The organism is Maribacter sp. BPC-D8 (assembly GCF_035207705.1).
GTDB lineage: Bacteria > Bacteroidota > Bacteroidia > Flavobacteriales > Flavobacteriaceae > Maribacter.
The window spans coordinates 2,018,502-2,076,172 of record NZ_CP128187.1 but is presented as its reverse complement, the minus strand read 5'-3'; the positions used below and the strand labels follow the sequence as shown (position 1 = coordinate 2,076,172).

Below are 57,671 nucleotides of genomic sequence, written 5' to 3'. Positions count from 1 at the left end.
CCGTTGAATGAAATAGTAATGTATTATGTGAATTTTACGATTTACATTGGTAATCTATTATTTCCTATTTTTCTATTCCTCTCCGTAATATTCTTTACTTCTAAGTTGGCGAACAATACCGAAATTGTGGCCATTTTAAGTTCTGGAGTATCTTATGGGCGTTTTTTAAGACCTTATATAATAGGGGCTTCAATGGTTGCTGTTTTAATGTTCTTCATGACCATGTTTATTGTGCCTAACGCGAGTGTGGGCTTCAATGAATTTAAATACAAATACCTGAAAAAAGGTAAACAGGATCGGGTTACGAATAACATTTTTAATCAGTTAAATGAGTCCGATTTTATATACGTTAGCAGCTTTGACCCTGCAAGACAGTTAGGGCATAACTTTACGTTTGAACGTTTTGACGAGAATAATGAGCTTGATTTTAAAATATCTGCAGCTAATATTCGATGGGTCGAAAAAGACTCTAACTACCGCTTAACATCGTACAAAAAGCGAACGGTTTTAGGTGATACGGCGATTATTGAAAGCAAACGCCGACTAGATACTATTTTTGCTTTTGATATTGGTGATTTAACGCCAGTATCATATGTAGCGGAAACAAAGAACCTTTTTGAATTAGATACTTTTATTAAAGATCAAAGAAGAAAGGGTGCGTCAAATATTAATACCTATGTTTTGGTGAAGTACAAGCGTTGGGCATTGCCATTAACAGCCTTTATCTTGACTATTATAGCCGTTTCGGTTTCTTCTGTTAAAAGACGTGGCGGTATGGGAGCCAATTTGGCATTCGGTATTTTGATTGCGTTTATATTTATATTTTTTGATAAGGTATTCGGCGTACTCGCCGAGCAATCTGGCTTTTCGCCTTTGCTTGCTGTTATTATACCTAATGTAGTTTTTGGATGTCTGGCATTTTATCTACTTCAAAATGCAAAAAGATAGAGTACTTAATTTACTGCACTTACATTTCATTGTCTTTATTTGGGGCTTTACAGCAATTTTAGGAAAGTTAATTACCATAGATTCGCTGCCGTTGGTTTGGATTAGAATGGGGATGGCGACGTTATTTATAGCGATATATATACTTTTTGCAAAATTCAGTTTAAAGGTTTCAAGAAAAACATTCTGGTGGTTGGTCGGTGGTGGTATAGTAGTAGCATTACACTGGGTCACCTTCTTTTTGGCAATAAAAGTATCTACCGTATCTGTGGCATTGGCAATGATGTCTACAGGAGCTTTTTTTACAGCCTTAATGGAGCCCTTTTGGTACAAGCGAAAGATAATCGGTTATGAGATTTTCTTCGGATTAATGGTCGTAGCAGGGCTCTATCTGATATTTAAGGTAGAGACGGAGTATGTATACGGTATGATAATCGCATTGATATCGGCATTTTTAGCAGCTGTTTTTTCCTTAATAAACGGTAAATTGGTGCAAAACCATAAACCATCGGTTATCTCTTTTTATGAATTGGGTGTGGGTATGGTTTTCTTATCTGTAGTCTTATTATTTAAAGGCGATTTTAATATGTCATTGGTAACGCTGCCTCAAATGGATTGGGCTTACCTAATAGTCTTAGCTCTTATTTGTACAGCATATGCGTTTATTGCATCGGTGAAAATTATGCGGGTTTTAACTCCATATACCGTAATGCTTACAACAAATTTAGAGCCGGTATATGGTATTTTGCTTGCTTGGTTCATATTTGGATCAGAAGAAAAAATGAAACCAATGTTTTATGTGGGAGCCTTAATCATACTCAGTACGGTTATCGCAAACGGTATTTTAAAGCAAAGAGCGAATATTAAAAAAAGGGTACCCAAGATTTAGGTATTAAAGTTTTATCTTTGAGCCGCAACTAAAGAAACTTTATAGAAATATGGAATATTTGGATTTTGAACTTCCAATTAAAGAATTGGAAGAGCAATTGGACAAGTGCATGGTAATCGGGGAGGAAAGCGATGTTGATGTTACCGAGACTTGTAAACAAATTGAAAAGAAACTTACCGAAACCAGAAAAGATATATATAAGAATTTAACTGCTTGGCAACGAGTACAGTTATCTAGACATCCAAATAGACCTTATACATTAGATTATATCAAAGCTATTTGTGGTGAAACCTTTTTGGAGCTACACGGTGATCGTACTGTAAAAGATGACAAGGCCATGATCGGTGGTTTAGGTAAAATTGGTGATCAGAGCTATATGTTCATAGGTCAGCAAAAAGGATACAATACTAAAACTCGTCAGTATAGAAATTTTGGTATGGCCAACCCAGAAGGGTATAGAAAGGCTTTACGTTTAATGAAATCTGCCGAAAAATTTCAAGTACCTGTAGTTTGCTTAATTGATACACCGGGTGCTTACCCAGGTATTGAAGCAGAAGAAAGAGGACAAGGAGAGGCAATTGCAAGAAATATTCTTGAAATGACTCGCCTTAAAGTGCCTATAATTGTTGTAATTATTGGTGAAGGTGCTTCTGGTGGTGCATTAGGTATAGGTGTAGGTGATAAGGTATTAATGCTAGAGAATACATGGTATTCGGTTATTTCGCCAGAATCTTGTTCTTCAATTTTATGGAGAAGCTGGGAGTATAAGGAAAGAGCTGCCGAAGCTTTGAAATTGACAGCTACCGATATGAAAAAGTTAAAACTTATAGATGAAATCATTCGCGAACCTGCAGGTGGTGCTCATGCTAATAGACCGAAAACTTTTGAAACCGTAAAAAATAAAATTTCTTCTCATTTTGAGGATTTACAAAAGTTATCACCAAAAGAATTGGTAAATCAGCGTATGGATAAATACGCACAGATGGGCGTTTTTAACGGCTAATCTACGTTTTAGGCTTCTTAAAAATATACCGAGGATTTTATTCCTCGGTTTTTTTATGTTATCAACAGAAAATCGTAACTTATTAACAATCAATTGTTAGTCAACTGTGAACATCGTAAGTGATGTTTTTCACGTTAACTAAAGGTTAATTGTATACTTTCGCACTATGGAGAACACAAAACCTTTTGTCGCTCGCAAGATTGACAAATCTAATATTATAAGCCTTCAAAAAGGTAAAATTCCACCACAAGCTATTGATTTAGAAGAGGTTGTGTTGGGTGCTATGATGATAGATAAAAAAGGTGTTGATGAAGTTATCGATATTTTACACCCCGATGTTTTCTATAAAGATGCTCATAGATTTATTTACGAGGCTATTTTCATTCTCTTTGAAGAGTCGCAACCAATCGATTTATTAACCGTTTCTTCACAACTTAAGAAATCAGGTAAATTAGAGATTTGTGGAGGCGATTTTTACTTGATAAAATTGACTCAAAAAGTAGCATCATCTGCTCATATTGAGTTTCATGCACGTATTATTCTGCAGAAGTTTATTCAGCGTAGTCTGATTAAAATTTCTGGTGAAATTATCGAGGAGGCATATGATGAGGCTATCGATGTATTTGACTTGTTAGATACTGCCGAAGCAAAATTATATGATGTTACCCAAGGTAACTTAAAGCGTTCTGCAGAGACGGCGCAAGATTTGGTAATACAAGCTAAAAAACGAATTGAAGAGATTGCCGGTAAAGAGGGGATGAGTGGTGTCGCCTCTGGGTTTGATAAGCTAGATAAGCTTACTTCGGGTTGGCAGCCGAGTGATTTAATTATTGTTGCAGCACGTCCTGGTATGGGTAAAACGGCATTTACCTTATCTATGGCGAGAAACATGGCTGTAAATACAAATACACCTGTAGCTTTCTTCTCTTTAGAGATGTCCTCGGTACAGCTAATTACAAGACTAATTTCTTCTGAAACTGGTTTGTCTTCTGAAAAATTAAGAACTGGTAAGCTTGAAAAACACGAGTGGGAACAATTGAATGTTAAAGTGAAAACTTTAGAAAAGGCACCTTTGTTTATTGATGATACTCCGTCATTATCCATTTTTGATTTACGTGCAAAGGCAAGACGTTTGGCCTCTCAGCATGGTATAAAAATGATCATGATCGATTATTTGCAGTTAATGACAGCAGGTGGTAGCCAAAAAGGAGGAAACAGGGAACAAGAGATTTCTACTATTTCTCGAAACTTAAAAGCGCTTGCAAAAGAATTGAACATTCCTGTAATTGCATTATCTCAGCTATCGCGTGCTGTTGAAACACGTGGTGGTAGTAAAAGACCTATTCTTTCGGATTTGAGGGAATCTGGAGCGATCGAGCAAGATGCCGATATTGTATCGTTCATCTATAGACCTGAGTATTATAAGATAGAAGAGTGGGATGATGAAGAACGTTCGCCAACTCAAGGTCAAGGAGAATTTATTGTAGCAAAACACCGTAATGGTGGTTTAGAAAATATTAGATTGAAGTTTATCGGTAATCAAGGTAAGTTCGATAACCTCGATGATTTTGACTCCCCTTTCGAATTCCAATCGAAAATGAATGCAAATGAAGAGAATCCGTTTGCGACGAAAAACTTACCAAGTGCAGATGATGCCTTTGGTAGTAGTATGAATAGTAGTCCTGATTTAGATGAGGATAACGATGTTCCTTTCTAAATTTTGATTTGTGGTTATACTAGACTTAATATTAAGAGCAAAAAAGAGAATTGAAGAAATATCTCAAACGGAGAATATTAGTGGTATTCCTTCAGGATTTTTAGATTTAGATAAATTAACTTCTGGTTGGCAAAGTGGTGATTTAATTTCAATTGGAGGTAGGTCTGGAATGGGAAAGACTTCTTTTGCTTTATCTATGTCAAAAAATATAGCCGTAGATCACAATATTCCTTTGGCATATTTTTCAATTGAATCTAGTTCAAAAGTAACAGTAAATAAACTTATCTCAGCGGAAACAGGTCTATCAATTAAAAAATTACGAACTGGAAATCTTGAAACGCATGAGTGGGAACAACTGAGTGTAAAAGTAGAATCATTGGAGAATGCTCCTTTTTTTATTTATGATACACCAGCCTTATCAATAGAGTCGCTAGAAATTAAAGTAGCTGAATTAGTAGAAGAACATAACATAAAAATTATTATTATTGATTATCTCCAATTAATGACAATCAGTAATAAAAATTCAATAGCTGCGAACAGGGAACAACATATTTCAATTATTGTTAAGCGGCTCAAGTATATTGCCAGAACAAATGGCATTGTAGTGTTAGTTTTATCCCAGTTATCACGAGCAATTGAGACAAGAGGTGGAAGTAAAAGGCCAATATTAATTGACTTTAGGGAATCAGGTGCTATTGAGGATGACTCTGATATTGTTGGTTTTCTTTATCGTCCTGAGTATTATAGAATTGAGGAATGGGATGATGAAGAAAGAACTTCAACTCACAATCAAGGTGAATTGATAATTGCTAAAAATAGAAATGGAAGTTTACAGAATATCAGATTAAAATTTATAAGTTCTATAGGTAAATTTGATAATTTAGATAAGTCTGATTTTTTTACAGATTATCAGGCGGATGGAAATAGTTTTAAGAAGAATCCGTTTGCAAAGGAAAATTTGCCAAGTGCGGATGATGCCTTTGGTAGTAGTATGAGTAGTAGTCCTGATTTAGATGAGGATAACGATGTGCCTTTCTAAAATAGAATATAATTATAAGTTTAAAAAGTCTCCTGTTCTGGGAGACTTTTTTGTTATAAATCAATTTATTTTCAACTAATCACGTTATCTTAATTTCAATAGCTTTAACTGTACCTTAAATAGTGCTCCAAAGATTTTACTATATCTTTGAGTGAATACTTTTATTATACTTTATGTCCAAATTAATAACAACAGTCTTCTTCCTTTTACTTTCTGTACAACTATTCGCATCATCGATTTTGATTCCGATGGATTCTGATACACAAAAAAATCATTTAAAAGCATACGGAATTACATATTGGGTTTTGGCAAAACAACAAAAAGTACAATGGTTATTGAACTATCGTGGTGGTTCTTTTTTATTACCAGATGGGGAAAGTATTAGAAAGGAATGTCAAATAAGGGGAGTCAGTTTTGAAATTTTGTCTGATGCGCAGGCAAACGGAATACTAGACGAAATCAGTAGTCCGTCTGTTAATCAAGATGCCGTTATACTAGAAAAAGCTCCGCGAATAGCAGTCTATTCCCCAAAAGATAAGCAACCTTGGGATGATGCGGTAACGATGGCTTTGACCTATGCTGAAATTCCGTATACCACTATTTATGATGAAGAAGTATTGGGTGATAAGTTGGCGTTGTACGATTGGCTTCACTTACATCATGAGGACTTTACAGGTCAATATGGTAAATTTTATGGAGCATATAGAGCGACACCTTGGTATATTGAAGGGAAAAAGAATTCTGAAAAGTTAGCTAATAAATTAGGTTTCGATAAGGTCTCTGAGGAAAAGGGAGCCGTAGCTTTAAAAATAAGAAACTATGTTATTGGTGGCGGATTCATGTTTGCCATGTGTTCTGCAACAGATAGTTTTGATATTGCCTTAGCTGCTGATGGTATTGATATAGTAGAACCTATGTTCGATGGTGATGCTTCTGATCCTAATTATCAAGCAGGTTTAGATTACGGAAAAACGTTTGCCTTTACCGATTTTATTTTGGAACGTAGTCCGCTGAAATATGAATTTTCTTCAATTGATATGACGAATAAAAGGGGTAATGTACCAAAGGAATCTGATTATTTTTCTTTGATGGATTTCTCGGCAAAATGGGATCCGGTGCCTACGATGCTTTGCCAGAACCACACCTCTTTGGTGAAAGGATTCATGGGGCAGACAACTGCTTTTACACGTTCTGAAATTAAACCGACAGTTTTAGTACTAGGGGAAAATAAGTTGAACGAAGAAGCAAGATATATTCACGGAATTAAGGGGAAGGGATTCTTTACTTTCTACGGTGGTCATGATCCTGAAGATTATCAACATAGAGTAGGGGACCCAAAAACAGAGTTAGAATTGCATCCGACTTCACCAGGGTATCGTTTAATATTGAATAATGTATTATTTCCGGCAGCCAGAAAGAAGAAGCAAAAGACCTGATTTTAATTCTTGTTTTAATTGAAATAAAAAACCGTGATCAATACTTTCGTATTGATCACGGTTTTTTTATAAAGTCTCTTTTATGGGTCTAGAATACTCCAATAAAGTGACTACCTGCAACATTCACTAATTCAGCACCTTTAGTTACTGCACCAGTTTCTGTTTCTACAACATAGATGTTTCCATTTTGACCAACAGCACCTTGAGTAAGGTAAATTTCTGTTCCTTCAACAACAAAGCCTTGGTATTGAAATAGGTAGAAATCTGGATCGTAAGGAATGTCATTAATTTTAACAGCAGTCTTAGCATTTAAATCTACTAAAGCGAAAAATCCTTGTAAGCCAGCAACACCGTCAGCAGAACCGTCATGACGATAAGCTAATACTGCTTTACCATTTGCAGCTGGTCTCCATGCTAAAATATATGCACCTTCAATACCTAAAGCATCATCTAAATTAAAATCATAAGTATCATCATATTCATTATCTGCATCAATTTTTAAAATATGAGAACCTTCAGGATCGCTTTGGTTTGCTTGATAAACACTACCGTTGTATTCGAAAGAATTGATACTACGGTATCCATTCGTATTTCCGTGACCAACAGTAGATGTAATAACTGACGGATTTAATAATGAAGGGTAGTCTAATATAATGGTTTTAGAACCTAAAATCTCAAAATCGCTATCACTTTCGGCGGTAGCAGGATCAACTTTGCTTAAACGAGCGCCAATGTATAATTTGTCTCCTGCGGCATTTAAAGTAGGCATGTCAATTCTAGAAATATAGTAACCTTGAGCTTCTTCTTCAGCACTTAAAGCTACACTATGCTCTTGAAATTCTTTAATAGAAGAATTAACCAAATCTAAAGTTACTACACCAATTGTAGCTTCAGTACGAGTGTAGACATCATTCTCATCAAATTCATTTTCATTGTTCACATACACTGCAGCACCAGTTTGATCTCCGTCAAATAATTTTATCCATCTTGGGGCGGTACCTACGTAAGGTGCTATACTAACCTCTGAACCTGCAGGGGTAAAAGTTTGTCCACCTTCAACAGTGTATTTGGTATAATTACCACCAGTATCACCTGCGTAGCTAATATTAAAAATAGTATTACCATCTTCAGAAGATTGCAATCTAGCCGTTCTGTTAGAAGGTGCTATAAATCCGTTTTCAAAAGGCTCAATAGAAACAGTAGGGTCTTTAGCATCTTCACTTGTAACAGAATAGATTAAAGTTCCGCCATTGCCATCTCCTGGATCTTCTCCCATTTTAGCTCCTGCAACGGTAATCCATCTTGGGTCTTCTACAGCATCTGGTTCTTCTGTATCCGGTTCTGGTGCTACTACAGTATCGTCTTCATTACTGCAAGCGGTCATAAGACCAGCGGTGAATATAATTGCAGCAAAGGTTTTTAGATTTAGAAACGTTCTTTTCATTTTTAGTATTAATTAAAAGATTAAAATTTATTTATTGCGTAATTCAGTTTTAAGTAAAAAGCTCTTCCTGGTTTTTGAACAGAAAGATTATCGTAAACAGGTTCGTCGAATATATTTTTGATATCAAAACTTACTGTAAACTTGTTATTTGGAAATGCATAGCTAAGTCCGAAATCTTGTGATATTTGTTGGGGTACAGCAAAAAACTCATTGCCAACAGTGTTGCTACCTTGTGCAGTTAGAAAAGAAAACTCATCGGTGAAGTACACGTTATAAAACGCATTAAGTCTAGACTTCTTCTGAATTAAATCTTTGAAAGAATAGCGTAAACCACCATTCATGGTGAAAAACGGAGTATTAGGCACATCGATTTCTATTCCTTGGTTTTCAATTTTTAAATCAAATCGAGAAATATTGAAGTTCAAACCAAAATTATTATCGTAAGCGTAATTTAGTTGAGCATCAAAACCTTTAGATGTACCACTACCTTGGTTTACATATATTATTAATTCGTCATCAACATTCAAAGATGTTTCTATAGGTAGACCAATTCTGTCTTTTAAGTTTCGGGTGAAAACATTGGTAGATATTGTAAAAGCATGTTTTTTAATATTGAAATTTCCAAACCTGAAGCCTAGGTTGAAATTCTCGCTGCTTTCTGGATCAATACTTGAGTTGGCCACTACATTATCACCATCATTACCGAAAATTTCAGTTTCGTCTGGTAATCTAATTGCTTTTTCAGCGGATGTCAATATGGTAATATTAGGTACAATTTCGTAGGATGCAGCAAAACCATAACCATCATAACTTTTGTTACTACTAACGACTTCATCTACGACCACATCATTTCCGTCAGCGTCAGATTCGATGGAAGGATCAACACTTGTTGATTTTTGTTGGTAATGCTTGCCAAACAAATTGGCTTTTAGTTTTTCATCAAAAGCAGTTAGCTCGTAGGTTAAGGAGTATATGTTCTTTTTCAATTCTCTTGTGCCAACAAAAGTGTTTTCTAAAACGGATCTTAGGGCATCGCTATCTTCTCGATCAATTCCGCTATACACATGATTTAACGATACACTATGATGGTCGTTTATTGCGTAAGAAGCACCACTTCTAATTGAAGCTACATTTCTTTTTATTTTAGCAAGTGTAGGTCCTCCTTCTTGTTGAGACCTCCAGGTGTATTGATATTCATTTCCTCTGAAGTCAATTGCTCTTTCTCCGTTCCAGCTATATGCCCAAGAAACGGTGTCGTTAACAGCTCGGTTTCTTTTTCCGTATAAACCGTTTACTTTAACATCAAGCCCTTTTGTGAAGAGATCTTTCTTTTGGTAGTTGATACTTCCTAATAAAGCATCAGATTCTAAAAACCTATCCTTATATGGGGTTATGGTCATAAAAGCTCCATGCTGTACTTCTTTATAATCATCTGATCCAGTAACACCAATAAAAAATTGGTCAGCCCATTTCACATCGGTATATCCAATTTCTGCTCTACCACCAGTAGATCTATAAGCATCATTGAATCTTCTTGCTGTAATTGGGGTTTGTACTCCGCCTAAGCCGGTAACAACAACACTTCTGCCCGATACCTTATAATCATTATCAGAGTAGTTGTGAAAAAGAGATGCCTTAACGGTTAATCCTGATTTGTCAAAGCGATATAAGCCATTTACACTGGCTTGTGTAGTATTGAATGATCCGTAAGAAATAGACGCATTTAAATTCGTTTTAGCATCATTATGTAGAACTATATTAATGGCTCCGCCTAATGCATCGTCAGCTAAATAACCAGGTACCACGCCTTTATAAACTTCAATGTTTTTAATCATTGAAGGTGGTATGCTATTTAGGTTGAATGAATTACCGTAAGTTGAAATCGGAATACCATCTATAAATATACGTACCGAGTTACCAGATAATCCGTTTAAACTATAGGTGACATCTGAACCTAATCCTCCATTTTGACGAATTTTTACTCCAACGGTAGTGTTCAGTAATTCGTTGGTTTGTATATTTCTAAGGCTAGCTTCTTCTGTTTTTATTGCGCTGACAGCAAAACCTTTTGTTTCTAGTTTCGTTTCATTCGATTTACCGTTAATGGTAACTTCATCTAAATTCTCTGTAGACTCTTGTAGGGTGAAATCGAGATTGACTTTCCGGTTACTTTCTGATATTTCAAAAGGTGTCGAACGTGTACCATAACCAATGAATGAAACTACTAGGTTGTATTTTCCTTTTGGAATATTGTTGATAGTATAGAAACCATTATCATTGGTAAGTACACCAAGTTTTAATCCTTCAACTAATACACTTGCAAATGGTAAAGAATTGCCAGAGTTATCTTGCACAGTACCTGAAATTGTACCTGAATTTTGCTGCCCTTGAACAAACAAGAACATGAAGAAAAGTATAGTAAAAAAGAAATTTTTCATTTGGTTTAAAAAAGGTCACTATCTTTATTAAGATTTAGTCTAAATAAATTAGTTTTGCAAATCTAAAGCAGGAATGAGAAGGCAAGTACCGAGAAAGGAATTTAAACATACGCAAAAGGAAGTATTGAATAGGGAGAGGAAAAGCATATGAATAGCGAGTTTTTACGAAAGGAATTAAGGGTAGGTGAGTTGTTTAAAAACGGATTTATTAATAACTCCGTTCAGTTCAATGAAGTAGAGGTAACCACTAAGGATAATAATTCTTTTATTAGAGGTGCAGACTTTTCTGATTTAAACTTAATTCATCAATTCGATTCAGAAATATGTGTAACCAGCGACAAACATTTAATAAAACTTCATTTTTCTCTAGAAGGAACTTATTGTTACCAACCGCTTAGACACATTAAATATTTAGTTCAAATTCCAGAAAACCACTGTAATATGTTTTACTACCCAACAACTGAGGGTAGGGATATTTTTTTTAAAGGAAATGCTAAGTTATTTGAGATTTATGTAAAACCTAGTTTACTTCAAAGCTTGTTGGGAACAGAATTTGAAAGCTCTTTTGAAAAATTAAAAGCGGCAATAGCTAACTCAAACTCTTTTGTATTATGGGATAAAAGCAAATTTATTCCTCCTCAAATTCGAAGTAAAATAAATGAAATAATACAATGCCCTTATAAAGGTGAGATTAGAAAAACATATTTAGAAAGTAAATTGACGGTGTTGATGATAGATTTTCTTTTGGGTAGGCAAACTTCTAAGCTTTCTAAGACCAACATTAAGTTGTTGAATTCAGATTATTTGGCAATTGTAAAAGTAGAGGCTCATATTAGAAATAACCTAAAAGAGCCATTGAAAATTTTAGATTTAGCGAATATTGCAGGTTTCAATACTACTAAGTTGAAAAGAGATTTTAAAAAAATATATGGGGTAACTGTGTTTAAATACATTACAGCAATACGTATGGAGTTTGCTAAGAGTTTAATAACCCAAGACGGGGCAACCATTGCTTTTGCAGCTTACGAAGTAGGTTATGCAAATCCGCAGCATTTTACCACTGCTTTTAAAAGAACTATGGGGTATGTGCCAAGTGAGTTAAAACCTGCAGTGCAGTGATTGGGATAATGACTTTATTTAATTAGTATTTTCCATAGCGAATCCCATATTTTATAATGCCAACCTCTCTAGGATATGGTTTAATATTAAACAATGTCTTATTTCTTGCCTAGAAAAAAGTAACAAAAGACATGAGTTCAATTCATATTTAGAGCTAATAAAAAACCGTGATCAATACGAAAGTAATGATCACGGTTTTTTATTAGCTCTTTAGTTTTTAAGATTTCTTGGTCTGAGAACTGTAGGTGCTTTCAAATATTTTATCCGCATTTGCAGATTCAAAACCATCTCTCCTTCTAGTTGGCTCGGTGTCATTTGTAGATTTTGGATAAGGTAATCGTTCGGCAAACTCCACATAACTACCAGATATTTCTAAGTGTTCACCATCTTTAAAAATTGCATCTATCATTTTAGCTACTGAACTCGTCTGCTTTAGTAAACCGTCAGCACTTGTTTTAATGACTCCGCCAGCTGTATTTAAGGTGATGCCAATGCTTGTCAAAAACTTATTAAAGCTTTCAAGTGAATTATATGGCTGCTTTAAATCGTGGACGCTTATAGTGTAATGGTTTAAATAATATCTATTGTACAATACCCAAGCAGCATACTCACTAATTTTTTGAAGCTCTTGATAATCGGTAATTGTTGGGAGGTCCCAAAGTGGTTTATAAAAAAAGTTTCCAACAGACGCTACATTGTTTAAATCAATGCTATCGACGGGGTCTTGGAGAATGTCATTAGTATACTTATTTAATATAGTTTTTGCTTTTTCAGGTAAATCATCTACCCTTAATTCACTTATAAAAATGCGTGGATATTTAGGTGATGGGGGTGCGTACCAATAGGCATTCAATTTTTTCTCCTTAAAAAAATAATAGTCCTTTTTCACATAACCGTAATGTAAAAAAAGCTTTTCGAAAGAGGCTATACCTAAATTTGGAACTCCAAGAGTTCTAAAAGCAATATGGTCGTTTACTATTTCATCTTCTGAACTTATAATTGCATGTGATAGTAACGCATCTATCACTTTTTGAACATCTGTAACAGATTGTTTATAAGGAGTAAATAGTGCTCCCATTAGGCTATCTAGTTTTGTGTCATCAGTAAAATCCATAGTTAACTATTTAATTTTCTTTAAAGTTACAATTGTTTCTAGATTAGCTGTCAAATATATTTTTGAAATCATGACTAATCCTCTTTGGTTGTGGATATTTTTAGGAATAAATTTAAAAATAATAATAGAGGTTAATTGATTTAAGTATGAGTTATAAATCTGTTTTGAATACAACGTGTAAATAATACGATATACACAGTCAGTTTTTAGAACTGTTTGTAATCAAAAGTTTTTTACAATTTCATTTTAGATTTTATGAGCTCTTTTAAAATACGTTCAACACCTAAATTATCGTTACTTGTTGTGCTATATGTAGCTACTTCTTTTACATTAGGATGAGCGTTTTCCATAGCAAATCCGAAATCAGATAAAGCAAGCATTTCAAGATCGTTGTTATAATCTCCAAAGACCATTACTTCATTAGATTTCAAATTATAACTTTCCATAACCTTGGTTAATGCGTATCCTTTGTGCGCATTTATATTAGAGATATCTAACCAATTTTCACCAGAAACCTTAACTTTTAAATCACCCTCGAAGTGCTTTACAAACGGATAAATATATTGTTCGCTACTTTCGAAGTGATAAATGGCAATTTTGATGACTTCAGAATCAAAAGCTAATAGGTCATCTATAATCTCAAACTCGGTATAATATTCAGCCAGTTTGCTTACAAACTCTTCTGAGGTTCCGGTTAAATAAGCTTGATGTTTACCACAAAGTACTGGGTGTATATTTGGTATTTCGTTTAAGGTTTTTAAAATATCTTGTACATGGTTTTTATCTAATGGTGTAGCTAGAATTTCGGTATTCTGCTTCATGGCAAAACCTCCATTTTCTGCTATTACGATTATATCATCTTTTATAGCGGCTAACTTGTCAATAATGCTATTGTACTGTCTACCGCTTGCAGCTACAAAAGTGATGCCTTGAGATTTTAAATCTTTAAATATGTCAAAGAATTGATCGCTGACTTGGTGATTGGAGTTTAGAAGTGTCCCGTCCATATCAGAAACAACCATTTTAATCTTTGATAAATCCATGTAATTTTATTTTGCTACAAAGATATTTCAACCAACTTTAGTAATGTGGCTAAAAGCAAAGTTTTACCTTTATTTAATAATATATAAAGTATGAAATTATTTCAAAATGAGATTACATTACCGCCTTATCAAAGAGGGTTTCATATAATCACAGATATTGTGGTAAAAAGTATCCCAGAAATTAAACAAATACATACAGGGTTTTTACAAGTATTTATCAAGCATACATCTGCAAGTTTAACAATTAATGAGAATGCAGACCCAACGGTTCGTGATGATTTTGAGTCTCATATTAATGTATTAGTTCCTGAAAATGCGTCATATTACAAACATAGTTATGAAGGTTCAGATGATATGCCTGCACATATTAAGGCATCATTAATGGGTGCTTCGGTGCAAATACCTGTAACCAATGGTAAACTAAATATGGGTATCTGGCAGGGAATTTATCTTTGTGAGCATAGAAATTACGTGTCTGGTAGAAATATAGTGTTGACGTTGTGGGGAAATTGATTTTTGATTAACTTGAAGTAAAACAAGAAGAATATGACAACAGAAGAATCTATTTTAAATAAAATTCAAATATTAATTACCAATCATTTTCAAACTCCTGTAATGGCCTTTAATTTTTTTGATAAGGATAATGATCAGAAGCTTACAAAAGCTGAAATTGTTAAGCTCTTGAAAGATGCAGAAATAAGTGGGTTTATTAGAGGTATTGTGTCTTCAAAGCTAATTGAAGGATATGATAGCAATGGAGATGAGTTAATAGACTGGGAAGAGTTTAAAACGGCAATATCTAAAATTAAAAAATCCGATTCGTAAGAATCGGATTTTTCAAAAAGTGAGATTGTTATTAATTTATTTTACCTGATCTACAACTGCCTTAAAGGCATCTGGGTGATTCATTGCTAAATCTGCAAGAACTTTTCTGTTAAGTTCTATGTTATTAGCTTTTACTTTTCCCATAAATTGAGAGTAAGACATTCCGTGTTGTCTGGCACCTGCATTAATACGGGTAATCCATAATGAACGGAAAGTTCTTTTCTTGTTTCTACGATCTCTATAAGCATATAACATTGCTTTTTCAACCGCATTTTTGGCTACTGTCCAAACGTTTTTACGTCTTCCAAAGTAACCTTTGGCTTGCTTCATTACCTTTTTTCTTCTGGCTCTTGAAGCTACTGCATTTACTGATCTTGGCATTTTTTTCTAATTTTTTGTAGTAGGCGTTCTTTTAATTAAAGAAACTTTTAAGGCCTAACTCCATGGTTAATAATTTTACCTGTTAAAAGAGTAGATTACTTTAAACGTAATTGCTCTTTAATACTGTTAACATCTGCTTGATGAACTAATCCATCATGAGTTAACCTTAGCTTACGCTTTTTAGATTTTTTAGTCAAAATATGACTCTTAAAAGCGTGCTTTCTTTTAATTTTACCTGTACCTGTAAGCTTAAAACGCTTCTTAGCACTGGATTTTGTTTTTTGTTTAGGCATTTTCTCCTAGTTTATATATTAATCTCACTTTGCATGCTAAACGCTGCCCACAATTGTAAGCAGCGTTTAGTATTTTATAAATACATTCGGTCGTAATACGAAGCCGAAGTGTTATTTTATTTTCCCTTAGTCTTAGGCGCAATGAACATTGTCATACGCTTTCCTTCTAATTTAGGCATCTGTTCTACCTTTCCTAATTCTTCCAATTCAGAAGCTAATTTCAGTAATAGAATTTCACCCTGATCTTTATAGACAATAGAACGACCTTTGAAAAATACGTACGCTTTTAGTTTAGCTCCTTCTTTAAGGAACTTTTCAGCGTGTTTCTTTTTAAAGTCATAATCATGATCATCTGTATTAGGACCAAATCTTATTTCTTTAACAACGACCTTTGAAGCTTTCGCTTTCATGGCCTTGTCTCTTTTCTTCTGCTCGTATAAAAACTTTTTATACTCCATTATTTTACAAACAGGAGGGTCAGCCTTTGGTGAAATCTCCACCAAATCCAAACCTAATTCTTCTGCTTTCTCAAGAGCCTGAGGAAAAGGATATACACCTACTTCAACATTGTCACCTACCAACCTAACTTTTGGGGCTGTTATCTTTTCATTGATATTATGGGGATTCTTATTTTCCCTTCTAGGTTGTGGTCTAAATCTTTTACGTATTGCTATGACTAAATAATTTTAATTAAACTTTCTATTCTTTAAACGTCTTTAAGGTACTATTTATTTCTTTGTTGACCAAGTCTGTAAACATAGTTACGTCTATCGCTCCTAAGTCTTCACCACCATGCTTACGCACAGAAATGGTGTTTGCTACTTCATCGTTGTCCCCTACAATCAGCATAAATGGAACTTTACTCATTTCTGCTTCTCGTATTTTCTTACCAATCGTCTCGTTTCTACTATCGATAAGGGCGCGAATTTCGTTATTTTCTAGGGATTTTAAAACTTTTTGAGCATATTTTTCATGTTTTTCGCTAACAGGAAGAATAATAGCTTGTTCAGGGGTTAACCATAAAGGGAAATTACCACCTGTGTGTTCTATTAATAATGCTATAAAACGTTCCATGCTTCCGAAAGGGGCACGGTGTATCATTACTGGTCTATGTAGCTCATTGTCACTGCCTTTATAGGTTAATTCGAACCTTTCTGGTAGGTTGTAATCTACTTGAATTGTACCTAGTTGCCATTGTCTGCCTAAAGCATCTTTTACCATGAAATCTAACTTAGGTCCGTAAAAAGCAGCTTCACCACTTTCTATTACATAATTAAGTCCTTTTTCTTTAGCGGCATTTATAATAGCTTTTTCTGCTTTTTCCCAGTTTTCTACTGATCCAATATATTTTTCTGGAGTATCTAAATCACGTACCGATACTTGTGCTGTGAAATCATCAAAGCCTAAAGATCCAAGTACATATAATGATAGGTCTATTACTTCTTTAAATTCCTCATCTAATTGATCAGGTGTACAAAAAATATGTGCGTCATCTTGAGTAAAACCTCTAACTCTGGTTAGGCCGTGTAGTTCCCCACTTTGCTCATACCTATATACAGTACCAAATTCAGCAAATCTTTTAGGAAGTTCTTTATAGCTAAATGGTTTAGCGTTATAAATTTCACAGTGATGCGGACAGTTCATTGGTTTCAATAAAAACTCCTCATCTTCTTTTGGTGTATGAATAGGTTGAAAGCTATCTGCACCATACTTTTCATAATGTCCAGAGGTAACATATAGTTCCTTTTGACCAATATGAGGTGTAACCACCATTTCATAACCAGCTTTCTTTTGTGCCTTTTTTAAGAATTGCTCTAGGCGTTCTCTTAGTGCAGCTCCTTTTGGTAGCCATAATGGTAAACCTTGCCCTACCTTTTGAGAGAATGTAAATAGCTCTAATTCTTTACCTAGTTTTCTATGGTCACGTTTCTTAGCTTCTTCTAAAAGTGCTAAATATTCAGTAAGCTCTTTTTGTTTTGGAAATGATATACCATATATACGAGTCAGTTGCGGGTTGTTTTCGTTCCCTCTCCAATACGCACCGGCAACACTTAAAATTTTAATGGCTTTTACAATACCGGTATTTGGTATATGACCACCACGACATAAATCTGTAAAGGTGTCATGGTCGCAAAATGTAATAGTACCGTCTTCAAGGTTTTCTATCAATTCTACTTTATACTCATTACCTTGGTTTTTGTAAAAATCAAGAGCTTCTGCTTTTGAAACTGCTCTCATTTTATAATCATGCTTCCCTCTTGCAATTTCTAATGCTTTCTTTTCTATAGATGGGAAGTCTTTGTCAGAAATAGAACCTGTAGGAAGTTCAACATCATAATAGAATCCATTATCAATCGCCGGACCTATAGTAAGCTTTACTCCAGGGTATAATTCTTCTATAGCTTGAGCAACAATATGTGAAGTTGAATGCCAAAAAGCGGTTTTACCTTCTTTGTCATTCCATGTATATAAAATTAAGCTCCCGTCAGTTTGTAATGGTGTGGTAGTTTCAACAATGGTATTATTGAATTTTGCAGAAATAACATTACGTGCTAATCCTTCGCTTATGCTTTTGGCAACTGCTATTGGGGTTGTGTCTTTTTCAAATTCCTTAACCGATCCGTCGGGAAGTGTAATTTTAATCATTTGTATACATATTATAGGGTGTCAAAGATAATATGAACTATTCACGTCCGCAATAGATTCATGTTATAATGTAGTGTATACATATAGTATTGGTTATTTGTTGTTGATGTGGGGTAGTGGGGTATTGGTATTTGAATCATATTCTTTGGGCGTTTTTAAATATCTGAGTAGCTTTTTTAGTAAAATTCGATCTGTTTATTATGTGCTGAAATGGTAAAGTGTTATTTATTAGGATGTTGCATATTGATGTAAATTTTTCTTTAATTTTATTTAAATAAATAGTTGTGTTATTAAGAATAGTGTGTACATTTGCACCCCGCAAACGAGGAAGATAAGTTCGGAATCGGGAGTTGGAAAAAGGTTCATATATATGTTGATTTGATCTGGGAAAAAAAAAGAAAAATATTTTTTTCAATAAAAGTTGTCAGGTTAAAAAACAGTTGTATATTTGCAGCCGCTTAGGGAAACACCTAAGGGAAACGAAGCAAAGAAATCGAGAGATTTGATGCGGAGTGGATAGAAGTTCATTGAAATATTGTGGAGATAAGAATCGAGTTCAGGTGAGGACCTGGGCGAGAGGAACAAGAATTAAGGAAACATACAATTTAGTATATCGCAAGGTATATATAAGGAATTGAATCGAGAGTCGGGGCCGGGAGAAATTTAGACTTCGTTGGGACGAATATTTACAAAACAACGATGAAGAGTTTGATCCTGGCTCAGGATGAACGCTAGCGGCAGGCCTAACACATGCAAGTCGAGGGGTAACAGGGAGCTTGCTCCGCTGACGACCGGCGCACGGGTGCGCACCGCGTATGGAACCTACCTTGTACAGGGGAATAGCCCAGGGAAACTTGGATTAATGCCCCGTAGTACCACGACCTGGCATCAGGATGTGGTTAAAGCCTTCGGGCGGTATAAGATGGCCATGCGTCCCATTAGTTTGTTGGTAAGGTAACGGCTTACCAAGACTACGATGGGTAGGGGCCCTGAGAGGGGGATCCCCCACACTGGTACTGAGACACGGACCAGACTCCTACGGGAGGCAGCAGTGAGGAATATTGGACAATGGAGGAGACTCTGATCCAGCCATGCCGCGTGCAGGAAGAATGCCCTATGGGTAGTAAACTGCTTTTATACAGGAAGAAAAATAGCTACGTGTAGCTTACTGACGGTACTGTAAGAATAAGGACCGGCTAACTCCGTGCCAGCAGCCGCGGTAATACGGAGGGTCCGAGCGTTATCCGGAATTATTGGGTTTAAAGGGTCCGTAGGCGGGCTGATAAGTCAGGGGTGAAAGTTTGCAGCTCAACTGTAAAATTGCCTTTGATACTGTTAGTCTTGAGTTATAGTGAAGTTGCCGGAATATGTAGTGTAGCGGTGAAATGCATAGATATTACATAGAACACCGATTGCGAAGGCAGGTGACTAACTATATACTGACGCTGATGGACGAAAGCGTGGGGAGCGAACAGGATTAGATACCCTGGTAGTCCACGCCGTAAACGATGGATACTAGCTGTCCGGAACCTTGAGTTCTGGGCGGCCAAGCGAAAGTGATAAGTATCCCACCTGGGGAGTACGTTCGCAAGAATGAAACTCAAAGGAATTGACGGGGGCCCGCACAAGCGGTGGAGCATGTGGTTTAATTCGATGATACGCGAGGAACCTTACCAGGGCTTAAATGCATATTGACAGGTCTAGAGATAGATTTTCCTTCGGGCAATTTGCAAGGTGCTGCATGGTTGTCGTCAGCTCGTGCCGTGAGGTGTCAGGTTAAGTCCTATAACGAGCGCAACCCCTACCGTTAGTTGCCAGCATGTCATGATGGGGACTCTAACGGGACTGCCGGTGCAAACCGTGAGGAAGGTGGGGATGACGTCAAATCATCACGGCCCTTACGTCCTGGGCCACACACGTGCTACAATGGCAGGTACAGAGAGCAGCCATGTCGCAAGGCAGAGCGAATCTACAAAACCTGTCACAGTTCGGATCGGGGTCTGCAACTCGACCCCGTGAAGCTGGAATCGCTAGTAATCGGATATCAGCCATGATCCGGTGAATACGTTCCCGGGCCTTGTACACACCGCCCGTCAAGCCATGGAAGCTGGGAGTGCCTGAAGTCCGTCACCGTAAGGAGCGGCCTAGGGCAAGATCGGTAACTAGGGCTAAGTCGTAACAAGGTAGCCGTACCGGAAGGTGCGGCTGGAACACCTCCTTTCTAGAGATTGTCCTTTTAAGGACAGTCCCTGACGAAGTAAAGAATGGAACTACGGTCCCGGTCTTTTGATTTAATAATAGTTTCTTTAGTAAATGTTCCATTACAATAATCTCCATAATTATGATATATAAGTAATTGCTTTTTTTTGCGAGGTATTTATGCCGAGAGGAAAGAGTAGGGACAGTCCCATAGCTCAGCTGGTTAGAGCGCTACACTGATAATGTAGAGGTCGGCAGTTCGAGTCTGCCTGGGACTACAAACAAGAAAATCGTCTTTGATTAGACGGTACGTTCATTAAGTATTGAAGGAAATTTTAGAAGTTGGGAAACCAGTTTTGCAGTACACGGTATGTGGTACGCAGTACGGCATAGGCTGAATACTGTAAACTGAATACTGATAACTGAAAACGGGGGATTAGCTCAGCTGGCTAGAGCGCCTGCCTTGCACGCAGGAGGTCATCGGTTCGACTCCGATATTCTCCACAGCGACGAAAGTCGACAACGTTCATTGACATATTGGAACAGGAGGTAAGACATTTTTATGTTTTACCGACTAAAAAAGAAAGAAACACGAATCTTTATTAAGTAAAGAGTACGAATAAAATAGAATAGATTAAAGATCTGGCGACAAGCTGGAAAAGGGCGTATGGGGAATGCCTAGGCTCTCAGAGGCGATGAAGGACGTGATAAGCTGCGAAAAGCTACGGGGATCGGCACACACGATATGATCCGTAGATATCCGAATGGGGCAACCCAGCATATTGAAGATATGTTATCCAGTAATGGAAGTAAACCCGGGGAACTGAAACATCTAAGTACCCGGAGGAGGAGAAAACAAAAGTGATTCCGATAGTAGCGGCGAGCGAAATTGGATTAGTCCAAACCGTACATGTTCCGGCATGTGCGGGGTTGTAGGACCACGACATTCGAGATGTAATGAACTAGAACGCTTTGGAAATAGCGACCATAGAGGGTGATAGTCCCGTATAGGTAAAGAGCATTAAGATAGTGGTATCCTGAGTAGTGCGGGGCACGTGAAACCCTGTATGAATCCGGCGGGACCATCCGCCAAGACTAAATACTCCTGAGAGACCGATAGTGAACCAGTACCGTGAGGGAAAGGTGAAAAGAACCGTGAATAACGGAGTGAAATAGATCCTGAAACCATACGCTTACAAGCGGTCGGAGCCCATATGGGTGACGGCGTGCCTTTTGCATAATGAGCCTACGAGTTACTTTTACTAGCAAGGTTAAGGACTTCAGGTCCGGAGCCGTAGCGAAAGCGAGTCTTAATAGGGCGCCATAGTTAGTAGTAGTAGACGCGAAACCGTGCGATCTACCCATGGGCAGGTTGAAGCTGTGGTAACACATAGTGGAGGACCGAACCCGTTGACGTTGAAAAGTCTTGGGATGACCTGTGGGTAGGGGTGAAAGGCCAATCAAGCTCGGAAATAGCTCGTACTCCCCGAAATGCATTTAGGTGCAGCGTGTAGATAGTTTTATAGAGGTAGAGCTACTGATTGGATGCGGGGGCTTCACCGCCTACCAATTCCTGACAAACTCCGAATGCTATAAAATGTTTCTGCGCAGTGAGGGCATGGGTGCTAAGGTCCATGTCCGAGAGGGAAAGAACCCAGATCACCAGCTAAGGTCCCAAAGTATATACTAAGTTGATATAACGCGGTGGAACTGCATTGACAGCCAGGATGTTGGCTTGGAAGCAGCCATTCATTTAAAGAGTGCGTAACAGCTCACTGGTCGAGCGGTTCCGCATGGATAATAATCGGGCATAAGTATATCACCGAAGCTGTGACTTCATATTTATATGAGGGGTAGGGGAGCATTGTAATTGCGTCGAAGGTGTACCTGCGAGGGATGCTGGAGCGATTACAAACGAAAATGTAGGCATAAGTAACGATAATGCGGGCGAGAAACCCGCACGCCGAAAGACCAAGGTTTCCCCAGCTATGCTAATCAGCTGGGGGTCAGTCGGGACCTAACGCGAACCCGAAGGGGATAGTGGATGGACAACAGATTAATATTTCTGTACCTGCTCACGCTAAAAGTGACGGAGGCGAGAAGTTGGTGCGTACAGACGGAATTGTACGTTGAAGGGAGCGGTAACGCCCCGATAGTACACCGAGACCACGGTCAAGGTGATAATCCAGCATATCGACTTCCAAGAAAAGCAAGTGAAGCAGCCCGTACCGTAAACCGACACAGGTGGTTGGGATGAGTATTCTAAGGCGCTCGAGAGATTCATGGCTAAGGAACTAGGCAAAATAGACCCGTAACTTCGGGAGAAGGGTCGCCCCCTTATGGGGGGCCGCAGTGAAGAGGTCCAGGCGACTGTTTATCAAAAACACAGGGCTCTGCAAAATCGAAAGATGAAGTATAGGGCCTGACACCTGCCCGGTGCTGGAAGGTTAAGAGGAGATGTCATTCCTTCGGGGAGAAGCATTGAATTGAAGCCCCAGTAAACGGCGGCCGTAACTATAACGGTCCTAAGGTAGCGAAATTCCTTGTCGGGTAAGTTCCGACCTGCACGAATGGTGCAACGATCTGGACACTGTCTCGGCCATGAGCTCGGTGAAATTGTAGTATCGGTGAAGATGCCGGTTACCCGCAGTGGGACGAAAAGACCCCGTGCACCTTTACTATAGCTTCGTATTGACCTTGGTCAAGCAATGTGTAGGATAGCTGGGAGACTTTGAAGCTGCATCGCTAGGTGTGGTGGAGTCATTGTTGAAATACCAGCCTTTGCTTGTCCGGGGCCTAACTCTCGATGAGAGAACAGTGCGTGGTGGGTAGTTTGACTGGGGTGGTCGCCTCCAAAAGAGTAACGGAGGCTTCTAAAGGTGCCCTCAATACGGTTGGCAATCGTGTGTAGAGTGCAATGGCACAAGGGCGCTTGACTGAGAGACATACAGGTCGATCAGGTTGGAAACAAGAGCATAGTGATCCGGTGGTTCCGCATGGAAGGGCCATCGCTCAAAGGATAAAAGGTACGCCGGGGATAACAGGCTGATCTCCCCCAAGAGCTCATATCGACGGGGGGGTTTGGCACCTCGATGTCGGCTCGTCACATCCTGGGGCTGGAGAAGGTCCCAAGGGTTGGGCTGTTCGCCCATTAAAGTGGCACGCGAGCTGGGTTCAGAACGTCGTGAGACAGTTCGGTCTCTATCTACTGCGGGCGTTAGAAATTTGAGTGGATCTGACTCTAGTACGAGAGGACCGAGTTGGACTGACCGCTGGTGCACCAGTTGTTCCGCCAGGAGCATCGCTGGGTAGCTATGTCGGGATTGGATAAGCGCTGAAAGCATATAAGCGCGAAACCAGCCACAAGATGAGATTTCTTTAAAGGGCCGTGGGAGATGACCACGTTGATAGGCTATAGGTAGAAGGGCAGTAATGTCCGTAGCCGAGTAGTACTAATTGCCCGTCAGGCTTGCGCATACGTACGTCCCTTCTTTAGGGAAGGGGCGGACGACGATCTTTACTTCTTTCTTTTTATTACGAAAAATACTTAATACTATAAGTGCTTCTTTCCTTTATAGGATCCTGTTCCATTCATGTCAACGATATTGCGGCGAAGGCCGCGGTCGGTAATATCCGATCTAAAACTTAGGTGGCCATGGCGACGGGGCCCACCCCTTACCATTCCGAACAGGGAAGTTAAGACCGTTTGCGCCGATGGTACTGCTATATCAAGTGGGAGAGTAGGTAGCCGCCTTTTTCGAAAGCCCTTTACAGTAATGTAAAGGGCTTTTTTTATACCATAAAGTCAAGGAAAGGGGTGATGTTCTAATCCCTTGTTCTATTTTTGTACTAAATTTCGTATGATTAATCATTTAATGGAATAATTGATTAATCAATTGTTCGATATATTAGGAGCATATTTAAATGTCTTACTTAAAATCATTAGAGAAAGAAGAAAAGTTCAATACCATTTCTCATGGTATTGGTGCATTATTGGCTATTGTAGGTATGGTGTTGTTGATTCAAGGAAACAATCATAAATCTGAATATGCAACCTGGGGAATAATTATATATAGTTTGTCATTAATAAGCATGTTATCAATATCTACGATATATCATGCAGTTGATAATAAAATATGGAAACTTAGAATGAGAGTTCTAGACCATATAAATATCTATTACCTTATAGCGGGTACGTATACTCCTGTGGCTTTAATAACACTTGTAAACGGTAATGGATGGTTGATTTTCTTCGCAGTATGGGGTATAGCTGCTGTTGGTACCATTTTAAAATTGTTTTTTACTGGTAAGTTTGAAATTGTGTCATTACTACTTTATTTAGCAATGGGATGGCTAATAGTATTTTATTTTCAAAATTTAGTAGATAATACCTCTGAATTAGGAATTCAATTGTTGATGTTAGGCGGTGCTTTTTATACTATTGGTATTATATTCTATGCGGTAAGAAGAATACCTTACAATCACTTTATATGGCACCTTTTTGTTTTAGCTGGTGCGATATGCCATTGGTTCTTTATTTTTTTAGATGTAATTTAAGGGCTAGCTTTTGTTTTGAAAATTACGAATCTATAATATCTTTATATTCTTCATAAAACTTTTCTATTTTATACATAGAAGTATTCAAGAACTGCATGGTTTCTCTCCAAGTGTTTTTATTGTGAATAGAAACATCCTTGATTTGAACGTAAATTCTTGAAATATCTTTTTGATTATCCAGTATAAAGAAGTCTTCATAAATAGCTTCAGGAAGATATTCATCTATTAATATTGATTTTAGAGCTACAAGTTTGTCCCAAACTTTTACACGTTGTTCTAGATCTGAATCTACATCAATGGAAACCATTGCCATTTTTAAATCAAAATGAAATTTAAACGATAGTCCTTTAACCTTAGTTTTATACAAAGTCCATTTATTTGGAAAAGATTTTCCAAAAGCAATCCAAAATTCTTCACGTAATTTTCTAGAGTCTTCTTTACTAAACATTTATAAAAAATATGCGATTGTTATTCCTAGTATAATTACCAGTAACTTCCTTAAATTGAATTTATGACCTTCAGAACTTTCAAATAATATTACGGTCGAAATATGTAAAAATACTCCTATTACTAGAGCATTTAAATATACTCCGTATGTAGAAAATAAATCAATAGTATGTGCTAAATAGGTACCTAAGGGAGTCATTATAGAAAATAATAGCATAAAGAGCCCGGCTTGTACTGGTTTAATATTAGAGCCTAAAAGAAAGATACTTAATATAATTGCTATTGGTATTTTATGAATTAGAATACCATAAATGATAGTGTGATTAGTGCCTATTGGAAGACCTTCAAGAAGGGAATGAATACAAAGACTGATAAAGAGTAACCATGGAAAATTTTGACTTTCTTTTGAGATATGAACATGACCGTGTTCAGCTCCTTTAGAGAAGAATTCTAGAAATATTTGAAATAATATTCCCAACATTATAAAAACGCCAATGGACTTTGAATCAATAGTTGAATAAACTTCTGGTAGCATTTCAAATATTGTAAGGGCTAAAAGAAAAGCACCACTGAATGCTAGTAAGAGTTTAAACGATTCATTTTTTTGTGGTTTTGCGATGACCACAAAAAGAAAACTAATAAGCACTCCCAGAATAGGTAAAATATAAATCATGTAGATGCTGATAAACCTTTTATAAAGGAAATAGGTCATTAATTAAACAGGCGTCAAAATTAGCGTATTTTTGCGTTACGAGAAAAGATGAATATGGGTAATAATTTTAAAATGGTCGCAAAGACCTTATTTGGTTTTGAAGAACTGCTTTCAAAAGAACTTAGAAATCTAGGTGCGAGTAATGTAGTAGAGGGAACTCGAAATGTATCTTTTGAAGGAGATACTGGTTTTATGTACAAAGCTAATCTGTGTTTAAGAACAGCAATTAAAATTATTAAGCCTATACATTCGTTTCGTGTTAGAGATGAAAATGATTTGTACAAGAAAATTTATGCAATGGATTGGACGGAGCACCTTTCTGTCAGTGAAACTTTTGCTATAGATGCTACCGTGAACTCTGAGCAGTTTACACATTCTTTATATGTATCTCAAAAGACCAAAGATGCGATAGTTGATAAATTTAGAGAAACTGATGGTACAAGACCAGATGTAGACGTTAAGGATCCAGATCTTCGTATAAATATTCATATTCATAATAATGAGTGTAATGTGTCGCTAGATAGTTCTGGTTATTCATTACATAAAAGAGGTTACCGTACAGCTACCAATATTGCACCTATTAATGAAGTTTTGGCTTCTGGGTTGTTATTATTAAGTGGATGGGACGGTCAATCTGACTTTTTAGATCCTATGTGTGGTAGTGGTACCATGTTAACAGAGGCAGCAATGATTGCTTGTAATATACCAGCAAATATTAATAGAAAAGGTTTTGCCTTTGAGAAATGGACAGACTTTGATGCTGATTTATTCGAGAAAATTATTGATTCATGCTTAAAGAAAACTAGAGAGTTTCATTATAAAATTATCGGATACGATAAAGCACCTTCTGCGGTAAGAAAAGCTCAAGATAATATTGAGAATGCTAATCTAGAAGATTATATAACGGTTGAGCGTAAAGATTTTTTCAAAACTGAAAAACAATCGGAAGGAACGTTACATATGTGTTTTAATCCGCCATATGGTGAGCGATTAGATATTGAAATGGAGAAATTTTATAGTGCGATAGGTGACACTTTAAAACAAGGTTACCCAGGTACGAATGCTTGGTTTATAACTAGTAATCTACCAGCTTTGAAATATGTTGGCTTACGACCTTCTCGTAAAATAAAAGTGTTTAATAGCCACTTAGAGTCTCGTTTGGTAAAGTATGAAATGTATGAAGGTAGTAAGAAAGCGAAGTATCAAAAAAATACAGAAGAATGAAACTAAAGCACAAAGTTCTAATCTATAATTTTTTAAGTTTCGCAGTGCTGTTTGTTTTATTTCGTTACATTTTATACGTTACTGTAACGATGAACTCTCTTTATTTATCTGCTATTGCTGCTATTAGCGCTTCTTTTTTAGCTCCAAAATTTGCTGTAACTAAAATAGAGGGTGTGGAGAAGATTGTGATGAAATGGATTTTTATCAAGGGCTTTAAAATTCTATAAGCGCTCTTTTGGTTTTGGTGGACCTTGTGGTTCACTAGATAGTTCAATTTTTTTCTTAATCTTATTTTTCTTTTTATAAAGCGGTAAGAAATAAGAAATACTGTAGTTGTACCCAATACCGAAATTACTATCCCAAGTTACTTTGTTAAAACCGGGTACCCACAAATTAGGAAAGCGCTCATCTTCATTTTGACTTAAAATAAGACCTAATCGGATACTTGCACCCATATACAGATTGGAGAACACTTCTATTTTTGTACCAAAAACACCTTCTATCCATGTGGCTGAAAGACCTGAGAATTTCTCTGGAACATCAGAACCGTTAGAAAATCCGTCTGGACTCCAGTATCTATTTGTATCGAAGTATTGGTAATTATTAAGCGTATTGTCGAAAGTACTGAATGCCAATCGACCACCCATATAAATTAAGTTTCGCTCACCATACCAGTTTGCATAAGTATTTTTGTTTACACCTATTTTTATGTAATTACCCGAGGTGGTGAAGTTATATAGGTCTTCTTGTCGCGTTTTTTCTTCTGTACCTAATTCTGCAGCTAAATATAGATTTTGGGTCAATCTATAATCAGCTACAATTTCGAAACCTTTATAATTATCATCTAAAGCTCCAGTTATAATTCTACTTAAATCAATACCCAAACCTAAGCCATATGACTGTTTGTACTCAACAGTATCTTTTGGGTTTAGATCAATAGGCTTGCTTTGGCTAAATACCGAACAAGTAATTAAAATGAATAAAAGATTAATGAAATATCTTGACATGTGTAGAATCTGAGTTAGTGACTAACGATTGTGTTATTTCGATATCTTGAATCCAGTTATCAGAATCAGCGGTTACATTGGCATCCAATTCATCATAGTTAACCACAAAACCACAACCACGAGATAGAAAGTCTTCAATTCTTGAATATGAAAAATTAATGGTGTCAACGTTACCTGTTTCTGCTCCGTCATCATTGGCAGCAGAGTTCTTTATTAATATAAAGCTAGTTGTGTCTTCATCAGTTTTTAACGGAATAGATATCGTACTTAAATTGCTGCGGTCTGTAACGGTATTTACGGTAACCGTTTGGCCTACACCAACGACTCTTAATGTTGGTACTTCCTTTAAGGTAGCTGTATCTGAAATATCATAAAATTCTATGACCAGTAGGGGAGTGTCACCTTCTACACAGATATCATCTTTTTCACATGATAAAGAGATAATAATCCCTAGAAAAATCAATAATCCGATTTGAAATCTTCTCATTTTAAACTTTCTTTTCTAAAAGTACAACATTTTCTACGTGATGAGTTTGCGGAAACATATCTACAGGTTGCACCTTCGTAATATCATACATCTCTTTCATTAGCTCTAAATCTCTAGCCTGTGTTGCGCTATTACAGCTCACGTAGACTACTTTTTTAGGCGCTATGTTTAGTATTTGCTGAACCACGTCTTTATGCATACCATCACGCGGAGGATCGGTAATAATAACATCTGGCACACCGTTTTGAGTAATAAACTGTTCGTTGAACACATTTTTCATATCGCCAACAAAGAAATCGACGTTGTCAATTTCGTTTCGTTCTGCATTTGCTTTGGCGTCTAAAATTGCTTCAGGTACAGATTCTATACCCACTACTTTTTTTGCTTTTTTAGAAACAAATTGGGCGATAGTTCCAGTACCTGTGTACAAATCATATACCAACTCATCACCTTTTAAATCGGCGAAATTTCTGGTAATTTTATATAACTCGTATGCTTGCTCTGAATTTGTTTGATAAAAAGACTTGGCATTAATCTTGAACTTCAACCCTTCCATTTCTTCAAAAATGTGGTCTCTACCAGAAAAACAGATAATTTCTTGATCGTAAATGGTATCGTTCTGTTTTGGGTTGATAACGTATAATAACGATGTTATCTCAGGAAAAGTTACGGCAAGGTGATTTAAGAGTAATTCTCTTTTCTCTTTATCGTTTTCAAAAAACTGCACCAATAGCATTATTTCGCCAATGGATGACGTACGTATCATTAAAGTACGCAGCATACCATACTGATTTCTTGGATTAAAAAAGGTTAATCCGTTTTCAACGGCAAATTTTTTAGTTTCTAAACGTATAGCGTTCGATGGGTCTTTTTGTAGATGACATTTTTTTATGTCCAAAATCTTGTCCCACATGCCAGGTATATGAAAACCTAAGGCATTTCTATCTTCAATTTGATTATCAGACTTTACTTCATCAAGCGTTAACCAACGGCTATCAGAAAAAGAAAATTCCATTTTGTTTCTGTAGAAATATTGTTGCTCTGAGCCAAGAATCGGTGTAAGTTCAGGCAAATCTAAATGACCTATTCTTTTTAAATTGTTCTCTACTTCTTTCTGCTTATAAAATAGTTGGTGTTCGTAGCCCATATCTTGCCACTTGCAACCTCCACAAACATTAAAATGCTGACAAACCGGATCTACTCTTTTATCAGAAAGACTGTGAAAGTTAATAGCAGTTCCTTCAAAATAAGCTTTTCTCTTTTTGGTAGTTTGTACATCTACCACGTCGCCCGGTACGGTGTTGTTTAAGAAAATAACCCTACCATCTGGGGCTTTACCAATAGTTTTACCCTTTGCAGCTGCATCGGTTACCATTACATTTTCAAAAACTACTCGCTTTGTCTTTTTTCGCATGTGGCAAAAGTAAGCATCCGTTGGCATTTATAATAACTAATAAACATAGTAGCGCTGTTATATTTAGTTAAAAAAGATAGTTTATTAAAGTAGATAAGAAATGATTTGTTTTTATACAAATGAAAAAGTCCGGAAACCTTTGATGTAAGATTTCCGGACTCTAAAAAGTTAAATAGTTTTTTTGCTACTATTTAGTTTTATTGAATTTATTTAAAATTCTTTCCATTTGTTTACCAGCAGCCTCTCTACCTCCAAGTCCAAATGATAAAGCAATGGTTACAGCAATGGTACCTAAAGTAATACCAAAAGCCATATTTATAATTTCATCGCCAATACCCATTGTTTTAAGACCCATTGCCAAGAAAATAGCTAAAATGCACATTCTAACAATTGATGCAACAAAAAGACTGTTCTCATCTTTAGCCATTGCTTTGTGAGCTGTAGAGGCTATCCAGTTTCCTATGATTAAGATTACTAATCCGAAAAGAATATTTCCAGAAACACCTACTAAAGTGTCTAGTACATTAGTAAGTTTTTCAAATTCTAATTTTTCTAATGCAGTGGTAATTCCGAAAAGAACAATGAAAAAGTAAACAACATTACCTAGAAGTTTTGCAAGGTTTGTATTTGATGATAAGCTGCTTAAATTCATTCTGTTAACAATACCATCTAAGTTTAAACTCTCTAATAAGTCTGTAACCAAGCCAGCAACAAATTTACCTCCGATAATGAATATTAGAAGTATAAGTACAGCAACAATTATTTTAGGTATTGCAGTAAAGAACTGTTCTAGCATATGAGTTGCAGGAACAGAAATAGCATCCATATTTAAAATATTCAATGCCGTAATTAATAAGGGTATAAAGATGAAAATGAAAACTACTTTTTTGAGTATGTTGACTAAATTTAAATTCTCTGGTAGTTTTAATTTAGGCACAAAGCTTTGTATAGTTTCACCAGAAAGACCTACTAGTTCAGAAACTATAGTAGCTAGCATATAACCGATATAACCTACTAAACCTGCACCTACTATATTAGGTATGTAACCTGTAAAGCCATTTAGTAAATTTTTGACCGGGTCTAAAACACTTGTCATACCCAGTTTTTCTAAGGCTAGCATGAAAACAAAAATCATGATAAAGAAGTATACCAGTTTTCCGATAAAGGAAGAAAGTACAACTTTACCCGACCCTAATTTACTATCGATATTAGTTCGTTTAATTAATTTGGTAATAAGTCTTTTCAAGAATCCGGCAATAAACCATCCTATAAGAAGGATTAGTATTGCGCCGATTGTGGTTGGTAAAAAATCGCCGACTGAGTTAGAAAGGCTAGACATCATGTTCTCTAAATAATTCATAGTGTTCTTTTTATAATAAATTGGTTCTATGTATTAGGACACAAATTTTTGTTAAAGGTCACATTTTATCGTAGTTCATAGGTTCTTTTAGATTTTATAGTAGTTCAAAAAAAATATTTATTATGTTTGTAATTCTACAGGATGATTTCTCTCCCACGCTGAATTTTCGCCCCGATAACTTTTCGGGATTTGAAAGGAAAAAGGTATAGAAGGAATTGCTAAAGTTTTATTTAAAGTAATTTTTATCATGTCAATTTTAGAAAACATCACTTCTAAGGATGCTATTGCATTAGAAGAAAAACACGGAGCCCACAATTACCACCCATTACCTGTTGTATTAAGCAAAGGAGAAGGTGTTCATGTTTGGGATGTGGAAGGAAAAAAGTATTATGATTTTCTTTCTGCATACTCTGCAGTTAACCAAGGTCATTGTCACCCAAAAATTGTAAATGCAATGACAGAGCAAGCCAAGACATTGTCTTTGACCTCTAGAGCATTTTACAATGATATGTTGGGTAAGTATGAGAAATATGCAACAGAGACTTTTCATTTCGATAAGTTATTACCAATGAATACTGGTGCAGAAGCTGTAGAGACGGCTTTGAAAATTTGTAGAAAATGGGCATATGAAGAAAAAGGTATTGCAGAAAATGCAGCTGAAATTATAGTTTGTGAGAACAATTTTCACGGTCGAACAACTACTATTATTTCTTTCTCTAACGATCCTGTAGCTCGTAAGAACTTTGGACCATATACCGACGGATTCATTAAAATAGAGTACGATAATTTATCTGCTCTTGAAGAAGTTTTAAAATCAAACTCAAACGTAGCAGGCTTTTTAGTAGAACCAATACAAGGTGAAGCAGGTGTTTATGTGCCTTCTGAAGGTTATTTAAGTGGAGCTAAAGCATTATGTGAAAAGTATAACGTATTGTTTATTGCAGATGAAGTACAGACTGGTATTGCTAGAACAGGTCGTTTACTGGCAACTTGTGGTAATTGTTCTTGTGCAGACAAGCATTGTAGCGGTACACCTGAGATTAAACCAGATATTTTAATATTAGGTAAAGCATTGTCTGGTGGTGCTTACCCAGTTTCTGCTGTTTTGGCAAATGATGCCATTATGAACGTGATACGACCAGGAAACCATGGTAGTACTTTTGGGGGTAACCCAATTGCTGCTGCTGTTGGTATGGCTGCTTTAGAAGTTGTAAAAGACGAGAAGCTTGCACAAAATGCCTTTGAATTAGGTGAGCTTTTTAGATCAGAGCTAAATAAATTTATATCAACTACCGATTTGGTAAATAGTGTTCGTGGTAAAGGTCTTTTAAATGCAATACTTATTAATGACAGTGAAGATAGTTCTACTGCATGGGATATTTGTATGGCGTTAAAAGAAAACGGATTACTAGCAAAACCAACGCACGGTAATATTATAAGATTCGCGCCGCCATTGGTGATGACAAAAGAACAACTTTTAGATTGTGTTTCTATTATTATAAAAACACTGAAAGAGTTTAAAAACTAGTAATAAAAAATCCCCGATGTAAATCGGGGATTTTTTTTGATTATTATTTCCTTATTGAAAATCGGCGGTCATAAAGAAAGCCATTATCAATCCGAAGTAAAGAATACAAAACACTAGATATATAAGGGCTAAAGCTAGACCTACATAAGAGAGAATTCTTCCCGTACTAATATTTTCATACCCTCTATAATTACCAGGATTAGCCTCATAATGTCTCTTTGCTGTTTTAGCATTGCTTAAACCGATAAAACTAAATATGGCACCGAAAGGACCACAGCAGAACAGGGTTAGTACAATAGATAAAATGCCAAAAGTTAATGCGTTGCTAGAACCTGGTATTTGTTGGTACTCTGAATTGTTCATTTATTCCATTGGTATTCCAAGTTGTTCATAAATTTCAGAGGTTTGCTCCATATATGCATCCCATCCGCCCATAGAAACTATTGAGTAAACTGTCCATAAAAGCGATATAGCTCCAATAACAAGCCCTATAATAGCTACAGTCTTAGTTGTTTTAAGGGTGCTGAAGTTAGAATATTCTTGCGGATTTTCTTGATATGTTTTTGTGTCTTTGTTTACTAAGAATAATGCAATACCTGACATAAGTATTCCTCCAATACCAGCGCTTAAACAGCAACACATAAATGAAAGTATACTTAGTACAAGAGCAATAGTAACATTGGGTAATTTTTGTTGTTCCATAATTTAAAGGTTTAGTTATTAGATGAATTTTAATATATAATTGGTTAATATAAAACCTACGGTGCTAACCATAAGCGTAATTGTAATTGCATTTGAATGTTTAATTGGGTATAACTTATTAAGCCCTAAAAAGCCAAAGAGTAATAACATAGGGTAAATAGCAGGGTACATTAAAAAAGCTGAAATAAACTCGCCCTTTATTAAAAATAATAGTGAACGCTGTAATCCACAGCCAGGGCAATCAACGCCCAATATCTGTTTGGTAAAACAGGGTAGCATGAAACTTTCTAATCCCAGAAAAATAAGTAATGCCTTAAGGCGCATCTGTAAATAAATTAATAGTCCGAAAATTACCATTATTTTTGTGTATTCAAAACAAAAACATGTCTCATTTTAATATTGGCGATACCGTAGAAACAATTGATGATGTCATTAAAGGCGTTGTTGAATCTATTAATGGCACTAATATTACCATGTTAAGTGACGATGGTTTCCCTTTAACATTCGCTGCTCATGAACTAGTTTTAATTGCCGATGATATTAGAGTTTCTAATTACGAAATTGCTCAAATTAAAAAGGAAAAAGAAATACCTAAACGTAGAAAGGCAACAGTATTAAGGTCTAAAGAACGTACAGCACCAAAAATGGAAGTTGATTTGCATATCAATCAATTAATGAAAAACCCTAAATCGGTAAGTAAGTACGATATGCTCAACCTACAGTTAGATACTGCCAAACGTCAGTTAGATTTTGCCATCAGTAAACGAATACAAAAGATTGTATTTATACATGGCGTAGGCGAGGGCGTATTAAAAGAAGAATTAGGCTACTTGTTCAGAAAATATGACAACGTAAAATATTACGATGCCGATTATCAAAAATATGGGCTAGGCGCTACCGAAGTCTATATTTTTCAGAATTTTTAGATTACTCTGCAGTTGTAGTTACAGTACCAAATTCACTTATTTGTAAATCTGTAATTCTACTACCGTTTTCATTTAAAAAGGTAATACCGCTAAGTTGAATGGTATGTGTAAATGTAATACTGTCTTCAGTAGTTGTCGTTACAATTATATCACCACCTTCAGCTTCAATTTCTTCTAAAACAGTTGGTGTAAGTGGTGGTGGCGAATCGCAGAAATATGCATTGGTAACAGTCTCTGAGAAAATTCTGTAACTAATTTGCGAATTACCAGGTACTGCACTTTCTAAACTAGCTGCGGTTACTTCATTTTTTAATAGTCCGCTAGGGATGGTCAAAATTAATGCCTCATCACCATTTATTTTGAACAATACATTTTCGGTCAAGGCAGAAACATCATTACAGCTTTGAATTGTATCGATACTATCAAAATCTACGGTTTCTATTTGAAGGTCACCATCATTACATCCAAAGAACAAAATCGAACAACCAATTAAGAGGTATTTTTTCATAATTCAAATTTAATTTAAAAATTGGAAATCTGTCTGTAGCATCAGGGTCAATTATGGGTTAATTAACTATTTTTGTTCATTATTTATTTTAAGAGTAGGCTTATATGAAACATGTATATTTAGATAATGCAGCCACTACGCAAATTCACCCTAATGTTATTGCAAAAATGCAAGATGCCTTAGGTACTTATGGTAACCCTTCTTCTACCCATAGTTTTGGTAGAACGGCAAAGACAGCCATTGAAAGCGCTCGTAAAACTATAGCTAAGTATATTAATGCACAACCTTCAGAAATTATATTTACTTCTGGTGGTACCGAGGCAGATAATATGATTATTAGATGTGCTGTGCGTGATTTAGATGTAAAAACTATTATTACTACTAGAATTGAGCACCATGCAGTTTTACATACCGTAGAAGAATTAGAGCAAAAGGGCTTAATTCAATTATTATATGTGGATTTAGATGCATTTGGTAATCCTGATATTGCCCATTTAGAAACCCTTTTACAGAAAGATGATTCTAAGAAGTTGGTTAGCTTAATGCATGTAAACAATGAAATTGGAAATAAAATAGACTTAGAAGAGATTACTCTTTTATCGAAGAAATACGGAGCTTTAGTTCATTCTGATACAGTACAATCTCTCGGACATTTTAATTGGGATGTAAAAGCATTCCCTATAGATTTTTTAGCCGCCGCAGCACATAAATTTCACGGACCAAAAGGAATTGGTTTTGCTTTTATTCGTAAGAATTCTGGTTTAAGTTGTATGATATCTGGCGGATCTCAAGAACGCGGACTTAGAGCTGGTACCGAGTCTTTTCATAATATCGTAGGGTTAGAAGAAGCTTTTATACATGCTTACGATAACCTAGATGAAGACAAGAAATATGTTGAGGGATTAAAATCTTACTTTATCGAGCAGGTTAATAAAAAAATACCAGGTGCCAAATTTAATGGACATTCGGGTGATTTAGATAAAAGTACATATACTCTAGTGAATGTTTGTTTACCTATTTCTGAAGCTAAGTCAATGCTACTTTTATTCAATTTAGATATGAAAGGTATTGCCTGTTCTAAAGGTAGTGCTTGCCAGTCTGGTAGTGATGCAGGTTCTCATGTACTTACACAAGTATTGTCTGCAGAAGATATGAAAAAGCCTTCTGTACGCTTTTCATTTTCTACTTATAATACCAAAGAAGAAATCGATTATACTATCGGAGTTTTAAAAGATATTATAGAAGCGTAGTTAGTTTTTACGATCGCGTTTACGCTCTCTCTCGTAGGGGAATTTTCTAATGGCCAACTTCATCATACGATCAATAAGGTCGGTGGTGTTTTTACCAGTTTTCTTATTAATTTCCTTTTCGTATTTCCATAGTAATTTACCAGAATCGCCATCGCTTATCTTAATGCCAATACGACCATAATTAGCACCACCAGAGAAGTAATCGGTAAAGCTGAATTCTGTTGGTACACCGTTAGATAGTAGTATGTTCAAATCTAAAGTGCCACTGATAATGCCATCTACCCCTAAAATTTCACTTAACTCTTTGGTGGTATAGACATCGATGTTGTCATAGCTAATATTATTCTTTGCTAGAATAGCCGTTGTATTTTCAATGTTTTGAAACGTTACCGGTAACTTTTTCTTTTTACTACGTTTAGAGAAATAGGTCTCAAAAGCATTTTGGACAGCATAACCTTCGTTCTCTTCCAACCTTTTTTGTTCAGACTTAGAGACTTTTTCATTCAAATCTAAATTGGTCAAGAAAGGTATAATGGCTAAAATATTATGATCAGCGCTCAAGGCATCAAAACTCGGGCTTTCATAAATGTTTTTCTGAGCCATAACGGCGAAAGAAGAAATAAGTGCTAGTAAGAAAAGTATTCTTTTCATCTGTAATGTTTAAAGGCGTAATCCTAATTTTAAATTTAATACTCTAGAGGTAAGATAATTTGGTACAGCATACTCAATTTTGCTATCTGCATCTCTAACCCACGTATTGGTAATTGAATTCTGATTGTTGAATAAATTGAAAATTTCAAAACCTAAACTCAATTCTTTAAAATTATGAAGCCAATGTGTTCTTGAAAATTGTTTGTCCTTATTTGCAAAAATATAGGAAATTCCTAAATCTGCACGTTTATAATCTCTTAATCTATTCTGAAAAATATATGGATCGGCATAACTGGGCGAACCACCAGGAACACCAGTTTGATAAACTAAGTTTAAATACATCTTTACATCTGGTATTGTAGGTATGTAATCTTGAAAAAGAATAGCAAATTTTACGCGTTGATCAGTAGGGCGAGGTATGTAGCCTCTATTATTTCTATTCTCTTCAGTTTTTAAATAACCTAGACTTACCCAAGATTCTGTGCCAGGTACAAAAGCACCGTTTAATCTAACTTCGGCGCCATAGACATAAGCTTCTGTATCATTATTAGCAGCGTAACGAATGCGAACATCTTCTAAGGTATACGGATTAACATTTTCTAATTTCTTGTAATATGCTTCGCTAATCAGTGTAAAAGGCCTGTCCCAAAGCAGAAAACTATATTCATTTCCAGCAACGAGATGAAAGGCTTTTTGTGCCTTTACATTGGGGTTTATAGTGCCAGAATTATCACGTAATTCTCTGTAAAAAGGTGGTTGATGATAAAATCCGGCAGAAAGTCGAAAGAGCATATCTTTTTTCCATTCGGGCTTTATAGCGAACTGTGCACGCGGACTAAATACGGTTTGTGATACTTTCTCTACACCCGTACCGCTAACAGTCCAATGATGTGAACGTACACCTATATTATAGTATACATCTGCATTGTTCCATGTTTTTTGGGTTCCTAATTGAACATATCCAGAAAATCGATTCGTTTTTACAAAGTTTAAAGCATTTAACCCAGTATAGGCTTCTAATGGAGCATCAAAGGGTTCAGAAGGTTGATTGTTAATGAATTCAGGGCGAGGTGGTCTAATAGAAAATCCGGCAGAGTCAATAAACTCAGATTCTCTCAACTGATCTCTTATATCTTCATGAGTATATTTTGCTCCCCATTCCAATATAGAATTATTCATGGTGTGAGAACCTTTGTGTTCTAAATTGAATATTAGGGCATCTAAATCATTTCGTGTTCGGTTGAACTGAGAACCGATTCCACGAGATGTTAATACCTCGCCAGCCGTATCGCTTCCTAAATTGCTATCCACATCACCAAGTTCATAAGCTGCAACAACATCTGAGTATTCTTCTTCAATGGTATGATAAATAGAGGTAATTAATTTTAAAGTGGTCTTATCATTTAAAAAGTAACTTCCTTTTAAAGCACCTAAGGCGATAGTGTATTTATTATTTTCTTGTCCTTCATAATACACAACCAATGCCTGCGGATTGTCTATGGTACCAAAATTAGTCTGTCTATTTAACGGTTCATTTTTATAATCGTTGACAGCTAGGTTACCTAGAAAATTAAGTTGAAACTTAGGCGAAAAGCGGTACGTCAAATAACTTTGAACATCTGTAAACGCCGGATTGAAATTGCTTTCTGTCTGTTGACTATTAACCAATAAAGAGTTATTTCTATATCGCACACCCGATACAGAACTCAACTTTTGATTTTTAGAAACGGTTTCTAAACTAGCGCTTGCGCCAAGAAAACTTACATCTGCCCGAAGAGAAAATAGGGTAGGGGTTTTATATTTTATATCTAAAACAGAAGCTAGTTTATCGCCATACTTCGCTTGAAAACCACCAGCTGAAAATTTTACATTTTGTACTAAGTCGCTATTTACAAAGCTCAACCCTTCTTGTTGTGCAGAACGAATTAGAAAGGGTCTATACACTTCTATTTCGTTTACATATACCAAATTTTCATCGTAGTTGCCACCACGTACAGCATATTGTGTACTTAATTCGTTGTTAGACGATACACCAGGTAATAGCTTCAATATTGTTTCTACTCCGGAATTTGCACCTGGTATCTTTCTGATTTTTTCAGGGGATATGTTTAAAATATTGCTGACTTCTTTTTCGCCAGTGGCAGAAACGGTAACTCCGTCTATCTGGGTAACATCACTTTTTAAAACAGGATTGAACTCAAACGTCTCGTTCGTGTTTAATATGATATTTTCTAAAACAACATCTAGATAAGCAATATGAGAGAAAACTATAGTGTTCTCTTCATCTGAGGTGATTTCTAAAATGTAAAAACCGTCAGCATTTGTTGTGGTCCCTAAACCTTTACTCGTAATATTTACATTTGGTAAGGGTTCATTATCATTGCCTAATACGATACCTGAAATAGTAGCATTCTGTGCAAAACCAATGGCGCTGCATAGTAATAGTATCAGGCTTAGAACGTTAGGTAGTTTCAAATATATTATTTTCTATAAAAAGAGGTGGTTAGGGTGTTCGTATTCCCTACATTATCTGTAACGGTAACTTCAAGTACACATTGCGTTTGATCTGCAATCTTGTCATCAAAATTATAGGTCAATGTATTACGCTTAGGTTCGTATTCCATTAATATCCATTCGCCATTTAATGTAGCAGAATATTTATCTACACCACTTAAGTCGTCAGCTATTTGTACACTCAAGTATTTATAATTGTTTAACCATTGCTTGTCTTTGAAATTCTTGGTTCTAATAGTGGGCGCAACAGAATCTTTAGCTAAAGTGTAGGTGCCTAAATTACGTGTTCGTGTTGTAAATTCATTACCACGTTTATATGTGTTCGCATGGTTTGGTCTAAGCTTAGAATCTAACCGAGCTATAAATAATTGTTTTTGTTCTTCTTTTGAATATTTAGAAACATCAAAAGTTATCGTGAAATTTTTGTGTGCCGGTATTGTGTTACGATGAATGGTTACGGTGTCTTTTCCCTTCTTTAAATCGATATAAAAATCTTCATAAAAAGTGTTTGTCGGAAAATAAACTTTGGCACCACCTAAATCAAAATTATTAGGTTTTTTTGCAATAACGTAATTATCTGTTTTTGTAATTACTTTTTTGTTGCCTAATAAATTCTTTACACCTTCAACAGGAATATTAAGTTCTACCTTATTACCTGCGTAATCTTTGATCAATAATTTTGCGGTATAACTTAAACCTTCGTTTATTTTTATTTTACCGTCGTTATATAAGTCTTTATAAATACTTAGGTTGTTGCCGGCCGATTTAAAACTCTTCTGAATTTTCTGTCTATTTCTACCATAGTAGTCATAATCTACAAGCGTATTTATATATCTAGTCTCACCAAAAGAAAATGACTCAAAATCGTAAAGGGAATAAATTTTTCCGTTTACACTAAGTTCAACACTATATACTCCGTTTTTGTTGGCGGCCATATCTAACCTATCAAAACCAATAAAACCGACTCCAATATCACCAAGGGCAGTAACTTTATCTGCTAAAAAAGAACCATCTGCCTGTTTACTGAAATTTACCTGTGTTCTTTCGTAATTATTATTAACATGAGATTTATCTGTTAGCGGATAAACAAATAATTTTTCTAAGATAGGATTTGTAGCATCTGCAACATCTAAACCATACATTAAAGGGTTAGTCGGTTTTTCAGAAATACTACTTCTAATTTCAAAATGTAAATGCGGACCAGCAGAACCACCGGTGTTACCACTATAGGCAATCAATTCACCTTTTGATACCTTCAATTCTCCATAATCAGGAAAAACCTCTACTTCAAATGACTTTTTATTGTATTGTAATTTTTTGATATACGCTTCAATAGCGGGTGAGAACTTTTGAAGATGCCCATAAACCGAAGTATATCCGTTTGGGTGGGCGATATAAAGAACTTTTCCATAGCCCCAAAGAGAAACCTTAATACGGGTAATGGTACCATCGCCAATTGCGTTTATAGGAATACCTTCGCGTTGCTGTGTTTTAATATCAACACCAGAATGAAAATGGTTAGAACGTAGCTCGCCAAATGTACCCGCTAAAATAATGGGGATATCCATTGGTGGTCCAAAAGCATCTTTCGGATATTTTTCTTGTGCGAAAAGATTAAAACAAAATAATAATAATAGACCAAGGGATATTTTTTTCATAGGTAGACAGCAATAGTGCGAAAATAATTAATCAATAACAATTACGTGAAGTTGAGCACGCTAAAATTATAATAAAGAGTTTATAGTAATGTATTCTGAAATTAAGAACAACAGATTTACGAATATTTCAAAAAACTATTGCTAAGTCATATAATGTATGTTAACTTTGTGTAAATCGCATTGATTGTAATGTATGGGCGAGTTAATTAAAATTGTTGATTCTTTAGAAAATAAAATTAGCAAATTGTTGCATAAACTTGAGGTTTTAAACAATGCTAATATTGAATTAGAAAAAGAATTAACGAATATAAAATCTTCACAAGAAAATACCAGTAAAACGGTGTCTGAATGGGAAGAAAAATATAATTCACTCAAACTTGCAAATTCAATGCTTGGCAGTAATACCAATAAAACAGAAGCTAAGCTTAAAATAAATACATTAATACGAGAGTTGGACCATTGTATAGCTCAATTGTCGGAGTAATGTTTATAATAATATGTCAGAAAAGCTCAAAATAAAACTTTCTATTGCTGATAGGGTCTACCCATTGACTATCGACCCTGCTCAGGAAGAAGGCTTGCGTAAAGCAGCTAAAAATATAGAAGAGTTGGCTAAAAAATTTGAGAAGAATTATGCAGTTAGAGACAAACAAGATGTTTTGGCCATGTGTGCCTTGCAATTTGCGTCTAAAATTGAACAGAATGGCATAGAGCAAACAGAAGGTACCAAAGAAGCTGAAGAGCGTTTACAAGCGCTAGAAGATTTGGTGTCATCTAAATTAGCTTTGAAATAAAAACGTTCTTTTAAATATATTAAGTTACTGCCCACATTGGTAATACCTTTTGACAAACTCAACATTTATTTTTTTTAAAAAGGGTGAGTTTAGATTGTAAAAGCAAGCCCTACTTGTATAGGGATCCTTGATCAGTCTGTTAGCCCTAAACCTGTTTACCGGAGTTTGATCAAAACTTCTCCAATGTGGGCTTTTTTTTATTAATAAATTACACTATGGATAGTACAATGATAATTATTGCCGCAATAGTTGGGCTGGCAATCGGTTTTGCAATAGCAAAATTTTTGGAAAAAGGGAAAGCCTCTAAAACCATAATAAACGCAAAGAAAGACGCTGAACGCATATTAAAAGATGCAAATACAGAGGGAGAGAGTGTCAAGAAAGAAAAGATTTTACAGGCGAAAGAGAAGTTTTTAGAATTAAAAGCTGAGCACGAAAAGGTAATTAACAATAAAGACAGAAAGATAAACGAAGCAGAGAAGCGCACAAGAGATAAAGAGTCTCAAGTGAGTAGTGAACTTGCCAAAAACAAGAACATGAACTCTCAGCTAGATAATAAACTGAAAGACGTAGAACAGAAAAAAGAACTTTTTGACAAACGTCATGAGGAGTTGGATAAAATGCATAAAAGCCAAATTCAACAATTAGAAGTTATTTCTGGACTTTCTGCAGATGAAGCTAAAAATCAATTGGTGCAGAGTTTGAAAGAAACTGCCAAGACTGATGCTATGGCTTACATTCAATCTACTGTTGAAGAATCTAAACTTACAGCACAACAAGAAGCTCGTAAAATTATAATTAATACCATTCAGAGAATTGGTACAGAAGAAGCAGTTGAAAACTGTGTGTCTGTATTTAATATCGAATCTGATGATGTTAAAGGTAGAATTATTGGTAGAGAAGGTAGAAATATTAGAGCACTAGAAGCTGCTACCGGTGTTGAGATTATTGTTGATGATACACCAGAAGCTATTATACTTTCTTGTTTCGATTCTGTTAGAAGAGAGGTTGCAAGACTTTCACTTCATAAGTTAGTGACAGATGGTAGAATTCACCCTGCAAGAATTGAAGAGATAGTTAAAAAGACCGAAAAACAAATAGAGGCAGAGATCGTTGAAATAGGTAAACGTACTGTTATCGACTTAGGTATTCATGGTTTACACCCAGAGTTAATACGTGCAGTTGGTAGAATGAAGTATAGATCTTCTTACGGCCAGAATTTGTTACAACACTCTAGAGAAGTTGCTAAACTTTGTGGTGTTATGGCTGCTGAGTTAGGATTGAATCCTAAAATCGCTAAACGTGCCGGACTTTTACATGATATAGGTAAAGTGCCGAATACTGAAAATGAAATTGAAACGCCACACGCTATCTTAGGTATGCAGTGGGCTGAGAAGTTCGGAGAGAAGCCAGAGGTATGTAATGCCATCGGTGCTCACCACGATGAAATTGAAATGAAAACTTTAATTGCACCTATAGTACAGGTTTGTGATGCCATTAGTGGTGCACGACCAGGAGCAAGAAGACAAGTATTAGATTCTTATATTCAGCGTTTAAAAGACCTTGAAGAGGTTGCTTTTGGCTTTAGTGGTGTACAGAAGGCTTACGCTATACAAGCGGGTAGAGAGCTTCGTGTTATCGTTGAGAGCGAAAAAGTAAATGATGATAGAGCTGCTCAATTGTCTTTTGAGATTTCACAAAAAATACAAACAGATATGACCTATCCTGGTCAGGTAAAAGTTACTGTAATACGTGAGACAAGAGCTGTCAATGTAGCAAAGTAATTTAAGTTTATAGTATTAAATTAAAGCCTCTATTTATAGAGGCTTTTTTTATGTCTTATCGAGGGAACTAATCCATTTCAATAATTTTTCTTCTTCTAAACTTGATAAGTTGTTCTTTCTGCCTTTCGGCATTTTCTTCTTTATAAAAACTTGATATTCTATTGCTTTTGCTAGGTCATACATATTTTCTAGTGAAAAGATGGTTCTATTCTTTTTTACGGAATGGCAAAAATTACATTTTGTATTTAATACTGAATATGCATCTTGTTTGGTAGTATTAGTTTGAGATGCTATTATTTGTTGGTCGTTACTAGGTGCTTGAGAAATGAAAGTGGTAATAACTAAAACAATCCAGATTACTAATTTCATATACTAACTAGCATTAAACGAGATTTTTAGAAAGTGTAAAGCTGAAATGTACGCCTTCTTTATTGTCTTTACGTTTGCCTATAGTAATGCTGCCTCCAAGTTTTTCTATGAGCTCTTTTATAGTTGTCAAACCAATACCGGTATCTTTAGTGTCTTCTGTACCTAGCTTTTCGAATAAGACGAAAACTTTTTCCCAGTATCTCTCAGGTATTCCCGGACCGTTATCTTCAAAAGTGAAAGAATAGAAGTTTTGATTTTCACTGAATGATACGTTTATTTTAATGTCTGATTTATCAGTAAATTTAATACTGTTAGATATTAAATCTCTAAATATTTGGTCAAAGCTATTTAAAGAATGATTTATGTTGTGATTGCAATTTTCTAAGTGTAATTGTACTTTATGGTTATCAGATTGTTTATTGAGTACACCCTGTAATTCTTTTGAAACATTAAAGTTCTCTACTTTTATATCTGCATTGGTTATAGCGTTGTAATTAATGATCCCATTAATTAATGATTCCATATATTCAACTCTATTATCTATAATACTTAAGTAATTCGGTATCTCGGTATCCTTAAAGAACTCAGTATAATCTTCTTTAATAAACCCAATAACAGAACTAATACCTAATAAAGGGGTTTTCATATCATGCGCCATTCGATATGATAACTGCTTTAATTGATTATTCTTAATACGTAATTCTTCATTAACAATCTTTTCCTTAATATTTTGCCTTCGAAGTTCTAGCTGCGCCATTACTTGATCGGCAAGGTCTCTTAGAGAGGCTTGTTGTCTTTCGGTAAATTCAGCACGTGGTTTTGTGTCAATTACGCATAATGTGCCTATAGATTCACCTTCTTTAGTATTCAATGGGGCACCAGCATAAAACTGTACTGAAGGTCCGCCGGTTACTAAGGGGTTGTCAGAAAAGCGTTCATCTTTACTTGCATCGTTTACTAATAATAAAGAATCGGGGGTGTTAATGGCATGTGCACAAAAAGCTAAATCTCTTGGGGTTTCGGTAGCATCTATGCCATGATGAGATTTAAACCATTGCCTACCTTCATCAACTAATGAAACTAATGCCATAGGCGTGTTGCAAATATCTGCAGCAATTCGCGTTATGGCATCGTATTCTTTTTCTTCTAGGGTATCAAGAACATTAAAGCTTTTTAATGCTTCTAACCGCTGTTGTTCGTTTTTTGGTATTTCTGGCTTAACCATATATTAGATATAACTAATCGCTAAATTTTATAGTAGGTAATTTCTTACATAATTAACGCCCGAAAGATATAAATGTTATATGCGCAGCAATATTAAAAAATACTTATTCTTCGGTTGTAGGCTCTTCTGTAACCTCTGCTTCCTCGTCTTCTTTGAGAAGTGTATTTTTTAAGATGTTTAATTTTTTCAATTTAGCTTTCCAAGCAGCCAATGATTCTTTGTGTTGGTTAACTCTTTTGATAACATCTTGTACTAACGGATTAGTTTCTGATGCGTTAGAGAAAAACTGTAAGTTATTTTCTAACTGTCTAATTTCGTCTTTGCTCTCATCTATCTTTTTTCTGATAAAAGCACGCTCATTCTGTATAGCACGTTCTTGATTGTCGTTATTGCTAAGTTGCTGAATTTTGTTGCCATATTTCAACAGTTCAGATTCTTGCTTGCTCACACCACATTTTTCATATAGCGCATCTATAATTTTATCGAACTTCTGATTGATGTTTTTCTTTTTGAAAGGAACTCTGCCATAAGTTTTCCATTCTTCAGAAAATTTCTCGATAGCCTCTAAATCTTTAGCTTTGTCACCACTTAACTCAAATGCCTTAAGACGGTCAAGGAATTCATCTTTTAGTTTAAAATTAGCTTCCTCTTCTTTAAAGGCATCATTTTTAAGTGCATTTAATCTGTCGAAGTAGTGATTGCAGGCAGCTTTAAAATCCTTCCATAATTTGTCGGAGTACTTTCTTGGAACATGACCAATTTTTTTCCACTGTCCTTGAATGCGTTTCATTTCTGAAGTCGTCGCGTCAAAATCGTCACTATCCTTTATTGAAACTGCAATTTCTAATAAAGCTCTTTTTTTATCTAAATTCTCTTGTTGGTCTTTTTTAAGGTTCTTGTAAAAAGCATTTTTATTTTGATTGAATACACGAACTGCTCCTTTAAAACTGTTCCAAGTTTTAGAATTTACTTTTTGTGGTACTTGACCTGCCTTGAAAAAAGCTTCTCTAAGTTCTTCTAATTTTTTTATCTGTTGTTGAAGAGTACCATGATTGCTTGAAACATTTTCACTAAGTGTACTTATCTCAGCAATAATTGCATGTTTACGCTCTAAATTTTCCTCTTTTATTTTATCAAGATTCTTAAAGTAATCTTGTCTTCTTTCGTGGATAATTTTGGTTGCTGCACTAAAACGGTCCCAAATTTCTTCTCTGTGGTCTTTACCTACAGGTCCCAAATCTTCTTTCCAGATTTTGTGTAATACTTGTAGTTCTCTAAAGGCTCTATTTAAATCTGGTTCTTTCGATAGTTCTTCGGCTCTAGCAACTATTTTACCTTTTTCTTCAAGGTTGTGCTTAAAATCTAAATCTCTTAAGTCTCTATTAATATTTAAAAAATCATAGAAAATTTCAATGTGGTGGTGGTATGTTTTCCAAACATTGTTATAATCAGCACGCGGTATAGCTCCAGCATGGCGCCATTTAGCCTGTATATCTTTGAAATTGTTATATGTAGTATTTATATCTTCTTCAACATTAACCAATGCTTTCAGCTGTTCAATAAGATCTAATCTATAGGCAAGATTTTCTTTATGACTTTTCTCTAAGCTTTTATAATGTTGGTTACGCTTGTCTCTGTATTCTGAGTATACTTCGTTGAACTGTTGTTTGTCTACAGAATTATATCTAAAATCAATTTCATTACCGCCGTTAGCAATGAATTCTTCTTTCTTTTCTTCTAAAAACTCATCAAATTTCTGATTGAATTCGTCTTTAATGGAGTCAACATGTTTTCTTATCGCTTGAACCTTTTCGTTCTTAACTAATCGTTGTAATTCGCCCACCAAATTTTCCATGCTCATTTCATGGTAATCTGGCATAGGTATTTCATGTCTTTTTACAGTATCGGTATCTTCAGCGTCTTCAGCATTAGAATCGTCAATCTCGTTCATTACATCAGTTTCTTCTGCAGCTTCGTTAGCTTCAGTTGAAGGCTCTGTTGGTAATTCTGTTGATTCTTCAGTAGTATTTACTGTTTCTTCTACTGTATTTTCAGCAGATTCTATTACAGTATTTTCCTCTACTGAATTCTCTGGTAATTGTTGTTCTTTATCCTCAGACATATTCCTAAATTATATGCTTACAAGATAGTGACAACCCTACGACTAGCAAAGAATTGATTAGTCTTTTTAGTTAAAAGGTAAAAGAGTAATCTAACGGAAACCTATAATTTACAATGTCTAGCTTATAAATAAAATGAAGGTATTGAGTTTAACGGTTCCAAATCTCCCAAGATTTTTCTGCTTGGAACTCTAGCATTCTATGTCCGTTACAAATCGTAGCCCCATTGGCTTTACCGGTGGATAAAAATGCAGTTTCTTCAGGATTATATATTAGGTCGAAAAGAAGATGTTGTTTTCCAATTTTGGAATACGGAATTGCAGGTTTTTCTTCAATGTTAGGAAAAGTGCCTACAGGAGAGCAATTAATTATTAAGGTATGTTCAGCTATGATATTATCGGTCAAGTTATTATAAGTATAACCATTATTTTTACCACTTCTTGATACGAAAGAAAACGTTATGCCAAGTTCTTCAAGTACAAATGCTACAGCTTTTGATGCTCCACCAGTACCTAATATTAGTGCCTTTTTGTGATGTTTTTTTAAATGGGGTTCCAGTGATTTTTGAAATCCGTAGGCATCAGTATTGAAACCAACTAAACCAGTTTTAGTAAATTTTATGGTATTTACCGCACCTATCTTGTTTGCTGCAATATCGATATCGTCTAAAAAAGCCATAACTTCTTCTTTATACGGAATGGTGATATTCAGCCCTTGTACATTTTCAGTGTTTTTAAAGATGGTCGGAAATTCTGAAATAGCTTGTAAATCGAAATTTTGATACGAGCAATGGTCTAGCCCCATATCTTCGAACTTCTTTTTAAAATATCCTCTTGAAAATGAATAAGAAATATCTTTGCCTATTAAGCCGTAATTAACGTTCTGTTTTTCTGTTTTTTCCATACCAATCTAAAAGTAGCAAAATACTAATACCAAATATAATACAGATGATTGCCATCCAATTTTCTACGGTGGTCATATCTGGTAGAAACCGTTCGTAGTTCATTATTATTTGTTTTCCGTTAGAATCTAAAATGCTTTCACCATCAATTTCCGTTTTAAAAATAGTTTTTTTCCATGGCCAAACAACTCCTAGTGATCCTGTTATGAAACCCAATATAGTTGCCGTAGTAACATGTTTATAATGTTTTAATACGAAAGTCAATAAATGAGAAAGAGTAACTAGACCTGTTGCCGATCCCAAGGTGAACACAGCTAAAATTTTAAGGGTATGTAATCTTTCGGTGTTTGAAGTAAAACTAAAATCACCTACTAATAATTCTGAGAAAGTATCGTATAATGCGTTTACGGAGTCTACTAGTAACAGCACATAATTACCTAATAGAATTAATATGAATGAACCCGAAAGTCCGGGTAATGTCATGCCCGACACACTGATCATACCACATAAAAAGATGAATAGTAAGTTGTCGTTTTCTTTTGCCGGACTAAGAAAACTGATGGCTACACCGACACTTAAGCCAATAATAGCAGCGGTAAATGTTTTCTTTTTCCAGTAATCGAAATCTTTACCTATGTAGTAAATAGAGCCTAAGATCATACCGAAAAAAGCAGACCATACATATAGTTCATGTGTTACCAAAAAATAGTCTAGTATTTTAGAAATACTAAAATAGCTCACTAGCATACCAAAAATGAGTAGCGTTAGAAAAGAGCCATTTATATATCTGTAGAAACTTTTAAGCCTACCATTAATAAGAAGCTTAAAGGCTTTTGCATTTATTTTTTGAAGCGAATAAATGAATTCTTCGTAAAAACCGCCAACGAAGGCAACAATACCACCAGATACGCCAGGTACTTTATTGGCAGCACCCATACAAAGTCCCTTTACGACCAAGAAAAATTTATCTGTAAAGGATCGGGGTTCGTTCATGTAGGTTTTTGCGTTACTTCTTAGAAGCTGATTTTTCTAATATAAAAATAAGAGAAAAACCTATTACAGCAGCTACAATAGCAAAGGTTAATTGATTATCGCCTTGAAAAGCGAAAGGTGAGATGTTTTCGTCTACGACAATTTCTTTTTTACCAATTTTAATTACCTCAATAATATTCTTCCAAGGCCATATTTTGTTCAATGAACCTAAGATGAATCCTGTTAAAACTGCTAACGTAGCATCTTTATAATTGGTGAACATCCACTTTAGCATCCGAGCAAAACTTAAAATACCAAAGGCTGCACCAAAAGCAAAAGTGACAATAATGCCAAAATCCTTTTCATTTACGGCTTCTAAAACTGTTTTGTAAGAACCTAGCAAAACCAATATAAAAGAGCCAGAAATACCTGGTAATACCATGGCACAAATGGCTATGGCGCCAGATAAAAATATAAATGGTAAGCTGCCTGAACTGGTAGAAGGGGGTAGAGTCGTAATATAAAAAGCGCCAACTGTTCCAATTATAAATAAAACGATGGCTAAAATATTCCATCTTTTAATTGATTTGGCTACAAAAATGACACTTGCCAATACCAAACCAAAAAAGAATGACCATGTTACTATAGTGTGCTCTTCTAATAACCAGGCAATAACTTTTGATAATGAGAAAATACTGATCATCATACCAATGACCAATGCCAACAGAAAGTTGCCATTTAATTCATCCCAGAACTTTTTAAAACCTTCTTCTTTTAAAACTTTTAAAGTAGTAAGGTTAACGTTATTGATTGAAGTAATGAATTCTTCGTAGATACCTGTTACAAAAGCTATTGTGCCACCAGATACGCCTGGCACCAATTCTGCAATACCCATTGCCATACCTTTTAGAGATATGAAAGTATAATCTTTAAGTTTTCTATTGTCCATGAAATGTAGAACCTATTCTATGAGGTTTTATTGTATTTTCTTACAATTTCTTGTGTCCATTCAGACTTGCCGTATTCCGGAAAATTTTCAATGAACAAATGTAGTTTTTCCTGTTTTTTATCAATTTTCAAAGCATCCATAAACATAATACGTGCATTAATAGGGTCTTCGGCAAGCAGCAAATAGCCTACAGATCTATATAAAAGTTTTAAACTTTCAGGATAAAACTCTCTTCCTTGAGAAAGAATTTCTACCGCTGATGATTCATCACCGTTTAAATGAACGACTTCAGCCCAATTCAACCACGTGTCCAATTCATAGTTACCTAGTTCTACAGCTTGTTTAAATGCAAAATCTGCTTGGTCATAATTCTTTAATGCCATGTGAATATTTGCACATTTTTTCCAGTACTGCGGATTTTCACCATCTATATTCAATGCCTTATTGATGTAAAAAATGGCTTTTTCAAAATCTCTAGTATTAAAATATAGATTTGTAATAGCTAACCACCCTTTGTCTAACAATGGATCTTCGTGAACCGTTTGGTAGAAATAGTATTTAGCCATTTCGGTATCCTTCAGTTTTTCATAACATTTTCCTATTCTTAAAAATGCATGAGATGTAGGGTCTTCAATAGCAATGGTAGTTTTGTAATTTTCGATGGCTTCTTTATGTCGGCCTAGTTTCTCAAGTACTTTGGCTTTTTCGAAATATGCCCCTATAAAAGTGTCATCTGAAATAACAGCAAAATCAAAAGCGCCCAATGCCTCAGTAAACATTTCTTTGTAATAGTATTGCTTACCCAATTGATGCCATGCTACTTCGCAATATGGATTTTTTTCTAAATAACTATTAAGGTAAACAATAGCGCCATCGTAATCTTCAAGAAACTCAAAGCAATACACCACATTATAAAGTGAAGAATAATCTTGTTCGTCAAACTCGACACATTTCATAAAGCTCTCTTTGGCGTTATCGAAATTGTCCATGAACAAATATTCCATGCCCAAAAGACTATAAATGTCAAAACTATTATTAGTAAAGCTTAATGCCTTTTGTAGTAATTCTATAGCACCTTCGTGATCATCGCGCTTAGAAAATATATTGGCACGTTGAATATAAATTTCATCGTTGTAATTATCTAATCTTTGTAGTTCATCTAAAAGTGCCTCAGCTTTTTCCATCTGGTTTTCAAAAACCATGACTTCTACCTGAAGTAATTTTAATTCTATAGAAGCCGGATGTTGCTGTAGACCAATTTTAATTCCTTTTTTAGCCAAAGAAACCTTCCCATGATTTAGGTAGTGGTGCACAATATCTTCAAAATCCTCAGCATCAAAGAAATAGACGTCGTCTGTCTTCAACATTGATTCGAATTTTGTAATTGGCTTGTCCGGTCTCTCGTTAGATTCTAACGCCATAGGAACTTTTTGGTTTTACAAGATATTTTAAAAGTAAGTGATTGTGCGGGGTTTCAGCCACCGTACGAATCGATATTATTAACAAATTAGTTAACAACGTTGATTTACATAGAGTTAAGAAGTGCTAAAATTATTGCGCAACCTTCTTTAATTTCTTTTTCTGAAATAGTTAATGGCGGAGAAATTCTTACTGCCCTATTTTCGAATAATAACCAGAATAGAATGAGGTTCTTTTCTTTTGCTTGTAGCACTAATTCATTCGCAGTTTCTGGAGTATCCATTATTAAAGCAAGCATTAAACCTTTGCCTCTAATTTCTTTTATCTTCGGATGTTTTAATAGCGATTTAAATAGTGCTTCTTTTCTTAAAGTTTCAGCTATCAAATTTGAGTTTAATAAGACATTCAGAGTTGCTAAACTAGATGCCGCGATTACAGGATTACCACCAAATGTAGTAATGTGACCCATTTTCGGATTCTCGCTCAACGTATGCATAATCTCTTTACTTGCTGTAAATGCACCAACGGGTAAACCTGATGCCATGCCTTTACCGATAACTAAAATATCGGGAACACAATCGAAATGTTCAAAAGCGAATAGCTTTCCTGTTCTGCCGAAACCTGGTTGTATTTCATCTAGTATAAGTAATGCACCCATTTCTGTACAACGCTCTTTTACTTTCTTTAGATAGCCATTTTTTGGGAGTATAAAACCAGCACCACCTTGTATGGTTTCTAATATAACACATGCGGTTTTGGTGGTGATTTTCTCTAAATCTTTATCGTTGTTGAATTCAATATGATAAATATCTGGCAGCAAGGGTCTAAATACACTTTTGCGCTCTTCGAAATCCATTAAACTTAAACTACCCATGGTATTGCCATGATAGGCAGATTTAGCTGCTATAATTTCTGAACGACCTGTATATCTTCTAGCAAGTTTTAATGCGCCTTCTATAGCTTCGGTTCCTGAATTTACCAAATAGGTAACCTCTAAAGGTGCAGGTAAATTGTCTGCCAATAATTTGGTATACGTAGTCGCTGGTGATTGCGAATATTCGCCGTACACCATTACATGCATATATTTATCTACTTGATTTTTTATTGCTTGAACAACCTCTGGGTGACAATGACCAAGTGTGCAAGCCGAAACACCTGCAACAAAGTCTAAATGTGCATTGTCATTGGTGTCATAAATATAACTGCCTCTGGCATGAGATACTTCCATACCTAGAGGATAGGGGGAAGTTTGTGCTTGATATTGTAGAAAGTCTTTATTCATTTCAAAGACCTATTTTATCTTTTTTGGCTTCACAGATTTTTTAGGATCTGTCGCTTTATCTTGACCCGAAATATTGTTAATAGGGTCAGTTTCGTTTTTGCTTCTTTGTTGCTCTTCAGCATCAATATCAATGGGGTTATCAATACCGTTAATTACCACAAGTTCTAAGTTGTTATCGTCTTCATCAAAAATATCATCTTTGGTGAGAATACGTTCATCGCCACGCCAAACGAAGCCTTTTAATATTCTGCTATTTTTAGGTAAATCTTTTTCGGGAAAAATATCTCCATCAGGATCTGTGTAAAATGTAAGGTCTTCTATATCATTTTCGGCCATAGTAATTCTAATTTTACTACAAACGGTTTTATCTATTCCTATTAGTTCGTCATCATCATTATACATATAGTAAACGACTTCAGTATTCTGTACTAGATCAATAAGTTTTAATTCGTTCTCAATAAACTTTCCGTACAAATTAATCCCTTTGGCTTGGTTGTACCCCGTCATGCTAACACTGTCTAAAGAGATAATAAAGGCATTATTTAATACTTTTAAAGAGTCTAATTTTTCAGTTTCTAAATTCGATTTTAGGTGAATACTATCACCTGTCATTTGGTTGGCGCCGTTCCAAATAACTGGATTTTTAATTAATTGAGTAATACCTGTCTTTTGTGCGGAGTGTATACTATCACATTTTCCGCTTAAATCGGTTTTATAAAATTTGGCATTTCTAAAGGCTCGTAATATTCTATCTTCTGGTTTACCGGTTACCATTAAGGTATCGCCATGTACATAAAGTGAATCTCTTTCTTGCACAGAGATAGAAACTGCCCTGCGGGTAGCAAAAACAGAATCTTTTGCCTTGTAAACTTCGGCGTAATGTGCTCTAATGATACCGTTATTGATAGTATCGGTTACGGTAATGTTGTTGGTTGCAGATGCAAATTCTTTTGCTTTGTTGAAGTACACGCTGTCACCTTCAATAATTCTGTTATTATAATCTATACGCGTGTTTTTAATGCCGTAGCCACTTTCAATCTTAGTATCGTAAAAACCTCTCTCGCAATATATTTTGTATGCCTCACCATTAATGGTTGACGGACCGTACATGTAAGCGTTTTTGGAAGTGGTGTAGTAATCTAATTGTTCAGAGTCTACCGTATATTTAGGGTTTTGAACATGTACACTATCTAAAAATTGATACTTTTTTAGTTCCATGAAATACTTGCCTATTTTACTGGTCAATGTATTGGCGGAATCTATTACGGTGCCATTATCTTGATAAAAAGCTTCTTGTTTTTCACGGTCTAAACGCAAGGTATCTGTTCTTAAGGTCATGTCAGAATTTGTCAAAACAACATTTCCCCAAGCCTTCGCTAATTTTACATCACCTAAATAATTGATTTTTTTACTGGTCATTTCGACCGAATCACCTTGCTTTAATATAACATTACCTATAGCTTCTAATCGATTTTCTAATTGGTAATAAATGGCAACGTCGCACCATAAGTCGGCACCTTGATGTTCAAACTGTACTTGTCGGTCATCTTTACTAAATATAGAAGCACCTGGGTATTCCGCTTCATTTTTAGTGAAGTTGGCTCCATAGACAATATTAATTTGTTTTGATTCTTCTTCAGCTGTAGCATCTTGGGCTAAACCCAACATTGAAAAAGCTAAAAATAATAAGAAGGACGCGCAAAAGGTTTTCAATCTACTTTTTTTTCAAAAATAGAACATTTTAAAAGAGCGCATAAAACTATTAGCATACATTTAGTAAAGTACTACTGTATAGGCTCCGGTTTTTGATTCTTTTTGAATTTTTGTCCAAATCCTGAATTATTAGGTAAGAAAGGTTCGTCTAGGTTGACATTCACTCCATCTGAAGGAATACTATTTTCTTTACCTAATGCCCAATAAATTCCGTTCATGGCAATCTTACGAACCACAGGAAGTTTAAAGTCATAAGGATGCCCAAGTGTGGTAAAGAATACTCTTGCTTTTTTGCCTGAAGATCCGGTGTAACTCTTTGTCCATGCAACAGGATTATCTAATGAAAAGTCTTCTAATTTACCGTCGATTTCATGTTGCGATTTTGTGGAGTGCCCCATTAAAAAGGGTTCGCTATCGCCTTGAAGTTTCCAATCGCCACCATCTACATGGTACAACCAGCTGTATGCTTCGAATTCTGAAAATCCGTTTAATATAGGGTTTTCAGCATGACCTTCTTTTATAGAAATATTGGTGACCGGAAATTTACCATCATCAAAATGACCATGGTGAGTGATCCATTGTTGACCAAATACTTTTGCAGGCCAAGCTTCGTTGAATTCGATTAAGGTTGAATCATTATCATATTTAAAGGCATGTGTAGTAGTTCTGAAACCAACTATGGGCTTACCAGATTCTACATAATTGGTAATATAATCTCGTTCGCTTTTTGGGATATCTCTAAAACGCATAAAAACCACCATTAAATCTGCTGTTTCTAATGCTTCTAAGCCCGCAATGTGATCAGTTCTGTTGGGGTCTATAATACCTAAACTATCTACAGAATAGACTACGGTAACTTTCGCTCCTAATTCTCTTTTTGCCAATTTTGCTAACATGGGGAAAGATTCTTCTGATCGGTATTCTTCTTCACCTGTAACAAAAACAATATGAGGTGGTTTGGTTTCATCTATAGGCGGCGCTATTTTTTCTTTCGATTTTTCTCCACAGGCCGTTAATAGGCATAGAAATAGTATCGCTAAATAATTACTTTTCATAAGGTTTATTTTATGGTTGATTATTTCATAGGATGTTCTTTTAGCAACTCATCGGCAGTATAGAAACTTTTTCTGTCTTTGGTTGCTTCTCGTACTTCTCTTACTTTCTTTGGATCGATTACCGATGCTTTATTGCCAAATGAATTTCTGACATAAGTAAGTACAGCTGCAATTTCATCATCTTTTAAAAGACCTTTAAATGCCATCATAGGTACTTGACCTTCGTATTGATTGCCCATTACATTCATTGGTCCGTAAAGTCCGTGAAGAGCTAATTTTATTAATCGTTCTTCATCCCCTAAAACCCATTCTTGACCCACTAATGTTGGGTATCCAGCTTTTTGTAGCCCTGAGCCACTTTCTTGATGGCAGGTAATGCAATAGCCTTCTGTTTCGTAAATCTTTTTTCCTTTTGTAAAGACTTCTAAATCTGTTCCTTTTAGGTGAGATGCTAGAATTTCCTCGTTAGCTTCTTCCATAAAATCACCTGTTAATCTTGTTTCTGCAAAATTGAAAGAATCTTGCATCCATTCGTCTAAAGGATGTTTTCTGGCGATTTCTAGTATTTCCATGCCTTCAAGTTTTGGTAGCCAAGATGCTGCAGTAATAGCTTCTAACCGAACTCTGCCGTGTTTGTCGGTAGCTGCTAATTTTAATAAATCTTGGGCGTTAATTAATTGATGACTCATGTACCTTATTACGCGTACACATGCAGCTCGTACTCTATGGTCGTCAGTTTTTAATAACGATTCTAAAAGAGGTTCATCAACTTTATTCATTCCCCATGAAACCCATAATGCTTCTAGTCGATTGTGGTCATAATTGGTGTCGTTTTTATCTAAATTACCTACCCAAGTATTTAAATATTTTAATACTTCTTCGCTTTTTCTACTTCTTAATTCTCTGCGAGTTCTGTATCGTGTTCTATATTCCGATAGTTTTAAATTTTCGAATAACTGTGCAATAGAAGCTCCATCAATTTTAGCTGGTTTTATAAGAGGTCTAGAAGGGTAGGTGATTCTATAAATTCTGCCATGTACATGATCGCGCAATGGGTCGCGCGCATTATGCTGCATGTGCCCGATTAGTACATTGTGCCAATCAACAATATATAAAGAACCATCTGGCGCAAATTCCATTTCTACAGGTCTAAAGTTAGGGTCAGTACTCGTAATTAAATCTTGTCTATGTTTAGAAGAATACCCAGTGCCGTCTTCCATCATTTGGTGTTGTTTCAATCCTAAAAATCCAATGGAATTAGCTAGCAACATATCGCCTTGTACTTCTTCAGGAAAATGACTGCTTGATATAAACTCCATACCCGATGTTGGTCTAACCCGATGCGCTTCTTCAATAAGTTCTTCTGTTAGTGGAGACGAAATTCCGTAAATAGGTTTTAAAGAACTTGGCATCATCCAATTTACTTTCGGACCTGAAGTGTGTAAAAAGAAATCTTGACCCCAATCGTCAAAAGCAATTCCCCACGGATTCGGAATAGCAACTTGCAATGTTCGCTCTAAATGTTTGCGCTGCGGATTGTATCTGTAAAATCCGCCATTAGTGGCTCGCACCGTTCCGTATGAGGTTTCAACATTCGTATGGAGAAAAATAC

50 protein-coding genes, 2 tRNA genes, 3 rRNA genes and 1 other RNA gene (2 of these 56 cut by a window edge) are annotated in these 57,671 nt (G+C 35.6%); 24 read left to right on the top strand and 32 right to left on the bottom strand.

Going from position 1 to position 57,671, the window contains the following annotated elements; all coding sequences use genetic code 11:
• The 6 genes from QSV08_RS09285 to QSV08_RS09260 form a co-directional block, all read left to right on the top strand.
• Positions 1 to 948 carry the 3' portion of an LptF/LptG family permease gene (locus QSV08_RS09285; RefSeq protein ID WP_324028102.1) on the top strand. It extends 135 nt beyond the left edge of the window, so the window shows 948 of its 1,083 coding nt (coding positions 136-1,083); its start codon lies off the left edge, out of view; it ends in the stop codon at positions 946 to 948.
• Positions 935 to 1,834 carry a DMT family transporter gene (locus tag QSV08_RS09280; protein ID WP_324028101.1) on the top strand — a complete coding sequence of 300 codons (900 nt, stop codon included), beginning with the start codon at positions 935 to 937 and terminating at the stop codon, positions 1,832 to 1,834. The genes QSV08_RS09285 and QSV08_RS09280 overlap by 14 nt, the downstream gene beginning before the upstream one ends.
• Before the next feature lie 49 nt (positions 1,835 to 1,883).
• Positions 1,884 to 2,837, top strand: coding sequence for an acetyl-CoA carboxylase carboxyltransferase subunit alpha (locus tag QSV08_RS09275; protein ID WP_324028100.1), 954 nt, complete (start codon positions 1,884 to 1,886; stop codon positions 2,835 to 2,837).
• Between the two features lie 166 nt (positions 2,838 to 3,003).
• Entirely contained in the window at positions 3,004 to 4,554 is a 1,551-nt protein-coding gene (gene dnaB / locus QSV08_RS09270; RefSeq protein WP_073247471.1) for a replicative DNA helicase, read from the top strand.
• Between the two features lie 10 nt (positions 4,555 to 4,564).
• Positions 4,565 to 5,593 (top strand): replicative DNA helicase, encoded by a 1,029-nt coding sequence (locus QSV08_RS09265; RefSeq protein WP_324028099.1) that lies wholly within the window; start codon positions 4,565 to 4,567, stop codon positions 5,591 to 5,593.
• Positions 5,594 to 5,766: 173 nt separating this feature from the next.
• Complete coding sequence (locus QSV08_RS09260; RefSeq protein ID WP_324028098.1) at positions 5,767 to 7,029, top strand: asparagine synthetase B; 1,263 nt, start codon at positions 5,767 to 5,769, stop codon at positions 7,027 to 7,029.
• Between the two features lie 88 nt (positions 7,030 to 7,117).
• Here the strand turns inward: QSV08_RS09260 and QSV08_RS09255 are convergent, their stop codons facing one another.
• The gene (locus QSV08_RS09255) at positions 7,118 to 8,473 is read right to left on the bottom strand and encodes a hypothetical protein (protein WP_324028097.1); all 1,356 of its coding nucleotides are present in this window, start codon (positions 8,471 to 8,473) and stop codon (positions 7,118 to 7,120) included.
• Positions 8,474 to 8,493: 20 nt separating this feature from the next.
• Complete coding sequence (locus QSV08_RS09250; RefSeq protein WP_324028096.1) at positions 8,494 to 10,911, bottom strand: TonB-dependent receptor; 2,418 nt, start codon at positions 10,909 to 10,911, stop codon at positions 8,494 to 8,496.
• A 147-nt stretch (positions 10,912 to 11,058) separates the two neighbouring features.
• Between QSV08_RS09250 and QSV08_RS09245 the strand changes: the two genes are divergently transcribed.
• Complete coding sequence (locus QSV08_RS09245) at positions 11,059 to 12,030, top strand: helix-turn-helix domain-containing protein (protein ID WP_324028095.1); 972 nt, start codon at positions 11,059 to 11,061, stop codon at positions 12,028 to 12,030.
• A gap of 217 nt (positions 12,031 to 12,247) precedes the next feature.
• Here the strand turns inward: QSV08_RS09245 and QSV08_RS09240 are convergent, their stop codons facing one another.
• On the bottom strand, positions 12,248 to 13,144 hold the full coding sequence (locus QSV08_RS09240) for a DUF1338 domain-containing protein (protein ID WP_324028094.1): 897 nt from the start codon (positions 13,142 to 13,144) through the stop codon (positions 12,248 to 12,250).
• 233 nt (positions 13,145 to 13,377) lie between these two features.
• Entirely contained in the window at positions 13,378 to 14,187 is an 810-nt protein-coding gene (locus tag QSV08_RS09235) for an HAD family hydrolase (RefSeq protein ID WP_324028093.1), read from the bottom strand.
• Positions 14,188 to 14,277: 90 nt separating this feature from the next.
• Between QSV08_RS09235 and QSV08_RS09230 the strand changes: the two genes are divergently transcribed.
• Together QSV08_RS09230 and QSV08_RS09225 are read left to right on the top strand one after the other, a co-directional pair.
• The gene (locus QSV08_RS09230; RefSeq protein WP_324028092.1) at positions 14,278 to 14,700 is read left to right on the top strand and encodes a secondary thiamine-phosphate synthase enzyme YjbQ; all 423 of its coding nucleotides are present in this window, start codon (positions 14,278 to 14,280) and stop codon (positions 14,698 to 14,700) included.
• 33 nt (positions 14,701 to 14,733) lie between these two features.
• Positions 14,734 to 15,012: an EF-hand domain-containing protein gene (locus QSV08_RS09225; RefSeq protein WP_324028091.1), complete on the top strand. Its 279-nt coding sequence runs from the start codon at positions 14,734 to 14,736 to the stop codon at positions 15,010 to 15,012.
• A 36-nt stretch (positions 15,013 to 15,048) separates the two neighbouring features.
• On the opposite strand, the gene rplT is transcribed toward QSV08_RS09225, so the two are convergent.
• The 4 genes from rplT to thrS form a co-directional block, all read right to left on the bottom strand.
• Complete coding sequence (rplT, locus tag QSV08_RS09220; protein WP_027064529.1) at positions 15,049 to 15,393, bottom strand: 50S ribosomal protein L20; 345 nt, start codon at positions 15,391 to 15,393, stop codon at positions 15,049 to 15,051.
• A 95-nt stretch (positions 15,394 to 15,488) separates the two neighbouring features.
• The gene (rpmI, locus tag QSV08_RS09215; protein ID WP_138115992.1) at positions 15,489 to 15,686 is read right to left on the bottom strand and encodes a 50S ribosomal protein L35; all 198 of its coding nucleotides are present in this window, start codon (positions 15,684 to 15,686) and stop codon (positions 15,489 to 15,491) included.
• 116 nt (positions 15,687 to 15,802) lie between these two features.
• Positions 15,803 to 16,360 carry a translation initiation factor IF-3 gene (infC, locus tag QSV08_RS09210; protein WP_084135105.1) on the bottom strand — a complete coding sequence of 186 codons (558 nt, stop codon included), beginning with the start codon at positions 16,358 to 16,360 and terminating at the stop codon, positions 15,803 to 15,805.
• Positions 16,361 to 16,385: 25 nt separating this feature from the next.
• The gene (thrS, locus tag QSV08_RS09205; RefSeq protein WP_324028090.1) at positions 16,386 to 18,332 is read right to left on the bottom strand and encodes a threonine--tRNA ligase; all 1,947 of its coding nucleotides are present in this window, start codon (positions 18,330 to 18,332) and stop codon (positions 16,386 to 16,388) included.
• A 696-nt stretch (positions 18,333 to 19,028) separates the two neighbouring features.
• On the opposite strand from thrS, the gene QSV08_RS09200 reads away from it, so the two are divergent.
• From QSV08_RS09200 to trhA, 6 genes are all read left to right on the top strand, one after another.
• Positions 19,029 to 20,553, top strand: a 16S ribosomal RNA gene (locus tag QSV08_RS09200).
• 182 nt (positions 20,554 to 20,735) lie between these two features.
• Positions 20,736 to 20,809: transfer RNA gene (locus QSV08_RS09195), tRNA-Ile, on the top strand.
• 152 nt (positions 20,810 to 20,961) lie between these two features.
• Positions 20,962 to 21,035: transfer RNA gene (locus QSV08_RS09190), tRNA-Ala, on the top strand.
• Positions 21,036 to 21,176: 141 nt separating this feature from the next.
• A 23S ribosomal RNA gene (locus tag QSV08_RS09185) occupies positions 21,177 to 24,008 on the top strand.
• Between the two features lie 168 nt (positions 24,009 to 24,176).
• A 5S ribosomal RNA gene (gene rrf / locus QSV08_RS09180) occupies positions 24,177 to 24,288 on the top strand.
• The 16S, 23S and 5S rRNA genes sit together here with 2 tRNA genes alongside, the layout of an rRNA operon.
• 167 nt (positions 24,289 to 24,455) lie before the next feature.
• Entirely contained in the window at positions 24,456 to 25,088 is a 633-nt protein-coding gene (gene trhA / locus QSV08_RS09175; RefSeq protein WP_324028089.1) for a PAQR family membrane homeostasis protein TrhA, read from the top strand.
• A gap of 22 nt (positions 25,089 to 25,110) precedes the next feature.
• On the opposite strand, the gene QSV08_RS09170 is transcribed toward trhA, so the two are convergent.
• Both QSV08_RS09170 and QSV08_RS09165 read right to left on the bottom strand, forming a co-directional pair.
• Positions 25,111 to 25,536 (bottom strand): DUF4268 domain-containing protein, encoded by a 426-nt coding sequence (locus QSV08_RS09170; RefSeq protein WP_324028088.1) that lies wholly within the window; start codon positions 25,534 to 25,536, stop codon positions 25,111 to 25,113.
• Entirely contained in the window at positions 25,537 to 26,208 is a 672-nt protein-coding gene (locus tag QSV08_RS09165) for a ZIP family metal transporter (protein ID WP_324028087.1), read from the bottom strand.
• Between the two features lie 93 nt (positions 26,209 to 26,301).
• Between QSV08_RS09165 and QSV08_RS09160 the strand changes: the two genes are divergently transcribed.
• Together QSV08_RS09160 and QSV08_RS09155 are read left to right on the top strand one after the other, a co-directional pair.
• Positions 26,302 to 27,471, top strand: coding sequence for a THUMP domain-containing class I SAM-dependent RNA methyltransferase (locus QSV08_RS09160; protein ID WP_324028086.1), 1,170 nt, complete (start codon positions 26,302 to 26,304; stop codon positions 27,469 to 27,471).
• Entirely contained in the window at positions 27,468 to 27,698 is a 231-nt protein-coding gene (locus tag QSV08_RS09155; protein ID WP_324028085.1) for a hypothetical protein, read from the top strand. Before QSV08_RS09160 ends, QSV08_RS09155 begins: the two co-directional genes overlap by 4 nt.
• On the opposite strand, the gene QSV08_RS09150 is transcribed toward QSV08_RS09155, so the two are convergent.
• The 4 genes from QSV08_RS09150 to QSV08_RS09135 all read right to left on the bottom strand — a co-directional run bounded on the left by QSV08_RS09150 (position 27,693) and on the right by QSV08_RS09135 (position 31,739).
• A complete protein-coding gene (locus tag QSV08_RS09150; RefSeq protein ID WP_324028084.1) occupies positions 27,693 to 28,478 on the bottom strand; it encodes a DUF6048 family protein in 786 nt (261 codons plus the stop codon). The genes QSV08_RS09155 and QSV08_RS09150 overlap by 6 nt on opposite strands.
• Positions 28,459 to 28,965, bottom strand: coding sequence for a DUF6452 family protein (locus QSV08_RS09145; protein ID WP_324028083.1), 507 nt, complete (start codon positions 28,963 to 28,965; stop codon positions 28,459 to 28,461). Before QSV08_RS09145 ends, QSV08_RS09150 begins: the two co-directional genes overlap by 20 nt.
• 1 nt (position 28,966) lies before the next feature.
• Positions 28,967 to 30,379 carry a 23S rRNA (uracil(1939)-C(5))-methyltransferase RlmD gene (gene rlmD, locus QSV08_RS09140; protein WP_324028082.1) on the bottom strand — a complete coding sequence of 471 codons (1,413 nt, stop codon included), beginning with the start codon at positions 30,377 to 30,379 and terminating at the stop codon, positions 28,967 to 28,969.
• A 187-nt stretch (positions 30,380 to 30,566) separates the two neighbouring features.
• On the bottom strand, positions 30,567 to 31,739 hold the full coding sequence (locus QSV08_RS09135) for a mechanosensitive ion channel (RefSeq protein WP_324028081.1): 1,173 nt from the start codon (positions 31,737 to 31,739) through the stop codon (positions 30,567 to 30,569).
• Positions 31,740 to 31,986: 247 nt separating this feature from the next.
• Here QSV08_RS09135 and rocD point away from each other — a divergent pair, with 247 nt between their 5' ends.
• Positions 31,987 to 33,267 (top strand): ornithine--oxo-acid transaminase, encoded by a 1,281-nt coding sequence (gene rocD / locus QSV08_RS09130; RefSeq protein ID WP_324028080.1) that lies wholly within the window; start codon positions 31,987 to 31,989, stop codon positions 33,265 to 33,267.
• Between the two features lie 51 nt (positions 33,268 to 33,318).
• On the opposite strand, the gene QSV08_RS09125 is transcribed toward rocD, so the two are convergent.
• Genes QSV08_RS09125 through QSV08_RS09115 form a run of 3 tightly spaced genes read right to left on the bottom strand, consistent with a single transcriptional unit; the run spans position 33,319 to position 34,248 of the window.
• On the bottom strand, positions 33,319 to 33,630 hold the full coding sequence (locus tag QSV08_RS09125) for a CCC motif membrane protein (protein WP_073246047.1): 312 nt from the start codon (positions 33,628 to 33,630) through the stop codon (positions 33,319 to 33,321).
• Entirely contained in the window at positions 33,631 to 33,969 is a 339-nt protein-coding gene (locus QSV08_RS09120; RefSeq protein WP_324028079.1) for a CCC motif membrane protein, read from the bottom strand.
• A gap of 18 nt (positions 33,970 to 33,987) precedes the next feature.
• Positions 33,988 to 34,248 (bottom strand): DUF2752 domain-containing protein, encoded by a 261-nt coding sequence (locus QSV08_RS09115; protein ID WP_324028362.1) that lies wholly within the window; start codon positions 34,246 to 34,248, stop codon positions 33,988 to 33,990.
• 104 nt (positions 34,249 to 34,352) lie between these two features.
• On the opposite strand from QSV08_RS09115, the gene QSV08_RS09110 reads away from it, so the two are divergent.
• Complete coding sequence (locus QSV08_RS09110; RefSeq protein ID WP_324028078.1) at positions 34,353 to 34,895, top strand: Smr/MutS family protein; 543 nt, start codon at positions 34,353 to 34,355, stop codon at positions 34,893 to 34,895.
• 1 nt (position 34,896) lies between these two features.
• Here QSV08_RS09110 and QSV08_RS09105 read toward each other — a convergent pair whose 3' ends face one another.
• A complete protein-coding gene (locus tag QSV08_RS09105) occupies positions 34,897 to 35,403 on the bottom strand; it encodes a hypothetical protein (RefSeq protein WP_324028077.1) in 507 nt (168 codons plus the stop codon).
• 104 nt (positions 35,404 to 35,507) lie between these two features.
• On the opposite strand from QSV08_RS09105, the gene QSV08_RS09100 reads away from it, so the two are divergent.
• Positions 35,508 to 36,653 carry a cysteine desulfurase family protein gene (locus QSV08_RS09100; protein ID WP_324028076.1) on the top strand — a complete coding sequence of 382 codons (1,146 nt, stop codon included), beginning with the start codon at positions 35,508 to 35,510 and terminating at the stop codon, positions 36,651 to 36,653.
• Here QSV08_RS09100 and QSV08_RS09095 read toward each other — a convergent pair whose 3' ends face one another.
• The 3 genes from QSV08_RS09095 to QSV08_RS09085 are packed head-to-tail and all read right to left on the bottom strand — an operon-like array spanning position 36,654 to position 41,476.
• Positions 36,654 to 37,304, bottom strand: coding sequence for a hypothetical protein (locus QSV08_RS09095; RefSeq protein WP_324028075.1), 651 nt, complete (start codon positions 37,302 to 37,304; stop codon positions 36,654 to 36,656).
• A 9-nt stretch (positions 37,305 to 37,313) separates the two neighbouring features.
• Positions 37,314 to 39,779, bottom strand: a complete 2,466-nt coding sequence (locus QSV08_RS09090) for a TonB-dependent receptor (protein ID WP_324028074.1) — start codon at positions 39,777 to 39,779, stop codon at positions 37,314 to 37,316.
• A gap of 5 nt (positions 39,780 to 39,784) precedes the next feature.
• Positions 39,785 to 41,476, bottom strand: a complete 1,692-nt coding sequence (locus QSV08_RS09085; protein ID WP_324028073.1) for a M23 family metallopeptidase — start codon at positions 41,474 to 41,476, stop codon at positions 39,785 to 39,787.
• Positions 41,477 to 41,669: 193 nt separating this feature from the next.
• Here QSV08_RS09085 and QSV08_RS09080 point away from each other — a divergent pair, with 193 nt between their 5' ends.
• The 4 genes from QSV08_RS09080 to rny all read left to right on the top strand — a co-directional run bounded on the left by QSV08_RS09080 (position 41,670) and on the right by rny (position 44,054).
• Positions 41,670 to 41,960: a hypothetical protein gene (locus tag QSV08_RS09080; protein WP_073246065.1), complete on the top strand. Its 291-nt coding sequence runs from the start codon at positions 41,670 to 41,672 to the stop codon at positions 41,958 to 41,960.
• Between the two features lie 13 nt (positions 41,961 to 41,973).
• Positions 41,974 to 42,270 carry a cell division protein ZapA gene (locus tag QSV08_RS09075; RefSeq protein WP_324028072.1) on the top strand — a complete coding sequence of 99 codons (297 nt, stop codon included), beginning with the start codon at positions 41,974 to 41,976 and terminating at the stop codon, positions 42,268 to 42,270.
• A 56-nt stretch (positions 42,271 to 42,326) separates the two neighbouring features.
• Positions 42,327 to 42,437: non-coding RNA, 6S RNA (gene ssrS / locus QSV08_RS09070), on the top strand.
• 48 nt (positions 42,438 to 42,485) lie between these two features.
• On the top strand, positions 42,486 to 44,054 hold the full coding sequence (gene rny, locus QSV08_RS09065; RefSeq protein ID WP_324028071.1) for a ribonuclease Y: 1,569 nt from the start codon (positions 42,486 to 42,488) through the stop codon (positions 44,052 to 44,054).
• 48 nt (positions 44,055 to 44,102) lie between these two features.
• On the opposite strand, the gene QSV08_RS09060 is transcribed toward rny, so the two are convergent.
• The 11 genes from QSV08_RS09060 to QSV08_RS09010 form a co-directional block, all read right to left on the bottom strand.
• Entirely contained in the window at positions 44,103 to 44,423 is a 321-nt protein-coding gene (locus QSV08_RS09060; RefSeq protein ID WP_324028070.1) for a hypothetical protein, read from the bottom strand.
• 13 nt (positions 44,424 to 44,436) lie between these two features.
• Positions 44,437 to 45,648, bottom strand: a complete 1,212-nt coding sequence (locus QSV08_RS09055; protein WP_324028069.1) for a sensor histidine kinase — start codon at positions 45,646 to 45,648, stop codon at positions 44,437 to 44,439.
• Between the two features lie 103 nt (positions 45,649 to 45,751).
• Positions 45,752 to 47,770 (bottom strand): DUF349 domain-containing protein, encoded by a 2,019-nt coding sequence (locus QSV08_RS09050; protein WP_324028068.1) that lies wholly within the window; start codon positions 47,768 to 47,770, stop codon positions 45,752 to 45,754.
• Between the two features lie 148 nt (positions 47,771 to 47,918).
• On the bottom strand, positions 47,919 to 48,671 hold the full coding sequence (locus tag QSV08_RS09045) for a shikimate dehydrogenase family protein (RefSeq protein WP_324028067.1): 753 nt from the start codon (positions 48,669 to 48,671) through the stop codon (positions 47,919 to 47,921).
• The gene (locus QSV08_RS09040) at positions 48,643 to 49,662 is read right to left on the bottom strand and encodes a DUF368 domain-containing protein (protein ID WP_324028066.1); all 1,020 of its coding nucleotides are present in this window, start codon (positions 49,660 to 49,662) and stop codon (positions 48,643 to 48,645) included. Before QSV08_RS09040 ends, QSV08_RS09045 begins: the two co-directional genes overlap by 29 nt.
• A gap of 13 nt (positions 49,663 to 49,675) precedes the next feature.
• Positions 49,676 to 50,590, bottom strand: a complete 915-nt coding sequence (locus tag QSV08_RS09035) for a DUF368 domain-containing protein (RefSeq protein ID WP_324028065.1) — start codon at positions 50,588 to 50,590, stop codon at positions 49,676 to 49,678.
• Positions 50,591 to 50,607: 17 nt separating this feature from the next.
• Positions 50,608 to 52,011: a tetratricopeptide repeat protein gene (locus QSV08_RS09030; protein ID WP_324028064.1), complete on the bottom strand. Its 1,404-nt coding sequence runs from the start codon at positions 52,009 to 52,011 to the stop codon at positions 50,608 to 50,610.
• 104 nt (positions 52,012 to 52,115) lie between these two features.
• Positions 52,116 to 53,291 (bottom strand): aspartate aminotransferase family protein, encoded by a 1,176-nt coding sequence (locus tag QSV08_RS09025; RefSeq protein ID WP_324028063.1) that lies wholly within the window; start codon positions 53,289 to 53,291, stop codon positions 52,116 to 52,118.
• 9 nt (positions 53,292 to 53,300) lie between these two features.
• Positions 53,301 to 54,959: an OstA-like protein gene (locus tag QSV08_RS09020; protein ID WP_324028062.1), complete on the bottom strand. Its 1,659-nt coding sequence runs from the start codon at positions 54,957 to 54,959 to the stop codon at positions 53,301 to 53,303.
• 116 nt (positions 54,960 to 55,075) lie between these two features.
• A complete protein-coding gene (locus tag QSV08_RS09015; protein WP_324028061.1) occupies positions 55,076 to 56,059 on the bottom strand; it encodes a ThuA domain-containing protein in 984 nt (327 codons plus the stop codon).
• 20 nt (positions 56,060 to 56,079) lie between these two features.
• Positions 56,080 to 57,671: the 3' portion of a PVC-type heme-binding CxxCH protein gene (locus tag QSV08_RS09010; RefSeq protein WP_324028060.1), read on the bottom strand. It continues 1,570 nt past the right edge of the window; 1,592 of the gene's 3,162 nt are visible here — the last part of the coding sequence; the start codon falls outside the window, past its right edge; its stop codon occupies positions 56,080 to 56,082.

Excerpts from the sequence above, each read along its gene's own strand:
- QSV08_RS09280 (WP_324028101.1), top strand. The coding sequence starts at position 935 with ATGCAAAAAGATAGAGTACTTAATTTACTGCACTTACATTTCATTGTC.
- QSV08_RS09275 (WP_324028100.1), top strand. The coding sequence starts at position 1,884 with ATGGAATATTTGGATTTTGAACTTCCAATTAAAGAATTGGAAGAGCAA.
- dnaB (WP_073247471.1), top strand. The coding sequence starts at position 3,004 with ATGGAGAACACAAAACCTTTTGTCGCTCGCAAGATTGACAAATCTAAT.
- QSV08_RS09260 (WP_324028098.1), top strand. The coding sequence starts at position 5,767 with ATGTCCAAATTAATAACAACAGTCTTCTTCCTTTTACTTTCTGTACAA.
- QSV08_RS09255 (WP_324028097.1), bottom strand. The coding sequence starts at position 8,473 with ATGAAAAGAACGTTTCTAAATCTAAAAACCTTTGCTGCAATTATATTC.
- QSV08_RS09250 (WP_324028096.1), bottom strand. The coding sequence starts at position 10,911 with ATGAAAAATTTCTTTTTTACTATACTTTTCTTCATGTTCTTGTTTGTT.
- QSV08_RS09245 (WP_324028095.1), top strand. The coding sequence starts at position 11,059 with ATGAATAGCGAGTTTTTACGAAAGGAATTAAGGGTAGGTGAGTTGTTT.
- QSV08_RS09240 (WP_324028094.1), bottom strand. The coding sequence starts at position 13,144 with ATGGATTTTACTGATGACACAAAACTAGATAGCCTAATGGGAGCACTA.
- QSV08_RS09235 (WP_324028093.1), bottom strand. The coding sequence starts at position 14,187 with ATGGATTTATCAAAGATTAAAATGGTTGTTTCTGATATGGACGGGACA.
- QSV08_RS09230 (WP_324028092.1), top strand. The coding sequence starts at position 14,278 with ATGAAATTATTTCAAAATGAGATTACATTACCGCCTTATCAAAGAGGG.
- QSV08_RS09225 (WP_324028091.1), top strand. The coding sequence starts at position 14,734 with ATGACAACAGAAGAATCTATTTTAAATAAAATTCAAATATTAATTACC.
- rplT (WP_027064529.1), bottom strand. The coding sequence starts at position 15,393 with ATGCCAAGATCAGTAAATGCAGTAGCTTCAAGAGCCAGAAGAAAAAAG.
- rpmI (WP_138115992.1), bottom strand. The coding sequence starts at position 15,686 with ATGCCTAAACAAAAAACAAAATCCAGTGCTAAGAAGCGTTTTAAGCTT.
- thrS (WP_324028090.1), bottom strand. The coding sequence starts at position 18,332 with ATGATTAAAATTACACTTCCCGACGGATCGGTTAAGGAATTTGAAAAA.
- trhA (WP_324028089.1), top strand. The coding sequence starts at position 24,456 with ATGTCTTACTTAAAATCATTAGAGAAAGAAGAAAAGTTCAATACCATT.
- QSV08_RS09170 (WP_324028088.1), bottom strand. The coding sequence starts at position 25,536 with ATGTTTAGTAAAGAAGACTCTAGAAAATTACGTGAAGAATTTTGGATT.
- QSV08_RS09165 (WP_324028087.1), bottom strand. The coding sequence starts at position 26,208 with ATGATTTATATTTTACCTATTCTGGGAGTGCTTATTAGTTTTCTTTTT.
- QSV08_RS09160 (WP_324028086.1), top strand. The coding sequence starts at position 26,302 with ATGGGTAATAATTTTAAAATGGTCGCAAAGACCTTATTTGGTTTTGAA.
- QSV08_RS09155 (WP_324028085.1), top strand. The coding sequence starts at position 27,468 with ATGAAACTAAAGCACAAAGTTCTAATCTATAATTTTTTAAGTTTCGCA.
- QSV08_RS09150 (WP_324028084.1), bottom strand. The coding sequence starts at position 28,478 with ATGTCAAGATATTTCATTAATCTTTTATTCATTTTAATTACTTGTTCG.
- QSV08_RS09145 (WP_324028083.1), bottom strand. The coding sequence starts at position 28,965 with ATGAGAAGATTTCAAATCGGATTATTGATTTTTCTAGGGATTATTATC.
- rlmD (WP_324028082.1), bottom strand. The coding sequence starts at position 30,379 with ATGCGAAAAAAGACAAAGCGAGTAGTTTTTGAAAATGTAATGGTAACC.
- QSV08_RS09135 (WP_324028081.1), bottom strand. The coding sequence starts at position 31,739 with ATGAATTATTTAGAGAACATGATGTCTAGCCTTTCTAACTCAGTCGGC.
- rocD (WP_324028080.1), top strand. The coding sequence starts at position 31,987 with ATGTCAATTTTAGAAAACATCACTTCTAAGGATGCTATTGCATTAGAA.
- QSV08_RS09125 (WP_073246047.1), bottom strand. The coding sequence starts at position 33,630 with ATGAACAATTCAGAGTACCAACAAATACCAGGTTCTAGCAACGCATTA.
- QSV08_RS09120 (WP_324028079.1), bottom strand. The coding sequence starts at position 33,969 with ATGGAACAACAAAAATTACCCAATGTTACTATTGCTCTTGTACTAAGT.
- QSV08_RS09115 (WP_324028362.1), bottom strand. The coding sequence starts at position 34,248 with ATGCTACCCTGTTTTACCAAACAGATATTGGGCGTTGATTGCCCTGGC.
- QSV08_RS09110 (WP_324028078.1), top strand. The coding sequence starts at position 34,353 with ATGTCTCATTTTAATATTGGCGATACCGTAGAAACAATTGATGATGTC.
- QSV08_RS09105 (WP_324028077.1), bottom strand. The coding sequence starts at position 35,403 with ATGAAAAAATACCTCTTAATTGGTTGTTCGATTTTGTTCTTTGGATGT.
- QSV08_RS09100 (WP_324028076.1), top strand. The coding sequence starts at position 35,508 with ATGAAACATGTATATTTAGATAATGCAGCCACTACGCAAATTCACCCT.
- QSV08_RS09095 (WP_324028075.1), bottom strand. The coding sequence starts at position 37,304 with ATGAAAAGAATACTTTTCTTACTAGCACTTATTTCTTCTTTCGCCGTT.
- QSV08_RS09085 (WP_324028073.1), bottom strand. The coding sequence starts at position 41,476 with ATGAAAAAAATATCCCTTGGTCTATTATTATTATTTTGTTTTAATCTT.
- QSV08_RS09080 (WP_073246065.1), top strand. The coding sequence starts at position 41,670 with ATGGGCGAGTTAATTAAAATTGTTGATTCTTTAGAAAATAAAATTAGC.
- QSV08_RS09075 (WP_324028072.1), top strand. The coding sequence starts at position 41,974 with ATGTCAGAAAAGCTCAAAATAAAACTTTCTATTGCTGATAGGGTCTAC.
- rny (WP_324028071.1), top strand. The coding sequence starts at position 42,486 with ATGGATAGTACAATGATAATTATTGCCGCAATAGTTGGGCTGGCAATC.
- QSV08_RS09060 (WP_324028070.1), bottom strand. The coding sequence starts at position 44,423 with ATGAAATTAGTAATCTGGATTGTTTTAGTTATTACCACTTTCATTTCT.
- QSV08_RS09055 (WP_324028069.1), bottom strand. The coding sequence starts at position 45,648 with ATGGTTAAGCCAGAAATACCAAAAAACGAACAACAGCGGTTAGAAGCA.
- QSV08_RS09050 (WP_324028068.1), bottom strand. The coding sequence starts at position 47,770 with ATGTCTGAGGATAAAGAACAACAATTACCAGAGAATTCAGTAGAGGAA.
- QSV08_RS09045 (WP_324028067.1), bottom strand. The coding sequence starts at position 48,671 with ATGGAAAAAACAGAAAAACAGAACGTTAATTACGGCTTAATAGGCAAA.
- QSV08_RS09040 (WP_324028066.1), bottom strand. The coding sequence starts at position 49,662 with ATGAACGAACCCCGATCCTTTACAGATAAATTTTTCTTGGTCGTAAAG.
- QSV08_RS09035 (WP_324028065.1), bottom strand. The coding sequence starts at position 50,590 with ATGGACAATAGAAAACTTAAAGATTATACTTTCATATCTCTAAAAGGT.
- QSV08_RS09030 (WP_324028064.1), bottom strand. The coding sequence starts at position 52,011 with ATGGCGTTAGAATCTAACGAGAGACCGGACAAGCCAATTACAAAATTC.
- QSV08_RS09025 (WP_324028063.1), bottom strand. The coding sequence starts at position 53,291 with ATGAATAAAGACTTTCTACAATATCAAGCACAAACTTCCCCCTATCCT.
- QSV08_RS09020 (WP_324028062.1), bottom strand. The coding sequence starts at position 54,959 with ATGTTGGGTTTAGCCCAAGATGCTACAGCTGAAGAAGAATCAAAACAA.
- QSV08_RS09015 (WP_324028061.1), bottom strand. The coding sequence starts at position 56,059 with ATGAAAAGTAATTATTTAGCGATACTATTTCTATGCCTATTAACGGCC.